The sequence below is a fragment of the Bradyrhizobium barranii subsp. barranii genome, assembly GCF_017565645.3.
GTDB lineage: Bacteria > Pseudomonadota > Alphaproteobacteria > Rhizobiales > Xanthobacteraceae > Bradyrhizobium > Bradyrhizobium barranii.
Genome location: NZ_CP086136.1, coordinates 5,479,197 through 5,536,867 on the forward strand (window position 1 = coordinate 5,479,197; position 57,671 = coordinate 5,536,867).

The following is a 57,671-nucleotide window of genomic DNA, read 5'->3' on the forward strand; positions in this document are numbered from 1 at the left end:
TGATCGGCGAATGGCACATGCCGCAATGACCGAGCCCCTCGACCAGATAGGCGCCGCGATTCCATTCCGCCGACTTGGTGGGGTCGGGCTTGAACTCACCCTCGCGGAAGAACAGCGTACGCCAGCCGAGGATGAGCTGGCGGTTGTCATAGGGAAACCGCAGCTCGTGCGGCTTGTTCTTCTGGTTCACCGGCTGAATCGAGCGCAGATAGGCGAAGATCGCGTCGCTGTCGGCGCGCGTGACCTTGGTGTAGGACGCGAACGGCATCGCCGGATAGATCAGCCCGCCATCCGGGAAACGGCCGTTGTGCATGGTTCTGTAGAAATCGTCCGCGCTCCACTTGCCGATGCCGGTCTCCGGATCGGGCGTGATGTTGGAGGTGTAGATCGTTCCGAACGGGGTCGGCATCGGGCGCCCGCCGGCAAACAGCCGGCCCTCAGCCGCAGTATGGCAGGCCGTGCAATCGCCGGCGCGGGCGAGATATTCACCCCGCGCAATGACGTCGCCGGCCTTGTCCTGCGCTTGCGCGGCCGTGATGAGCGCGGCAAGGGCCAGGAGCTTGATCGATAGCTGCGTGATCGACAGTCTTGAGCCCATCATGCGCCTCGTCAGTTGGGCTGGCTGCCGCAGCCGAACGGCAGCGCGTAGGTGCCTTTCGGGACGGGGGCCGGGTTGGTGGGCGCCGGCCGCGTCGCGAGCCAGGCCGCGACGGCGGTAACATCTGCTTCTGTCAGATGGCCGGCGACGAGCTGCATGCAGTCCGGCGATTTTGCCGTTCGCGTGCCGTAGCGCCAGGCGCCGAGCTGCGCACTGACGTAAGCGGCGCGCAAGCCCAGCAGACCGGGGATGCCGGGCTGCATGCCCGTGAGGCCCGGGCCGTGACAGCTCACGCACGCCGGTATGTTACGACCGGCATCGCCGCTGGTAGCGAGCAGCTCGCCCTGCGCCAGCACTTCCTTGCTGACTTCGCTCGGCGCGGGCTGCGGCAGCGGCGGATGCTCGCTGGCGAAATATTCGGCCATCGCCTCCAGATACGGATCAGGCAGAAACTCCAACAGATAGTTCATCGGCGGGTATTTGCGCCGGCCGCTGCGGAAGGCGAGGAGCTGGTTGTAGAGATAGCCGGCCGGCTTGCCGGCAAGCCGCGGGAAATAGACGTCGCTGGTGCCTTCGCCCTTGTTGCCGTGACAGGGCGTGCACGCCTCCACCCGCGCCGCCATCGTATCCGGCGGCTGGTTGGCCGTTTGTGCGGCAGTACCATCAATGGCGGCCAAGGTAGCAATGGCGATTGCCAGTGCAGTGTCGCGAGCGAACACGCCGTCGCCCTCCAGAAAGCAGGACCGGGTTGATTCCTGGCCACAGCGTAGAGCCGCATTATTGCGCCAATACAGTCGCGCGCAAGATCGGACATGGCGATGACGCTTGGTCGCGGTTGCACATTTGCGATCCTGATCGAATTCGACAAGAATTGCGTGCTTTTTGAAAACTGGACATGACGTCGCGATCTCGCGGCGTATTCCGCCCGAGCTTTGCTTCACAAGCGGGAAGCGCGGCACTGTGGAATCCGTTCGCGCGCGCGGATGTTCTGCCGCTTGGGCCGGGCAGACGACCGATCATCAGAGTGCATCTTCCCGTCGGGCGACAAGTGCAGTTTGTGCCAAAACGCAGCGCGCTGACGCAACACCCCTTGCCGCAAACGGCGCACCACGAGGTCTGCCCCTCGCGAAGGGTTCGACTACAATCCGAGTCGGGCGCGGGCGCTTTATCGCGGGATCGGGGAGATGGGACGCTGGAAGCAGGCATGGAGCGAAGAAGACCTTGGCAGGCTGAAGGTACTGGCAGGCACCAAGCCGATTGCGCTGATAGCGAAAGAGCTCGGCCGGACCCGCGGCACGGTGCTGGCGAAGGCGATTGAGCAGAAGCTCCCTGTCATTTGTCGGACGAAGCGCCAGGAACAATAATTGGATGTCGCGGAACCCATTCGGCTTCCTTGCGCCGAGCGCACATGCCGGGAACGCGCGCTTGGCCGCGCTCAATTGACAGCATGGGACAGGCCGGCAGCTGGCTGACCAGATCCTGAAGGAGTTGCGTGAAGATCCTCGCGTCGACGAGCGGGCCGCGCCATCGGTCAATGCGTCGAGGTGGTCGCCGCCGATCCCGCAGCGCCCGTCGTGGAATTGGCCGATGCGGTCAAGCAGCGCGTGCTCGGCCACGCGGGCGCGCTGCTGGCGGCGGCATGGCGTGTCTCTAGCCGCGCGGTGACCGCGGCGTTCTGCGCTTCACCGCATGCCGGCGCGGCGAGCGGGTCACGCGAGGCCGCAGGCGGGTTGCCGCGGCCGCGCGCCGGGGCTTGGGCTGGGCCTTCGGGCCGCGGGCGAGATCCATCAGCATGCGCAATGCCTCGACCACCGAGCGCTGGCGCACGGCGGTCCGACCGATCGCGCCAAAGCGATGCTCGCGATGGACGATGCGGCCGTCGCGCGCGGCGACAGCAAAGTGCACGAGACCGACCGGCTTGCCGGGCGTGGCGCCGCCGGGGCCGGCGATACCGGTGATGGCAACGGCGAGATCGACGTCGGCGCGCTCCAGCGCGCCGACCGCCATCGCGGTTGCGGTCTCCTTGCTGACGGCGCCGAAATTCGTGAGCGTGCTCGCCTCGACGCCCAACATCGCGCGCTTGGCATCATTGGAATAAGTGACGAAGCCGCGGTCGATCACGTCGGAGGAGCCGGGAATGTCGGTCAGCGCGCCGGCAACCAGACCGCCGGTGCAGGACTCGGCGGTGGCGATCGTCAGCTTGCGCATCCGGCACAGATCGAGCAGCGAGCGGGAGAGGGCGCGTGCGTCGCTGCCGCCCATGACCTAGACGCCCCAGGGAAGACGGATGGTGGCGCTCGCGGTAGCCGCGATGCCTTCCTCGCGGCCGGTGAAGCCGAGCCGCTCGCTGGTGGTCGCCTTCACCGCGACGCGGGAGATGTCGACCCCGGAGATCTCGGCGATGCGGGCGCGCATGGTGTCGCGCAAGGGGCCGATCTTCGGCCGCTCGCAGATCATCGTCACCTCGAGATTGGCGACGCGGCCGCCACGCTGCGCAACGCGCTCGATGGCGTATTTCAGGAACTGGTCGGAGGAAGCCCCCTTCCATTTCGCTTCGCTCGGCGGAAAGTGCGAGCCGATATCGCCGTCGGCGAGTGCGCCGAGGATGGCATCGACCAGCGCATGCAGGCCGACATCGCCGTCGGAATGGGCGAGGAAGCCTTTGGTGTGCGGCACCCTTACGCCACAGATCATCACGTGGTCGCCTTCGCCGAAGGCGTGCACGTCATAGCCGGTGCCGGTCCTGATGTCGCCGAGCAGGCTGGCCAGGCGCGCTTCCTCGCGCACGAAATCCTCGGGAGTGGTGAGCTTCATATTGGCAACATCGCCTTCAAAGGTTGCGACCGTCAATCCCGCCCATTCGGCAATCGCGGCATCGTCGGTGAAATCGCTGCGCCCGTCCTTCGCCGCGCGACGATGCGCCTCGAGGATGACGTCGAAACGAAAGGATTGCGGCGTCTGCGCGATTCGCAAGGCTGCGCGGTCCGGCGTGTCCTCGACATTGCCGCTCTCGCCGGTGACCTTGATGGTGTCGGTGACGGCAACGACGGGGAGCGCAGCGCCGGTGCGGCTGGCCGCCTCGATTGCGCGCGAGATCACGCCCGCCGAGACGAAGGGGCGCGCGGCGTCGTGGATGAGCACGATATCGGGCTTATGCCTGGCGAGTGCTTCGAGCCCTGCGAGCACGGAGGCCTGCCGCGTCGCGCCGCCATTGGTCGGCGGCTCGTGGCTGAGACCTGCGACCGCTGCCGTGAACATGGCGCTGTCGTCGGGGTTCACCACCGGCTGCACGGCAAACACGTCGGGGTGCCGGCTGAAGGCTTCCATGGCGCGATAGATCACGGGGACGCCGCCGATCTCGCGATATTGCTTGGGACCACCGGCGCCAGCCCGCAGGCCGCGTCCGGCCGCGACGAGGACGACTGCGGTGCGCTGTGATTTCGCCATAGGACTCAAATACTCAGTTGGTGATGAAGAGAGTCGGGGAGTGGGGTGATTGCCGCATGCCTCTAGCACGGCAGGCCCGCAAAAAAAGGGGGTTTCCCCGGATTGTGGGAAACAGCATTTTGCTGCACTGCACTTGAAAGATTGCAGAATTGTCTAAACTGTAGGCATGACGCTTGACTGCACAAGAATTGTGCGCAAGATAGGTCATGGCAGGCGCGATGAGGCCCTGCCTACGCAACGAGACCCCTGTGACCGGCTCGGCAGTATCAGGCTCTACGCCGTTGAAAATTGGCGATATCGAGGTCGCCACCCCGGTCTTCCTGGCGCCGATGTCGGGGGTCACCGACTCGCCCGTCCGCCGGCTTGCCGCCGAGCTCGGGGCGGGTCTGGTCGTGTCCGAAATGACCGCCAGCGATGAGCTCGCGAATGGCCACAAGATGTCTCGGTTGCGCTGCGAAGCGACCGGGATCGGGCCTCACGTGGTCCAGCTCGCCGGCTGCGAGGCGCATTGGATGGCCGAGGGGGCCCGGATCGCGGAAGCCGGAGGCGCCGACATCATCGACATCAACATGGGCTGTCCGGCCCGGCATGTCACCGGCGGCCAGTCCGGCTCCGCCCTGATGCGCGATCTCGACCATGCCGTCAGCCTGATCGATGCGACGATCGCGGCGGTGAAGGTGCCGGTGACCCTGAAGATGCGACTCGGCTGGGACGATCACACCCGCAACGCGCCGGAATTGGCGCGGCGTGCGGAAGCCGCCGGCATCAAGCTCGTCACCGTGCACGGCCGCACCCGCTGCCAGTTCTACAAGGGCGAGGCCGATTGGGATGCGATCCACGCGGTGCGCGAAGCGATCTCCATTCCGCTCGTCGTCAACGGCGACATCACCACTTACGAGAAAGCGCTCGCGGCGTTGGAGGCCTCCGGCGCCGATGCCGTGATGATCGGCCGCGGCGCGCAGGGGCAGCCCTGGTTGCCCGGCGAGATCGGCCGCCGCCTGAAGGGCGGGGCGGTTGAAGCCGCGCCGTCGCTCGATACGCAGCTGCATTACGTCCGCACCCTCTATGAGGGCGTCTGCGCGCTCTACGGCCTGCGCATCGGCCTCCGGCACGCGCGAAAACATCTCGGCTGGGCGCTCGACGTCGCGGCCGATTTGAGCCGTGCGCCGGCCGAGAAGCTGAAAGCCTGGCGCCAGAAGATCCTCACCTCCGAGGATCCGCGCCTCGTCCACCAGTCGCTGCAAGATGCCTTCGACGATTTCGCATGGAGCGCTGCTGCATGAGCTCAGTTGCTGACCATCGCCGGCCGCTTCCGTCCGAGAGCGACGCGATCCTGGATGCGCTGCCCAATCCCGTGCTCATGATCGGGCCGGACGGCAAGATCGTCGCCGCCAACATCGCGACCGAAGCGTTCTTCGACATCTCGACGCAGTTCCTGAAACGGCAGTCGCTGAAAGAGCTAGTGCCGTTCGGCAGCCCCTTGCTGGCGCTGATCGACCAGGTTCGTTCGTCCAACTCGCCGGTCAACGAATACAAGGTCGATCTGGGCACGCCGCGCATGGGCGGCGACCGCCAGGTCGATCTGCATGTCGCCCCGCTGACGGAGCGGCCCGGCCATATCGTGGTGATGCTCCAGGAGCGCTCCATCGCCGACAAGATGGACCGCCAGCTCACCCATCGGAGCGCCGCGCGCTCGGTGATCGCGCTGGCTGCCATGCTGGCGCATGAGATCAAGAATCCGCTCTCCGGCATCCGCGGCGCGGCGCAGCTGCTGGAGCAGCAGGCCTCGTCCGAGGACCGCATGCTGACGCGGCTGATCTGCGACGAGGCCGATCGCATCGTGACGCTGGTCGACCGCATGGAGGTGTTCGGCGACGAGCGCCCCGTGGTGCGCGGTCCCGTCAACATCCATTCCGTGCTCGATCACGTGAAGCGACTGGCGCAATCGGGTTTTGCCCGCAACATCCGCTTCATCGAGGATTATGATCCTTCGCTGCCGCCGGTCCTGGCGAACCAGGATCAACTCGTCCAGGTGTTCCTCAACCTCGTGAAGAACGCCGCCGAAGCGCTGATCGACGTCCCCGACGCCGAGATCCAGCTCACCACCGCGTTCCGTCCCGGCGTGCGCCTGTCAGTCCCCGGTCAAAAATCCCGTGTATCGCTGCCGCTCGAGTTCTGCGTGAAGGACAACGGACCAGGCGTGCCGGACGATCTTCTGCCCAACCTGTTCGATCCCTTCGTGACCACCAAGCAGACCGGCTCGGGTCTTGGCCTGGCGCTGGTCGCAAAGATCATCGGAGATCACGGGGGCATCATCGAATGCGAGTCTCAGCCGCGCAAGACCACCTTCCGCGTGCTGATGCCGATGTATTCCACATCGGTCAAACATGCCGATCAAAGCAGCCGCGACGGCTCTGCCGGGAAGTCGTCGTCTGCGTCACAGGGGGCGAAATGAGGATTAACGATGCCCGCAGGTAGCATTCTCGTTGCTGATGACGATACCGCCATCCGCACGGTTCTCAATCAGGCGCTATCCCGCGCCGGCTATGAAGTCCGGCTCACCGGCAATGCCGCAACGCTGTGGCGCTGGGTCAGCCAGGGGGAGGGCGATCTCGTCATCACCGACGTGGTGATGCCGGACGAGAACGCCTTCGACCTGCTGCCGCGGATCAAGAAGATGCGGCCGAATCTGCCCGTCATCGTCATGAGCGCGCAGAACACGTTCATGACCGCGATCCGCGCCTCCGAGCGCGGGGCGTACGAATATCTGCCAAAGCCCTTCGACCTGAAGGAGCTGATCGCCATCGTCGGCCGTGCGCTGGCCGAGCCGAAGGAACGGGTCTCGACGCCGGACGAGGACGCCGAGATGGAGGCGATCCCGCTGGTCGGCCGCTCGCCGGCGATGCAGGAAATCTACCGCGTGCTGGCGCGTCTGATGCAGACCGACCTCACCGTGATGATCACGGGCGAGTCCGGCACCGGCAAGGAGCTGGTGGCGCGCGCGCTGCACGATTACGGCAAGCGCCGCAACGGCCCGTTCGTCGCGGTCAACATGGCCGCGATCCCGCGTGACCTCATCGAGTCCGAACTGTTCGGCCACGAGCGCGGCGCCTTCACCGGCGCCAACACCCGCGCCTCGGGCCGGTTCGAGCAGGCCGAGGGCGGCACGCTGTTCCTGGACGAGATCGGCGACATGCCGATGGAGGCGCAGACCCGCCTGCTGCGCGTGCTCCAGCAGGGCGAATACACCACCGTCGGCGGCCGCACCCCGATCAAGACCGACGTGCGGATCGTCGCGGCGTCCAACAAGGACCTGCGCGTCCTGATCCAGCAGGGCCTATTCCGCGAAGATCTGTTCTTCCGCCTCAACGTCGTGCCGCTGCGGCTGCCCCCCTTGCGCGAGCGCATCGAAGACCTGCCGGACCTCGTGCGGCACTTCTTCACGCTGGCCGAGAAGGACGGCCTGCCGCCGAAGAAGCTCGATGCGCTGGCGCTGGAGCGGATGAAGCAGCACCGCTGGCCCGGCAACGTGCGCGAGCTCGAGAATCTCGCACGGCGCCTCGCGGCGCTCTATCCGCAGGACGTGATCACCGGCTCCGTCATCGACGGCGAGCTCGCGCCGCCCACGGTCAGCCCGGGGGCCGCGGTCCAGCAGGGCGTCGACAATCTCGGCGGCGCGGTCGAGGCCTATCTGTCCTCGCACTTCCAGGGCTTCCCGAACGGCGTGCCGCCGCCGGGCCTCTATCACCGCATCCTCAAGGAGATCGAGGTGCCACTGCTCACGGCCGCGCTCGCCGCCACCCGCGGCAACCAGATCCGCGCCGCCGATTTGCTCGGTCTCAACCGCAACACGCTGCGGAAGAAGATCCGGGACCTCGATATCCAGGTGTACCGGAGCGGGGGTTAGTCTTCCCGAACGGACGGTGGCTCAGCTCCCCCTACCAAAGCGGAGCTGAGCCTGTCCGGATCGCGCTGGCCGTTGTGGCTAACGCGGTGAGCAAAAGTCCGAATCAGGCCGAAACGTTCCGCTGGAACGTATGAATTGTTATTCAACCGCCGAGCGCTGCGTCGCGCTCATCTGATCAGCCGCGCCGAGACCGGCTGGGCGCTGGCGACGTTCGCCAGCGGCTGCTGCACCCCGAGACCATTGACCAGGAGGTCGGCGGCTACGATCACCAGCAGCACGGCCGACACCATCATCGCGAGAAAGAACCTGTCCATGGCGGTCAAGCCGCGGGGGCGGGAATCCGTTCCCGCAAGCGAGGTTTGCCAGAACAGCGGCCTGTGGATGCGCCGGTCCGTCGCGGCGAGGGCGCCGCGGAATTGTCGCAATTCGGCAACTTTTATGGATTTATAGCAATTTCAACGATTTACCACAGGTCCCTTTTACCAGTTTTCGTCATTCGTTCGCATGTTTAACAGCCCGTTCAGTGCAAACGCTCACGGAGGCTGTTTGGATTACTTCACCCGCTTGATCGTCGCGCGTCGCTCCGCAACGAACAGAGCTGGTCCTCAATTTAGCGCGTGACAAGGATGCAACCGTGCGACGATTGCCAAGATCGCGAAGCGCGAGGGCACGGTGGTAGCGTCATAACCTCGGCCAAGAAACATCGTCGCAGGAACACTCGGTTGGTCTCCCCAGGCAAGGGGAGCCTTTCCCCACCCGGACCACGAGTTCCCGGCCCCGGCTTGAATGAATCTGATCCCGCTCCCTCGCACTGCTTTCGAGAAGTTGTGCGAGGCGGAGTCATCGGCGACAGAATGTCGGCCTGACCTCTAGTGTGGGTCCAGATCAATTGTTGAGGAAGATCCTACACGCGGCGATCAGGCGCTGTAGTCAAATCTTGGGGCCGGCGTGATGTCAGTTTTGAAGGCCATTGATACAAAGTTCGATGGGTTCAATGCCGATACAAAACGGGCGCTGGCGGGCGCGATGGAGAAGCTCAGCTCCAACAAAAGCCTTAAGCTGCCTACCAACCCAAGTGACAGTGATGCTCCATTGAATTTTGACGACTATGCGGCACGGTGGAAAAGTGCATCTTCTGAACGTGTGGTGAGACATGTGCGCGACACTGCTGAGTGCCGAACTAAATTGCAGCAGTTGGGCAAATCGACGTTTCGAGGCGCTATAGTCACTTTCACCGAAACAACAGGTCCCGGTAAGCTGCTCGAATTTTTCGCGAGATTGGTCGGCCTTCTGCTTCTCCTGCTGAACGTCAATTGCGCCTTTGTAGTCCGACCAGATATCCGCTGGAGCGCGCTCGATGCGCGCGCGAATCCACTGCCATTTTTTGAACTGCTGTGCCCCGTCAATTAGGCGGAACGGCACAGGGAACAGCCGGATCAGCGATCCGTCTGGGCGCATTCCTGCGACGCAAGACGTCTCGACATGCTTCCCGCTGGGGGAAGGGTACGTCTTGCAAAGTATCAATATGTCCGATTCAAACGAAGCCATCAGCGACTCTCAACCTGACGCTATCCCAGGTTGCGACGCACTCGAAAGCCCGTGTTAGTACGAGCCCCCAGCTTTTCGCTCCGGCGCGGGCAAGCCCGCGTTCCGCGCGCGCCGGATGCCAATCTCGGCCGGCATAACCGGCCCATCACGCTCGACGACCAGCATCAGCGCCTCGGTGGCGGCCCGCCATTCTGGTCGGTTCTGCACCTTCTTCGGCAGGGTCGAGATGTATTCCCCGCATCCCGTAGGGTCGCCAGCTCTCGTCCGTCTGGCAGGTTGGTCGGGATGTCGAACGGCCGCCGCTAGCTTCCCCGACATCAGCGCTCCCCGGGCCATACCCTAATAGGCGGGTTTGTTGTGCTGATCTTGGTCGGGCGCAACGCGATCAGGACGCTTCGCTTGTACTGGTAGCGCCGGACATCGGAGCAGGCCTTGCATGTAGCGCTCCAGCTCATGGATTGGTGTGGTCTCGGGGCGGCGCACGATGTCGAGCACGACCGTCTGATTGGTGTCGCACCCGAGACAACGCACCTCGAGATAGGAATAACCGGCGTTGATCGCGTCCCCGATGGTCGGCGACGGCTGCGCCGGTCCCTTGTAACCGAGCATCCGGTCGTTCCACGCCTCGCAGGCCAATCGGTCCGCGACCTTGCGCGCTTCCTTGGCGCGCTCGGCCGACATCCGGATTTGGATGCCGAACAGATATTCGCGCGACTTGGTGCTCATACCCACAATCATTGCCGCGCCATTTTTCGGCAGGCAAATTCTCAAGGGCTGGGGGCGCGGAACGAGATTGTGCCACGCAGTTCGTAGGTGTGGACAACCCAGAATCAAAGAGGCCGCCAACTGAGGCGGCCTCTTCGCTACTTCTGCGAAAGGTCCTTTTCAGTGACCTTTACGCCGGGAGCGCCTTGATTGGACTTCTGGCCTCCTGACTTATCGACTTCCGTCGATTTAACTCCCGGGGAGCCAGAGCGGCCTCCCGAGCGTCCAGTTTTGTCAATCGTCGTGGATTTGACGCCAGGACCGGGCACTAAGGTATCTCCTAAATTGAATGAACCAACGAGTAAACGCTAAGATAGGTGGCGAAGTTCCCTTTGCAAATTGGGACACTGCAAAATTCAACTTAGGACGGTATGGGGCAAAGATGGACAGCAGCGGCCTGACGGAACGGTGGTGGCTGATGCCGATGCTGTTGTGGATAAGACCATCTAGTCCTCGTTTCCGTCACTATAGCAGGTGACGAGGACCGACGAGTAGAGCAGGGCGGCTACCGCCGCACCAAACAGAGAAGCCAACCAGTACGACTGTAGCGAAGGCCATCGAATCCAACTCCCCGCGTTTTGGTAAATCGTGGCCAAAAGAAGAAGTTGAATTTGGTAAGCTGCTGAGATCACGTGGCTATTTGATACTGTAGTGTCTCGGCAACAATGTGGTACGAATACATCAGTATCCGCCCGCCGCGGACCCCGTTTTCAGCACCATTGCCGGAATGACCAGCGCAGATACCTCGGCCGCACACTTCGACACGGCCCCAGCGGAAGAGCCCCGGCGTTGGTCGGTGCGACGCTGGCTGGCACCCCTTGCCGTGGCGATGGCGTTGCTGTCGGCCCTCCTGACCTTCCTGGTCCTGACCGGTCTCACGAGGATCGAGCCGACGCCGGAGGTGGTCCGCTCCTTCTATCTGATCAATGCGGCCACGATCCTGCTGCTGGTCGGCATCATCGTCCGCGAGCTCTGGCAGTTGATCCTGGCGCGGCGGCGGGGCCGGGCGGCGGCGCGCCTCCATGTCCAGATCGTCAGCCTGTTCTCGATCGTGGCGGTGCTGCCGGCGGTGCTGGTCGCCGTCGTCGCCAACGTCACCATCGAGCGCGGCCTCGACCGGCTGTTCTCCGGCCCGACCAAAGAGGTGATCCAGAATTCGCTGACGATCGCGCGCGCCTACATGCAGGACCACGCACAGCTGATCCGCGGCGACATTCTCGGCATGGCCAATGACATCGCCCACGCCCGGCCGCTCTACGACCAGGACCGCCGCTCGTTCCGCGAGCTGCTGACCGCCAGCGCCGGCTCCCGCAACCTGCCGGGCGCGATGATCATCGACAAGAACACCAACATCCTGGAATCGGCCGACACCGGCATGCGGCTCGCTTATTCGCCGCCGGCGCCGGACTTCCTCAGCAACGTCAACGAATCCGAGCCCGAGATCGCGGTGCTGCCGGATGCGAGCTTCGTCGCCGCGGTGATCCGCCTGCGCGCCTTCAGCGACACCTTCCTCTATGTCGCGCGGCCGCTCGATCCGAATGTCGTCAACCAGCTCAAGCAGACCGAGGTCAGCGTCGCCGAATACGCCCAGATCGAGTCGCGCCGGCTCGGCATCCAGGTCGCCTTCGCGCTGATGTTCGCGGTGATCGCGCTGACCATCCTGATGGCCTCGGTGCTGATCGGCCTCAACTTCGCCAACTCGCTGGTGGCCCCGATCCGGCGGCTGATGAACGCGGCCCACACGGTCTCGACCGGCGACCTCCATGTGAAGGTGCCCGTGCATCAGTCGGAAGGCGACCTCGCCCAGCTGGGTGAGACCTTCAACAAGATGACGCAGGAATTGCGCAGCCAGCGCGACGAGCTCGTCAACGCCAGTGATCTCATCGACAGCCGCCGCCGCTTCATCGAGGCCGTGCTGTCCTCGGCGAGCGCCGGCATCATCGGCGTCGACAATTCAGGCAGCGTCGGCATCCTCAACCGCTCCGCCGAGAAGCTGATCGGGCACTCCGAAGCCGAGACGCTCGGCCATCCGCTCTCCGACGTGCTGCCCGAGCTCGAGGAGATGATGAAGACGGCGCGGGAAGGGACCCAGCGCCTGGTGCAGGGCCAGATCACGATCACGCGCGACGGCACCGAGCGCAACCTGTCGGTCCGCGTCAGCGCCGAGAAGACCAGCCAGCCGCACGACAGCTACATCATCACGCTCGACGACATCACCGAGCTGGTCTCGGCGCAGCGCACCTCGGCCTGGGGCGACGTCGCGCGCCGCATCGCGCATGAGATCAAGAATCCGCTGACGCCGATCCAGCTCTCGGCCGAGCGCATCCGCCGCAAGTTCGGCAAGGACATCACCGAGACCAAGGACAAGCAGATCTTCGAGCAGTGCACCGATACCATCGTGCGCCAGGTCGACGATATCCGCCGCATGGTCGACGAGTTCTCGCGTTTCGCACGGATGCCGAAGCCGGTGATGGAGGGCGAGGACGTCGCCGACACCGTGCGGCAGGCGGTGTTCCTGATGAAGGTCGCCCATCCCGAGATCGATATCGAGGCCGAATTCAAGGAAGATCCGCTGCGCGCGCAGTTCGACCGGCGGCTGATCTCGCAGGCAGTCACCAACATCGTCAAGAACGCCACCGAGGCGGTCGAGCAGGTGCCGCCGGAGGAGCTCGGCAAGGATTACGGCAAGGGCCGCATCGACGTCGTGGTCTCGCGCGAGGGCGAGGACGTGCTGATCGACGTCATCGACAACGGCATCGGCCTGCCCAAGGTCGCGCGCTCGCGCCTCCTCGAGCCTTATGTGACGACGCGGGCCAAGGGCACCGGCCTTGGCCTGGCGATCGTCGGCCGCGTGCTCGAAGACCATGGCGGGCGTATCGAGCTGAAGGACGCTTCCGATTTCCGCGAGGGCCAGCGCGGCGCGTGGATGCGGATGCGTTTTGCGATCTCCGGTGCCCCCGCGAAGAGCGACGGGACCGTGCAGGCATCGTCGGCCGCAAACGCGGTCACGGACATCGCCAAGCCGCCCGAAACAAAACCGCCGGCCGCCGAAACCAAAGAGCCGGCTGAAATGACCAATGATTCAACGAAGATCGAAGCCTCAACAGGCATCTGACAAGACAGGCGCGAACCATGGCAAGTGAAATTCTGATTGTCGATGATGAGGCCGATATTCGCGATCTCGTCGCGGGCATTCTCGAAGACGAGGGCTTCGTGACCCGGACCGCTCGCGACAGCGATACGGCGCTCGCCGAGATCGCCAATCGCAGGCCGCACCTGGTGTTTCTCGACATCTGGCTCCAGGGCTCCAAGCTCGACGGCTTGCAGCTGCTGGAGCAGGTCAAGAAGGACAATGCCGATCTGCCGGTCGTGATGATCTCCGGCCACGGCAACATCGAGACCGCGGTCGCCGCGATCAAGCGCGGCGCCTACGACTTCATCGAGAAGCCGTTCAAGGCCGACCGGCTGATCCTGGTCGCGAACAGAGCGCTCGAGAACTCGCGGCTCAAGCGCGAGGTCAAGGAGCTGAAGCAGCTCGCGCCGAGCGCAAGCTCGCTCGTCGGCCGCTCGCCGAGCATGAACCAGCTGCGCCAGACCATCGATCGCGCGGCCAAGGCCAACAGCCGCATCCTGATCGTCGGCCCGGCCGGCGCCGGCAAGGAGCTGACCGCGCGCACGCTGCATACGGCCTCGGGCCGCGCCGATGGTCCGTTCGTCGTGATCAATGCCGCCGCGATCACGCCGGAGCGCATGGAGCACGAGATGTTCGGCGTCGAACAGTCCAATGGCGAGCAGGCGCGCAAGCCCGGTGCGCTCGAGGAAGCCCATGGCGGCACGCTGTTCATCGACGAGATCGCGGACATGCCGCGCGAGACCCAGAACAAGATTTTGCGCGTGCTGGTCGAGCAGTCGTTCCAGCGCGTCGGCGGCACCGGCAAGGTGCAGGTCGACGTCCGCATCATCTCCTCCACCGCGCGAAATCTCGAAGAGGAGATCGCGGCCGGCCATTTCCGCGAAGACCTCTATCATCGGCTCTCGGTGGTGCCGATCCGCGTGCCCGCGCTCTCGGAGCGGCGCGAGGACATTCCGGAATTGATCGACTATTTCATGGAGCAGATCTCGGCCGGTAGCGGCCTGCCCAAGCGGCAGATCGGGCAGGACGCGATGGCGGTGCTGCAATCGCATGTGTGGCCCGGCAACGTACGCCAGCTTCGCAACAACGTTGAGAGAGTCATGATTCTGGCCGCGGGCGGACCGGAGGTGATTATCACCGCCGACATGCTGCCGCAGGACGTCGGCTCGATGGTGCCGGCGATGCCGACCAGCAACAATGGCGAGCACATCATGGGGCTGCCGCTGCGCGAAGCGCGCGAAGTGTTCGAGCGCGACTATTTGATTGCACAGATCAGCCGTTTTTCAGGAAATATTTCTCGCACGGCTGAGTTTGTTGGCATGGAACGTTCGGCGTTGCACCGGAAGCTGAAGGCGCTCGGTGTCGGCTGACACCGCGACGTCGCGGCCGCACCGCAGGGATTAGCGAGGAAAATCATCGATTTCCGTAGTTTTTCGGGGCATTTGGGCGTGGCCTGCCGCGTGAAGCGGCTTGCCTAATAACCCGTCCTGTCCTCTAATCGAACCGCTGTTCCTCCGAGGGGGATCTCATGAGGAATAGCAACCGGAAGAGGCCCCGAATGTCACAAAGAGGGCCGCAACCGGCGCAATAAAAAGAAACTCAAAGCGAGAAAAAAACAATGGCGGCAGACCGCGCACAAAACCTACAGGACACCTTCCTCAATCACGTTCGCAAAACCAAGACGCCACTGACGATCTTTCTGGTCAACGGAGTGAAGCTCCAGGGCATCGTGACCTGGTTCGACAATTTCTGTTTGCTGCTTCGGCGCGACGGTCACTCGCAGCTTGTCTACAAGCATGCGATCTCGACCATCATGCCGGGCGCTCCGATCCAGTTGTTCGAAGGCGGCGAGGATCAGCCGGCTTGAGAGTGATCTGATTGGAACCCCGGAATTTCGACGGGGAGGCCGACCGTCCGCGGTCGGCAGGGGCGAAGCAGACGGGGCGGGTGCTTGTCATCGGCCCCTACTTGCGTGCGCGCGCGGGCGGTGCCGACGCGCAATCGGAAAGCCATGTTCAGCGTGACGCGGAGGCCCGGCTCGATGAGGCCGCCGGCCTCGCGCGCGCGATCGACCTCGTCATTGCCGACGCCATCATCGCGCCGATCAGCCAGATCCGCCCCGCGACCTATATCGGCAAGGGCAAGGTCGAGGAGATCGCCGCGCTGGCCAAGAGCCTCGATGTCGAGCTCGTCGTGATGGATTGCGCGCTGGCGCCGATCCAGCAGCGCAATCTCGAGAAAGAGTTGCACGCCAAGGTGCTCGACCGCACCGGCCTCATCCTGGAGATCTTCGGCCGCCGCGCCAAGACCAAGGAAGGCTCGCTCCAGGTCGAGCTTGCGCATCTCAACTACCAGCGCTCGCGCCTCGTCCGCTCATGGACCCATCTGGAACGCCAGCGTGGCGGCTTCGGATTCATGGGCGGTCCCGGCGAGACGCAGATCGAGGCCGATCGCCGCCTGATCCAGGAGCGCATATCGAAACTCGAGGGCGAGCTGAAGAAGGTGCAGGCGACGCGGCGGCTGCATCGCGCCGGCCGTCAGCGCGTGCCGTATCGCGTCGTCGCGCTGGTCGGCTACACCAATGCCGGCAAGTCGACGCTGTTCAACCGCCTGACCCGCGCCGACGTTCAGGCCGCCGACATGCTGTTCGCAACACTCGATCCGACCCTGCGCGCGCTCACTTTGCCGCATGGCGGCAAGGCGATGCTGTCCGACACCGTCGGCTTCATCTCCAACCTGCCGACCCAGCTCGTCGCCGCCTTCCGCGCCACGCTGGAAGAGGTGCTGGAAGCCGACGTCATCCTGCATGTGCGCGACATCTCGCACGAGGATGCCGAGGCCCAGCAGAGCGACGTCGACGCGGTGCTGCGCCAGCTCGGCATCAACCCCGACGATTCCGGCCGCATCATCGAGGTCTGGAACAAGATCGACCGTTACGAGCCTGACAAGCGCGAAGAGCTTTTGAACATCGCCGCGCGCCGGCCGGAGGATCACCCGGCGATGCTGGTGTCGGCGGTGTCAGGCGAGGGGATCGACGCGCTGCTCGCCGCCATCGAGGAACGGCTCGCCGCAAAGCGCACCACGCTCGATCTCTCCATCGACGCCGCCGACGGTGCCGGCATCAGCTGGCTGCACAGGAATTCCGAGGTGCTGGCGAAAGAGCTGCACGACGGCCGCTTCGACATGACCGTACGGGTCGACGAGACCAAGCGGGATATCGTGGTGAACCGGTTCGATGCCGTGCCCCGCGTGGCGTGATCCGAAGGGCGCGGTGCGCCCGACAGGCTTGCGTGCAATATCGGCCATATCCGCGTTTCTGGGTTGAGACGCGTAACGCTAGAATGGAATGGTCAGGCCCGGATTCTTCGCTTGCGCCTTGGTATAGGCGACGCCGTGGATCTTGATCCCGCGCTCGTCCAGCAGCGAAATGATTCCGCCCTGGTTCGATAATTCCATCGGCTTCTGCACGACGACGGCGAGCGTGCCGCCGGCCGCGATCTTCCCTGACAGGACCATCTTGTTCTTCTGCTTGTCGGCCAGCATCCAGCCGGTGAGATCGATGTCGCGATCGGCCGTATTGAGCAGCGTGACGACTTCCCGCTCAGGCGTCTTCAAGGCATTGACGAGTGCTGCGATGATGCGCACGAGTCCGTCCGGCATTTGCCCGGTCGGAGGAGCGGTCGGATCTGGCGGCTGTGTCGGCGCGCCGAGATCGATGGGGTCACCGGTCTTGTCGTCGGTGTGCCAGGCCTGCGTCTGGAATTTGAGGAAGACCGCCGTCCATAGCTTCTGATCCGGGAATTCGAACACCAGCCCGCCGTCTTGCCATGGCCCGTTGTCGCCCGAGAACCGTCCGATTGGGTTGCCCTGATTCATATGGATGTCGTGGATGCCGCGGCCCGGCCGGAAGCCGAAATAATTGTCCGCTTTGGTTTCCAGCCCCCATGTCTCACCGAATGCGTAGATCATCGCGCTTTCGTTGGAGAGCGCGCGCTGGACGAACTGGTCGAGCTTCTCGTTGAGGTCATTGTCCGGTCCGGGCACGGACAGCGGCAGCGGGATCATCTCCTGGGGCTGCATCAGATTGCCGCGAATGAAGTCCAGCGCGATGCTGGCCGGCTTCGGCGGCTGCGGGTGCAGGCCCTCCGGCAACGCCGCGAGATGGTCGGTGATCGGATGGACAAAGTGCGATCGCACCAGGAACGCGACTTCGCTTCCGTCGGCTGACTGCACATTGACGGCGATGCGGAAATCCGCGTTGTCGGCCACGACATGGACTTGATAGTGCGGCGACTGGCCGGTGCCGAAACGCATCGCGATCGGGCGTCCCTTGAGGACCGAATAGTGCTTTAGTGGCATCGCACTCACCTGAGGTGGGATTTCGGCTGCGCGGGCTCCGTTGCTCAACTTTAGACTGCTTGTCGTGACGGTTTCATGGCTTGACTACGATCCGCCATGACCGCCTCGCTGCATTCGGGAAAAGATGCTGACCTATATCTCCTTCGCGACCGCTTCGATCCTTGCGGGCACGCCTATGGAGCAGGCCGCAAGCTAGCCCGTCCTATTCGTGAGAGTGCGGCTTTTGGGCCCGATTGATGCGGCCGCACATCTTGTCTGACGAGGCGCACAGGATTGCCTTCGGCTTTTCGCCGCCTGACGACCGGTACTTTGCAACGCGCTTGAGGGATGGGTTGGGCGAACGGGGGCGGACGCCCCGCCGGTCAAGGACCGAGCGGCAGCAGCGCGCCGGGCAAGCCGCAGATCAGGTCGGCTTCGGGACATGCCGCGGCAAACGCAAGGCGAATGCGGCTCGTGGTCTCGACGACACGGGCGGCGATTTTCAAGAGCCGAAGACGCAGCGTCGCGAACTCGGCAGCGGCCAATTCCCGGGCTTTGGGAATGGCGTCGCGCACGGTCAGCATCAGCCAATAAGCGGCCGTATGGAGCACGAGACGGACCTGGTTGGCGAGCGCCGAACGGCAGCTGGTGCGATCGGAGGCGAGCTGCGTCTTATGCAGCTTGATCAGATTCTCGGCTTGGCCGCGCGCGCAATACAGGCTGTCGTAGATCCACTCGGCCGAGCCGACATCGAGGCTGGTGACGACGAAGCGGATGTCGAGGCCGAGCATCGTCGCCTCAATACGGGCGACAGTGCGCCGTTCGCGATCCCAGGACTTTGCCTTGTGGCGCGTCTCGGTATAGCCACGCAGAACCGGCAGGTTCTCGATGGCGCGTCGCGTGCGGATGTCGTCGGCGACCTCGTCGACTTTTCTGGCGAGAGGCTTGGTGCCGGACAGACCGAAGATGTAGTCGATGCCGTTGGTCTCGCACCACGCCATGGCCTCCGGCCGGGCATAGTGCCCGTCGCCACGGAACGTAATTTGCGTGTTGTGCCATCGCGTCCGGATATGCCGTACCAGGCGGCGCAGATGGGCACGCACCTCGACGCCGCCCGGCGTCTTGCCGGGCCGCAGCACGACGGCCACGGGCCGGCTCTTCTCCGTGTCGTAGACGTGGATCGGCAGGAAGCAGCGTTCGTCATAATGAGCGTTGAACAGCGAGAGCTGCTGATGGCCGTGGACGACGTCGCAGGTATCATCGATGTCGAGCGTGACGGATGCCGGCTCGTGGGGGTAGCTATCCATCCATGCGTCGACCAAAATGTAGGTCAGCCGGATCACGTCGCGCAGGCGCGGAGCATTCTCCAGCCGCGACAGCGTCGGCTGGGAACACAAATCCCGGCCCGTGTCCGGCAGCCGTCCGCAGGCCAGTTTGAATGCCGGATCGGACCTCAGATGATCGAGGTCGTCGGCGTCCTCGTAGCCGCAGCAGATCGCGAACATGCGAGCGCGGAGCATATCGACCAGGCTGTGCACGACCCGCGTCGGATCGCGCCGATCCGGGAACACCCGGGCCAGATTGTTGGCCAAACCGAGACGCCGCTCGGCCATCGCCAGAAGCATCACGCCCCCGTTCGAGGTTAGGCGCCCACCATCGAAGGCAGCTGTGACTTTCTTGGCGTGAACGGCTGGAAACGAGAAGGGCGGAATCGTATCGTCGGTCATGGCGGGCGTGGCGTTCGCGGTTGGAGGTGATGGGGTTGGCTTCGCAACCGAATCCTACGCCGCATCAGCGCTTTACCCCTCAGGCGCACTCTTACGAATAAGACGGGTTAAGTTGAAGAAAGATTGAGTGACTCCCGATCATTTCTGTGCCGAAACGTGGAGTCGCGGTCGTGCCGCGTCCAAAGAAACCGGCGCGAGCGGCCTATTAGACGCGGTAGGTGATCAGCCTCCGAAACGAGACTATCAAGCATGAAGAGATCGAGCGCGAGGCAGAGGTTTTATTTGTGTTGAATTCTTGCTTCTCGATAGTGGTCTGAAATCGTATCATCGGTCATGGCGGGCGTGGCGTTCGCGGTTGAAGGTGATGGGGTGGCTTCGCAACCGAATCCTACGCCGCATCAGCGCTTTACACCACGCTCGCCAGCCTCTCAGGCGCCCTCTCGCGAATAAGACGGGCTAGCGACGGGCCTGCGAGCGAGACTCCGATACCGGTTTCCCCTCACTCTTCGCCGCGTTCCACAGCGCGTCCATCTCCGCCAGCGACGCCTGCTCGAGCGTCCGGCCCTGCGCCTCGAGCGCGCGCTCGATGAAGGCGAACCGCCGCTCGAATTTCGCGTTGGTCGCGCGTAGCGCGGCTTCCGGATCGGCGTCGACGTGGCGGGCGAGATTGACGAGTGCGAACATCAGATCGCCGGTCTCTTCCGCCAGCCCCTCGCTGTCGTTGCGGTCGAGCGCTGCCTCGATCTCGTCGGCTTCCTCGCGGATTTTCGCCAGCACCGCGCGCGGGTCGTTCCAGTCGAAGCCGACGGTGGAAGCCTTGCGCTGGAGCTCCATCGCGCGGGTCAGCGCGGGCTGGCCGGCCTTGACGCCCGAGAGTAACGACTTGTGCGTCGGCGTTTCCTCCGGCGGCCGGCGCGCCGCACGTTCGGCTTTCTCCTCGGCCTTGATGCGGTCCCAGACTTCCTTGACGTGGGAGGCGGCGAGGTTGCCGTCCTTGTCGGCGAAGACATGGGGATGGCGCCGGATCATCTTGCGGGTGATGGCCTCCACGACGTCGCCGAAGGCAAAGGCATTCTGTTCTGATGCCATCTGGGCGTGGAACACGACCTGGAGCAGGAGGTCGCCGAGCTCTTCGCGCAGGTCATCGAGATCGCCGCGGCTGATGGCCTCGACCACCTCATAGGCCTCCTCGATCGTGTAGGGCGCGATGGTCACAAAATCCTGCTCGAGGTCCCAGGGGCAGCCGGTCACCGGCGTGCGCAGCGCCGCCATGATCTCGATCAGGCGGGAAATGTCACGGGAAGGGGTCATTGCGGGGCAGTCTCCTGGGTCCAAAACCTTATGCCAAAAGCGGCCCGCCGTTCCCAGCGCGGCGCGGCGGAACAGACCGATTTCCACCGATTGGCGGCAGATTGGCGAGGTGCTAAAGCGCGGGCCATGAGTGACGCATTTTCATCACAAACCGCGCTGGTGCTGTTTTCCGGCGGCCAGGATTCCACCACCTGCCTCGCCTGGGCGCTCAGCCGCTTTGCACGCGTGGAGACACTGGGTTTCGAGTATGGCCAGCGCCATGCCATCGAGCTCGCCTGCCGCGACCGGCTGTTCGACGGCATCAAGGGCCTGCGCGCAGACTGGGCCGCAAGGCTCGGCGAGAGCCATACGCTGTCGATCCCGACGCTGGCGGCCGTGTCCGAGACCGCGTTGACGCGCGACGTCGCGATCACGATGGGGGCCGACGGCCTGCCGAACACGTTTGTACCCGGCCGCAATCTCATCTTTCTGACCTTTGCCGCGGCGCTGGCCTACCGGCGCGGCATCACAGACATCGTCGGCGGCATGTGCGAGACCGACTATTCCGGCTATCCCGATTGCCGCGACGACACCATCCGCGCCATGCAGACCGCGCTCTCGCTCGGCATGGCCAGGCCATTCGCGCTGCATACGCCGCTGATGTGGATCGACAAGGCGGCGACGTGGAAGCTCGCCCATGACCTCGGCGGCGCAGGGCTGGTCGATCTCATCCGCGAGCACTCGCACACCTGCTATCTCGGCGAACGCGGCGCGCAGCATGAGTGGGGTTTCGGATGCGGCGAGTGCCCGGCGTGCAGTTTGCGGGCGAAGGGATGGCGGGAGTTTGCGGCGGGGCGCTGAGGCCACATATTCGGTGTCATCACCCGCGAAAGCGGGTGATCCAGTATCCCAGAGACCGTGCTTGGGTCGAGAGGCCGCGGCCTACTGGATTCCCCGCCTTCGCGGGGAATGACAGCGGAGGGCTTGGCACGAGCGTGCCTCTTACCGACCTACCGAAAATCCTCCGGCCGCAGCTCGATCGGCTTGCCGTGCGGGGTACGGTCGGCGGCGTGGTCCCAGGCGTCGCGGTAGCGGTGCAGCGTATCCGCCGATGCGACGCCCTTGCTTGAGACCAAACCTTCCAGCGTGGCGAGCCAGTGCAGGTAATAGGTCTCGCCCGTATCAGGGTCGCCGGCGGCCTGCGCGCGCTTGATCTCGGAGGCCAAGGCTGCGGCCCATTCCGGCCAGGTGAACACGCCGCGCTCGTGCAGCGTCAGCGCCATCGCAAACGCATGCGCTTCCCAGGGCGCGCGGAACACCGGGCCGTCGTCATCGCGCGGAATGCTCGGAATGGCCGCCGTCGCGGCGGCCGCAGCCGGGCTGCTCATCACGCCGGGTCCAGATAGGGTTCGAAGGCGTCGATCGACACCTTCAAGGTCGGATCACCGTCCGCGCCCCAGAGATCGCGGCCCTCGAAGACGACAGTGTAAAGCCATTGCGGATTTTCGCCGAGCTCCATCGCCGCCGAATCCGGAAATACGTGGCAGCCGTGGTTCAGCTCGACGACACCGACATGGCCGCGCACATAGCGCGGCAGCCGCGTATGCGTGGTCGGATGAATGTTCCTGGCGCGGACGCGGTCGCCGATGTTGAATTTGGCCGGCGCCGGAGCGGAGCGGGCGAACTTGCCGCGCACCATGACGCGCTCGACGTTGGCGAGGTCGAACTTGCCGTGCTTGAGCGCCTTTGCAGGCTGCATCGCGTGCCCGGCAGCGACCTCCTCCCGGGTCAGGTAGCCCTTCTCGATCAGCATCTCCTCGAGCCCGAGAAACCATTTCTTGTAGTAGGAGCTCGAGAGATAGACGTGCGGCGGCAGCGTCTCGCGATAGAAGCGCGAGGTGTCGATGTTGAAGGCGCCCGCCGCGCCCATCGCGCGCACCATGGCGAGAACACGCGATTCCCATTCCTCGTGAAACATCGGCTCGTTCGGCTCGGCCTCGACCTTGCCGAACCCGTCCATACCGCCCATGTCGTGCACGCCGTTCACGACGGCGCTCCAGGCGTCTTGGGAAAGCCGGTGCCGATCATGGAATCGCGAGTAACCAGCTCGGCAAGCTGCTCCTCACTCCAGCCTTCAGTGCCCGCGGGGCGCATCGGCAGCACCAGGAAACGGGTCTCGGCCGTGGAATCCCAGACACGGATTTCCATGTCCTTGGGCAGCGTGACGTCGAAATCGGCGAGCACGCCGCGCGGGTCCTTCACCGCACGCGAGCGATAGGGCGCGGCCTTGTACCAGACCGGCGGCAGCCCCAGCATTTCCCAGGGGTAGCAGGAGCACAGCGTGCACACGACCATGTTGTGTCGCTCTGGCGTATTCTCGACCACGACGAGATGGTCGCCGACGCGGCTGACATGGCCGAGCGTGCCGATGGCCTTCGAGCCATCCTCCAGCAGCGCCTTCTTGAACGCCGGATCGGTCCAGGCCTTGGCGACGACGCGCGCGCCGTTGTGCGGGCCGATCCTGGTCTCATAGGCCTGGATGATGGCGTCGAGCGCGGCCGGCTCGACATAGCCTTTTTCTGTCAAGATCGTCTCGAGCGCGCGCACGCGCAGCTCGGTCTCCGACAGCTCGGAATGGTCGTGATGATGGTCGTGATCGTGGCTCATGGCGCAAAGATAGGCGCAATGGTCCCTGCCTGTCGAGTATGCGCTGGGGCGCAACCGGGTCCCATATTCGTGAGGCCGGATGTAGGCTAGCCTCGCAGCAAAGCGGATTGGGAGACATTGGTGACGAACTTCGTGACGATCGAGAAGGGCCTCGGACCGGAGGGGCGGATTGCGGTGGTACGGTTCGACCGCGGCGACGGCATCAACGCGCTCTCGCCGGAGGCGATGCGCCAGCTCACCGCGGCCGCGCGCAGCTTCGAGGATGATGCCGCAACGTCCGTCGTGGTTCTGACGGGCAGCACCAGCGCCTTCAGCGCCGGCTTCGACCTCAAGGATGCCGAGGGCCGCTCGCGCAAGGACATGGATCTCGGCACGCTGCGGCGGCATCTCAAGCTCGGGCCCCGTCTGACCCATGCCTGGCATGAGATGGAGCAGATCACGATCGCCGCCATCGAGGGTTTTTGCGTCGGCGGCGGCGTCGCGCTGGCCGTGGCGCTCGACTTCCGCGTGATGGGGCACGACGCGCATCTGCGCGTGCCCGAGATCGGGCTCGGCATGAACATGAGCTGGCAGAGCATCCCGCGCATGCTGCATCTGATCGGGCCGGCCCGCACCAAGCAGGCGGTGATCCTGGCCGACCAGCGCATCAGCGCTGATGAGGCCTATGAATGGGGCCTGGTGGAGCAGGTGGCCGATCCCGGCCATGCGTTCGATGCCGCCATGGAGCTTGCCCGGAAGGTCGCCGCGCAGCCGCCGCTCTCGGTCGCCATGACCAAGCTGACCGTCAACCGGCTGGCACATGCGCTGGACGATCTCGCCAGCCACATGGACGTCGACCAGTTCGCACTGGCGAGTCTCACCGAAGACCACAAGGAGGGCGTCGATGCGTTCCTGACCCGCCGCAAGCCGCGCTTCAAGGGGCGGTAGCAAGGGGCGGTAGAACGTGAAGTCAGGCCATTGATCGCGCCGCGGACAGTCCGTATACGCCGCGCTAGGACAAAAACGGCTCGGCCAACGGGCGGTACAATGCGACGACAATCGAGGGGGGAGGGCCCATGGCCGCTAGCTCGCAGACGCCTCAGGCAAAAGGGTTTAGCTGGAAGCTGATCGCGCCGCTCGTGGTGTGGCTGGCCATCTATCTATGGCCGGTGCCGACCGGCCTCAACGCCAATCAGTGGCACTATTTTGCCGTGTTCGCGGCCGTGATCACCGGGCTCATCCTGGAATCGATGCCGGTCGGCGCGGTCGGGTTCATCGGGCTGACGGTCGCGGGCGTCGCCGGCTATATCGATCCCGATCCCGGCAAGTCGCTGCGCTGGATGCTGGCGGGTTTTGCCGAGAGCACGGTGTGGCTGATCGTTGGCGCCTTCGTATTCTCGATCGGTTATCGCAAGAGCCAGCTCGGCCGCCGTATCGCGCTGGTGCTGGTGCAGAAGCTCGGCCGCAACACGCTCGGTCTCGGCTACGCGGTGGCGATGTCGGACTTCCTGCTGGCACCAGCGACGCCATCCAACACCGCGCGCAGCGGCGGCATCGTCTATCCCATCATCAGCAACATCCCGCGCATCTACGGCTCCGAGCCTGGGCCGACCGCCGGCAAGATCGGCACCTATGTGATGTGGACGGCGTTTGCGGCAACCGCGATTACCAGCTCGCTGTTCTTCACCGCGCTCGCACCCAATGCGGCCGCGCTTGCGATCGCGAAGAAGACCGCCGGCGTCGAGGTGAGCTGGGCGCAGTGGTTCGTCGGCTTTGCGCCGCTCGGCATCCTCCTGATGATCCTCGTGCCGCTGCTCAGCTACGTGGTCTGCCGTCCCGAGGTGAAGCACAGCCCGGAGATCTCCGAATGGGCGGCCAGGGAGGTCAGCGAGATGGGCCCGATGTCGCGCAACGAGTGGATCATGCTGGCTCTGATCGTCCTCGCGATGTTCCTGTGGATCGCGGGCTCGAGCCCGGACATCCACGTGCCGCTGCTCGGCTCGAACTTCGTCAACGCCACCACCGTCGTGTTCATCGTGATCTCGCTGATGCTGGTGACGGGCGTGATCGAGTTCGCCGACATCGTCAGCGAGAAGAGCGCCTGGGAGGTGTTCTTCTATTTCACCTCGCTGCTGACGCTGGCCTCAGGCCTCAACGAAATCGGCTTCATCAAATGGTTCGCGACCGAATACGCCAAACCGCTCGCGGGGCTGTCGCCGTCGACCGCGATGCTCCTGCTGGTCGCGCTGTTCTTCTGGATCCACTACTTCTTCTCGAGCATCACCTCGCATGCCGCAGCCGTGCTGCCGGTGGTGCTCGCGGTCGGATCAGGCATCCCCGGCCTGCCGGTCACGACGCTCGCCATGCTCTGCATGTATTCGCTCGGCCTGATGGGCGTGATCTCGCCTTACGCGACGGGACCCGCGCCGATGTATTTCGGCAGCGGCTATATCGGGAAGGGCCAGTTCTGGGGCTTTGGGCTGCTGTTCGGGCTGCTCTATTTTGCGGGACTGCTGCTGATCGTGCTGCCCTGGTTGCAGATCAGCTGAGCGGGGCCGGAAGCTCATACCCCCGGCAGACGAATTTTCTTCGCCGGGGTGGGATTGGGAAAACTTCGTCCAACTCCCCGCAAATATCTGACATTGCAAGGAAGACCTGAAAAAGCGATGGTGTGTGCTGCAGTGCAGCGCGTTCCACCCGAACCCTCGCCGCGATTTCACTCTCCGTCGCTTGACGCGACCGGTTCCCGCATGCCCCACGGGGGCAGCAGGAACTGCTGTGCATGAAGGCCGCCTCCATGAACGCCCACCAATCGCTCGCGATCGGACAGAAGATCGAAACGCTTGAAGCGATTTCACCTGCCGCACGGAACGCCGACGCGATGGTCCGTTTCGAGGGCATCTCGAAGATCTATCCGGCCTATCGCGGCAAGCCCGGCGTCAACGCGCTGCAAGACATCGACTTCGCGATTGCGCGCGGCTCGATCACCGGCGTCATCGGCCGCTCCGGCGCCGGCAAGTCGAGCCTGGTCCGGCTGATCAACGGGCTGGAGAAGCCGACCACGGGCCGCGTGATCGTCGACAACAGCGACATCTCGGCGCTGGCGGGCCGCGAATTGCGGCTGGCGCAGCGCTCGATCGGGATGATCTTCCAGCATTTCAACCTGCTGTCGTCGCGCACAGCGGCCGACAACATCGCGCTGCCGCTGGAGATCGCCGGCTGGGCCAAGTCCGACATCAAGGCCCGCGTCGCCGAGTTGCTGGCGCTGGTCGGCATCGCCGACAAGCACGACCGCTATCCTTCCGAACTCTCGGGCGGCCAGAAGCAGCGCGTCGGCATTGCCCGTGCGCTGGCGACGCGGCCGAGCGTGCTGCTGTCGGACGAGGCGACCTCGGCGCTCGACCCGCAGACCACGCGCGCGATCCTCGATCTGCTCGCCAACATCAATCGCGAGCTGGGCGTGACCATCGTGCTGATCACCCACGAAATGTCGGTGGTGCGCCAGCTCGCCAAGGAGGTCGTGGTGCTCGACGCCGGCCACGTCGTCGAGAGCGGCCATGTCGCCGACATCTTCACGCACCCCAAGCATCCGATCACGCAGTCCTTCCTCGCCGAAGTCATCGGCGACAGCCTGCCGGTGTCGCTTGCGAGCCGGATCGTGGCGGAGCCATCTGCCGGCGGGCAGGCCGTGATCCGCGTCCAGGTGCGCGGGGCAGGGGCCGGCGACACGGTGGTGGCGCGGCTTGCCCGCGAGCTCGGTCTCGACGTGGCGCTGCTGTCGGCGCGCATCGACGAGATCGGCGGCCAGCATGTGGGCTCATTGACCCTCGGTATTCCCGGTGGCGAGGACGCGGTGACGCGCACGCTCGCCTGGCTCTCTCAATATCAACTCCCGGCGGAGCGTCTCGGCTATGTCGCCTGAACTCATCAACCTCATCGTCCAGGCAACAGGCGAAAGCCTGTACATGGTCGGCATCGCGGCACTGCTCGGCACCGCCTTCGGCCTGCCGCTCGGCGTCTTTCTCGCGACCAGCCGAAAAGGAGAGCTGTTCGCGGCCCCCGCGGTCAATCGCGTGCTCGGCATCGTCGTCAATGCGACACGCTCTACGCCCTTCATCATCCTGGTCGTCGCCATCATCCCGTTCACGCGGCTCATTGCCGGCACTTCGATCGGATCGACTGCCGCGATCGTGCCGCTGGTCATCGCATCGACGCCGTTCATCGCGCGCCTGGTCGAAGCTGCGATCCGCGAGGTCGACGGCGGCCTGATCGAGACCGCGTCCTCGTTCGGGGCATCGCCAATCCAGATCGTGCTCAAGGTGCTGATCCCCGAGGCGCTGCCCGGCCTGCTGCTGGCGCTGACGCTCGCGGTGGTCAGCCTGCTCGGCTACTCCGCCATGGTCGGCGCCGTCGGCGGCGGCGGGCTCGGCGACCTCGGCATCCGCTACGGCTATCAGCGCTTCATGCCGGAGATGATGCTGGCCGTCGTGGTCGTTCTGATCGCGCTGGTGCAGCTCGTCCAGAGCGCGGGCGATTATCTCGCACGCCGGGTCAACCGCCGGCTGCGGCAGCGCTGATACACATTCCCTAAAACTGGAGACTTAAATGCGCTTTCTCGCAACCCTTGCGGCTGCAGCCTTACTCGCGACCTCGGCTCAGGCCGAAACCATCCGCGTCGGCGTCACAGCCGGTCCCCACGCCGAGATCCTGGACGTCGTAAAGAAGGTCGGCGCCGAGCGCGGCCTCGACATCAAGGTGGTCGAGTTCACCGACTACGTGATCCCGAACCAGGCGCTGGCGCTCGGGGATCTCGAGGCGAATTCGTTCCAGCACGAGCCGTACCTGAAGAACCAGATCTCCAAGACCGGCTGGAAGATCGTCAAGGTCGCGAACACGATCGGGTCGCCGCAGGGCGTCTATTCGCAGAAATACAAGAAGCTCGCCGATTTGCCGGAAGGCGCCCGCGTTGCGATTGCCAACGATCCCTCCAACGGCGCCCGCGGTCTGATGATCCTGGCGCTGCACGGCGTGATCAAGCTGAAGGATCCGAACAACGTCGCTTCGAGCATTGCCGACATCACCGAGAACCCGAAGAAACTGCGCTTCGTCGAGCTCGATGCCGCCCAGCTTCCGCGCGCGCTGCAGGACGTCGACGTCGTCTCGATCAACAACAATTACGCCGTGCAGGCCGGCCTCAATCCGGCGACCGATGCGATCGCGCGCGAGAACCCCGATGGTCCCTGGGTCAACATCCTCGATGTCCGCAGACAAGCCGTGGGTGAAGCAGTTGATCGCGGTCTATCACTCCGATCCCGTGAAGGCGTTTCTTGAGACGCGCTTCAAGGGTACGTATTTGCCGACCTGGTAAGGTGCCCGGCCTGCATGGTTCGAGACGCCCGCTTGCGCGGGCTCCTCACCATGAGGGTCTGATATCTCGCTGCAAAATGACCTCATCCTGAGGGCCCGCCAGAGGCGGGCGTCTCGAAGGATGGCCGCAAGCGAGCTGCTAGCCACGACTTGTCCTGGAGTAGAAGACGCGCGCGTCAGGCGACAAGCCTCGCGCGCCGCAGTGTCTCCGAGGGCAGCTCGGAGAAGTGGCGCTTGTAGTCGAGCGAGAACTGGCTGAAGTGCCAGAAGCCGTGTTGCACGGCGACGTCGTAGATCGACGTCTCGGCGCCGCCCGCGCGCTTCAGATCCCGCCGCACCCGGTTCAGCCGCATCGCGCGCCAGTAATGCATCGGGCTCGTGCCCACGACTTCCTGGAAGCAATAGCCGAGCTTGCGCGGGCTCGCGCCGACCGCCTTGCAGACCTCCAGCAGCGACAGCGAGCGATCGCCGCTGCCATGCATCACCTCGCGGGCGCGATCCACGGTGCGCTTGCGGGCCGTGGCGCTGCGGCCGGGATCGCTGGGCTGGGCCGTCGGCAGCATGTCCATGATCTCGACGAGGAGGGCGTCCTCCAGCGCCTGCCGCGCGGCCGGATCGTCGAACCGTTCGGGTGCGGCCGTGATGGTCTCGTGAATGGCGGCGAGATGGGCGCGCAGCCGCGCAACCGGTGCCGCCGCCATCTCGATCACCCGCAACTGGTGCCAAACGGCGCGCGGCAATTCGATGTCGAGGCGAGCGGCAAGCTCCGCGATCAGCATCGCGCTGGCGACGACACCGCGCAGCTCGAAGGCCTTCGGCGTACACATGTCGATCTCGGCATCGATGCTGGCGATGACCTGGGAGCCTGCAACACTGGCCCCGTTGCAATTGACTTCGCCGTCGCCGTGCCAGGGCAGACCGATGCCAAAACTGTCGGCACCGAGCTGGCCGTATTGGCGGACTTGCTGGCTGGTGATCTCACGGAAGACTTCGAGCCGGGGCAGGGAGAGTTGCGTGAAGCTGCCGCGGAAGGCGCCGGCGCTGATCTGGTCGTAGCTCAACCGCCAGCGACCGAGCGCGGCGCAATGCTCGTCGACGTCGGTACTGCGCGCCTGAAACAGGTTCGCAGCCGAGTCCGGAGTCGGAAGAGTTGCGCTTAAGGCCATGACATCACGTCGAAATTTGGTAGCCCGGAGCTAGCAAGAACCACGCCAGACTGGCACGGCCATGGCCGCTGTCCAGCAAAATATTGCCGGATCTCGATAACGCCCGATGCGGCCTGTGTGCAGTCTTCTCCCTTGCCGTTCCGACATCGCAGTCAGGATGGCCTTGCGGAGGATCGAGATGCGACCGACGGACATCATGCGCGGCAGCCCGCCTGCGCCCGAGGCCCAAGTGACCCGTGCCAATTGGCGCAGCTTTCCCGCGATCCGCTGGGGCTTCACCCACACCCGCGAAGTGCTGCCGACCGCGGAAGTCCGTCGCTCCGCACATCCCACACCGATGGCAAGCGCGCCGCGCGAGCTGCAAAAGCTCAGCTTCACCGCGCCGGACGGCAAGCCGACCACGGTCGAGGCCACGTTGCGCGAAACCTTCGGCGACGCGCTGCTCGTCATGCACCGGGGCACGCTGATTCACGAATGGTACGGCGACGGCATGAGCGCGACGACGCCGCATCTGATCTGCTCCATCAGCAAGTCGATCGCCGGCACGCTCGGCGGCGTGCTGGCCGCGCGCGGCCTGCTCGATCCGGAGGCGAGGGTGGTGCGCTACGTGCCGGAGCTGGAGAGCTCGGTCTATGGCAGCTGCACCGTCCGCAACGTCCTCGACATGGCGGTCGCGATCAAGTTCGAGGAGGATTACGAGGATCCGGCCGGCGACGTCGCACGCTATCGTTTCTCCTCGGGCTGGGACGTGCCGCCGCCGGGCGTCGAAGCCGGCCATCAGCGCGCCTATCTCACGACCTTGCGCGGGACCGGCAAGCCGCACGGCAAGGTGTTCCACTACGTCTCGACCAATACGGAAGTGCTCGGCTGGGTCTACGAGCGCGCCTGCGGCATGCCCTACCATCGCATCCTCTCCGACTATCTCTGGCAGCCGATGGGCGCCGAGGAGGATGGCTCCCTCACGCTCGACAGCCACGGCATGGGCCGCATCGCCGGCGGGCTTTCCGTCACCGCACGCGATCTGCTGCGCTTCGGCGAAATGATCCGCTGCCGCGGCGTGGTCGAGGGACGGCAGGTGGTGCCGGGCTGGTGGATCGACGACATCCACGTGAACGGCGATCCCCAGGCGTGGAAAGACGGCGACCTCGCGGACATCTTCCGGGGCGCCCGCTACCGCAGCAAATGGTACACGATCGATCCGTCGCGGAACGATCTCGCGGGGATCGGCATTCACGGCCAGTGGCTCTACATCGACGCGGCCACCGACACCGTCATCGTCAAGCTCGCGACGCAGCCGAAGGCGATGGACGTTCCGCTCGACCACCGCTGGCTCGCCGCCTTCCGCGCCATCACCGCGCATCTCGCCCCGCGCTGATTTCTGGTCATCATCATGCTCGATACCGTCAAAGCCAAATCACCGATTCAAGCGGCCGCACCGCATCCGCTCGATCCCCTGACAGCCGAAGAGATCACGGCCGCCTGCACGCTGGTTCGTGCCGCCGCGACCTCGCCGGAGAACTGCCGCTTCCCGACCGTCCGGCTGGAGGAGCCGACCAAACAGGAATTGGCTACGGGCGGAGCAGGGCGCCGCGCCTTCGCGCTGACGCTCGACGTCACCACGGGCGAGGCGATCGAGCACATCGTCGATCTCGACCGCAACGAGATCGTCGCGCGCAAGGTCATTCCGAACCGCGAGGCGCCCTATGGGCAGCCGCCGGTGATGCTGGAAGAATTTTTCAAGTGCGAGGCCGTGGTGAAGGCCGATCCAGGCTGGCGCGCGGCGATGGTCCGCCGCGGGCTCACCGACAAGGATATCGAGCTGGTCCAGGTCGATCCGTTCTCCTCAGGCTTCTTCGATTTTGAGTACGAGCGCGGCGCCCGTATCGTGCGCGCCGTCAGCTTTTTCCGCGAACATCTGCAGGACAACGGCTACGCCCATCCGATCGAGGGCGTGGTGGCCGTGGTCGACCTGATCGCCGGCAAGGTCATCGACCTCACGGACGCCGATCCGATCGTGCCGATCCCGCGCAAGAAGCGGAATTACGGCGCGCATGAAGTCAAAAACCCGCGCACCGACATCAAGCCGCTGCATATCGAGCAGCCGGAGGGCGCGAGTTTCAAGGTCGATGGCTGGAAGGTCGATTGGCAGAAATGGAGCTTTCGCGTCGGCTTCACGCCGCGCGAGGGCCTGGTGCTGCATCAGCTCGCCTACCAGGACGGTGCACGCAAGCGCTCGCTGATCCATCGCGCCAGCGTCACCGAGATGGTGGTGCCTTACGCCGATCCGACCGAGAACCATTTCTGGAAGTCGGCGTTCGATGCCGGGGAATACGGGCTCGGCATGCTCGCCAACGCGCTCGAGCTCGGCTGCGACTGCCTCGGCAACATCCATTATTTCGACGTGCCGGCCGCCGACAACAAGGGCGCGCCCTTCGTCATGCAGAACGCCATCTGCATGCATGAAGAAGATTACGGAATTGCCTGGAAGCATTACGAATTCCGCAACGGCCTGTTCGAGGTCCGCCGCTCGCGGCGCCTCGTCATCTCGTTCTTCGCGACCGTCGGCAATTACGACTATGGCTTCTACTGGTACCTGTACCAGGACGGCACGATTCAGCTCGAAACAAAACTCACCGGCATCATCCAGACCGCCGCTGTGCCATCAGGCGAAAAGTACAAATGGGGCGGCATGGTCGACGACAATCTCGGCGGCCCCACGCACCAGCACTTCTTCAACGTGCGCATGCACATGGATCTCGACGGCGGCGGCAATACCGTCACCGAGCACGAGTTCGTGCCGCGGCCCTGGGGCGCGGACAATCCGCACGGCAATGCGTTCGATACCACCACACGCATCCTGTCGCGCGAGCGTGATGCGGCTGCCATTGCGAACGGCGAGACCGGCCGGCTCTGGAAGATCAGCAATCCCAACGAGACCAACTCCGTCGGCAACGCGCCGGCCTACAAGCTTGTCGTCAATCCGAGCCCGCTGATGCTGGCGCAGGAGGGCAGCTACGTGCGCAAGCGCGGCGGCTTTGCGACGAAGCATGTTTGGGTCACCGCTTTCGACAAGGACGAGAAATACGCCAGCGGCGATTATCCCAATGTCCATGCCGGCGGCGACGGCCTGCCGCGCTACGCCGCGCAGAACCGCAACATCGAGAATACAGATCTCGTGGTGTGGCACTCCTTCGGCCACACCCATGTCTGCAAGCCCGAGGATTTTCCGATCATGCCGGTCGAATATGCCGGCTTCATGCTGAAGCCGACCGGATTTTTTTCGGCTAATGCCGCCGGCGACATTCCGCCGGAGCGCAATAGCCGCAGCGTGCTGGCGGGCGACCCGAAGGATGCCGGCGGCGGCCCGTGCTGTCACGCCGGCAAAGCCTAGACTCGTCGCGCGACAACAACGTTCGCAGCAGGCCGACCAGCGCTGGTTCGCTGGTCGCATGCGCTCGCGGTCGAATTGTCAGGGGAGTATTGCTGCCCCTTTCGAAGGGCCCGCGACGCGACAGCCGGCCGCACGTCGAAAAGATCGCTTCCAATTCCTTTCGAGAGTGATACCATCTTAAGGTTGTATTCTTTAAGGAGATTTCCCATGACCCATGCACTCAATCTCACGCTGCCGATCAAGCAGGATGCCGAGACCCTGGCAAAGCTGCGGAATCTCGAGGCGAGCTTCACTGAGAAGGTTCAGCCCGCCATCGCGGCGGCGCTGAAGCAGTCCAGGATCGTTCATTTCGCCCGGGTCGTCGTCATCGAGGACAAGTACATCCAGGTCATCACCGAATATGAGGGAACGCACCAGGAATACACGGAGTTTTTCCGGCGAGCGCTCACGCCGATATTTGCCGCGATATTTTCCCTGGCAGATACGACTGGCCTGGACATCAACGATCCCAATGCGTTCTTCGAATTCTCGAAGAACCACAACGCGCGTTCGCTGGGCACGGCGACCGACGGATCAACCGACATCAGCGGCAACCCGTCCGGCTGGCTGTTCTCGGCTTACGACGGCATGACGGTCGCAGACATTCTGGCAAAGCTCGGGAAATAGCTTTCAGAGCGTATGTGCGCTTTCGAGATAGGCCGGCTTTGAGGCTGCCTATCGGCTGACCGTTCTTGCAGGACAGGCGCCATGGTGGATCTCGGCAATTTGCAGGCGATCGTCGCTCGAAGCTCCGCGAAGCCGCTACTCGCGGTTCTGTTGTTTAGGTTTGGCGACGCCGGCGGTGCCAGGTCCTTCCTGCGGCAATGGATACCGCGAGCAGCGGTGGGGGCAGGCCCGGACCCCGATGGTCCCGCGTTCCACTTCATGTTCAGTTGGAACGGCATCGCGACGTTGATGTCGGGTCGCCCGGACCTTGACGTCGCACAGGGGCGGCAGCAGTTCGAGGTATCGTTCGTGGACCCGGCGCAGGCGCCGGATGGCGGCATTGCGACACAGCTTGGTTTCTTCGACGCCAGCGCTCCGGCGGGATGGTGGGACGGCAAGTTCAAGTCGAGCGATATCGATCTCGCCATCCACATCGGGTTCGATACGCCCGAGCAGAAAGCCGATTGCCTCGCGCAGGTGCGGCAGTCGGCGACAGGCTTCGCTGTCCGGGAATTGGCGCTCGACAGTTGGGACGACGGCGCACTGTCCGGCTGTCGACCAGCCGACGGCCGCCTGCATTTTGGCTATCGCGATGGAATCACCGCGCCCAATGTTGACTGGCAGGATGCGCCGGCTGCCAGGGCTTCCGACGCCGTCGATTGTCGCGAGATCGTCGTCGGCTATCCGAACAGCGATTTTCCCACTGCACCGTTCAAGCCCGGTCCATGGCAGGACTTCGCGCGCGATGGATCGTTCGTCGGCCTGTCGTGGCTTTATCAGGACGTCGCGGCCTTCAACAAATTCCTGAAGGCGAATGCACCGCAGGCGGCGCCGCATGTCGGCCCGGAACTGGCCGAAGAATGGATCGCGGCCAAGATGATGGGGCGCTGGCGACACGGGTCGCCGCTGTCACGCTTTCCGGATGCACCACCGTCGACCCCGCAATTGAACGATGCGTTCGGCTATGGCGACGATCCAGACGGCGTCAAATGCCCGCTCGGGGCTCACATTCGCATTGTCAATTGCCGCGATCACCCGCTGAAATTCGCCAATCAGATTCGTTTCCCCAAGGGGCCGCCGCGAGTCATACGCCGCGGATTTTCCTACGGCCCTCACCTGGAGGGCACGGAGGACGACGGCAAGGACCGCGGCATCGTAGGGCTGTTCTACTTCGCCAGGATCAACGAGCAATTCTATACCATCCTGCGGTGGATGCATCAGACAGACTTTGCCGACGCCTACATGCGCCTTCCGAACGGAGCCAACGCGCAGGATGCCTTGACCGGAAACCGGACAGACCCAAAGGCCGAGACCCGGTTCCAGGTTCCGCTCGCGGGGGACGCCTCCGTGACGTTCCAGATGAAGCAATTTATCCGCTACAAGGGCGTCGCAGTGCTGTTTGCGCCGAGCGTTAAATCGCTCAACACGATGATTGCCGCGCAACGTTGAACTGCCGGGCAACCGTCGCATCGTCGTCGCAACCATTCGTTCGCGGCAGCGCGTCCGCCGTTTCCAGGCGGTCGCGGACAAGCGGCGAATGTTCTCACTCTAGAAGCATTCCATATCGAAGCGCTCATAGAAGCCGGCGATGCACCTCGATGCGCATATGGGCGCATTGGTCGCACGATTTATTCCCCGGTCTCGATAGATTCTAACTCTGCGTCTCTCGCACTGAGAATGCCCCCGCGTTAGGGCGAGAGTCCAAAAATCATTCCGGCAAAGCCGGCAGTGCGTGGGACCTCGCTAGACGTGTCAGACTTCCAACTTCGTTCGTGCTCCAATGCGCGTGTTCGACAGCTTCAGGTGCTTTTCTTCGGCGCCGTCAGCATATTCGCTCTCTGCGTCCCCATCGCGCCCGTGCAGGCGCAGACTCAAATTCCCACGGTCTCGGTGGAAGCGCCGGCGCAGCGCGCCGGACCCGCTTGATGAAAGTCGAGACGATGAGAGCCATATTTGGCAGGCTGCATCGCTGGGCGGGACTGCTCACGGCCGGATTCCTGTTCTTCTCCGGCATCACCGGCGCGATCATCTCATGGGATCATGAGATCGACGAGGTGCTGAACCACCACCTGTTCGATGTCACCAGCAAAGGCCCGGCGATTCCCTCGATCGAGCTCGCGAAGATGATCGAGCAGCGCGATCCCCGCGCACGCGTCGTCTACCTCTTCATGACGCCGGAGGAGGGGCACTCGCTGTGGTTCTTCGTGATGCCGCGGATCGATCCGGCGACAGGAAAACGCTTCGCGATCGACTACAACCAGATTTTCCTCGATCCCAACACCGGTGTCGAGCTCGGCCGGCGCTATTGGGGCGCGGTGTGGCCGGTGACGCGCGAAAACGTCGTCTCGTTCCTCTACAAGCTCCACTACACCATGCACATCCCGGAATTCTGGGGCAGCGATCGCTGGGGCATGCGCGTGCTCGGCGTGATCGCCATCATCTGGACCATCGATTGCTTCGTCGGCTTCTATCTGACGCTGCCCTCGCGACGGCGCGCCAAGGCCGCGCGGGCGCCCCAGGTCACGCGCCAGCTCGAACGCGGCTTCTGGGCGCGCTGGGCGCCGGCCTGGACCATCAAGGCATCGGGCAGCGCGTACCGGATCAATTTCGACATCCATCGCGCCTTCAGCCTGTGGACCTGGGGCGTGCTGTTCGTCATCGCCTTCACGGCGTTCTCGCTGAACCTCTATTTCGAGGTGTTCTCGCCGATGATGAAGATGGTGTCGAACTACACGCCGACGCCCTATGAGCAGCGGCCCTACCGCAATCTCGACGATCCCATCGAGCCCAGGGTGACGTTCGCCGACATTGCTGCGCGCGCGGCGGCTGACGGCAAGGGGCGAGGGTGGACCGTCCCGGTCGGCGCGCTCAGCTACGGCCCGGCCCATGGCGTCTACGCGGCCGCCTACTTCCATCCCGGCGACGATCACGGCGCCGGCGGCGTCGGGCCGGCGCAGCTCTATTACGACAGCGAGGACGGCCGCCCGATCGGCGAACGGCTGCCCTGGGTCGGCACCGCCGCCGACATCTTCGTGCAGGCGCAATTCCCGCTGCATTCGGGCCGCATCGTCGGGCTGTTCGGCCGCATCCTGATCTCGATCATGGGCCTCGTGGTGGCGGCACTGTCGGTCACCGGCGTCGTGATCTGGTGGCGCAAGCGACGCGCCCGCGTCCGGGCGCGCGAGACGGCGGCGATGCGCCTGAGCCGGCAGCAGCTCACGCCGGCGGAGTAGGGCCGGCGTGCCGCTCGATCGTCTGCGCATTTACCGAGTGCGCTCGTTGACGATGGGCATCGCGGTCTGCAGCGCCTGCTCGTAACGCTTCAACTGACTGAGCGAGAATTTCTTCATCGCCAGCAGTTCGTCGGACGTCTTGCCTCTCAACCGAGCGACTTTGGATGTCTTGAACACGTCATCATTCGCCGCCGAGGCGTTCTGTCGAAGCGCAAAAACCCTTTCGATGCTCTGGGACAACAGCCGATTGCGCTCCACCCCTTTGTTCGCGTGCTCCACATAGTGAAGCAGTCTATCGGTGGGCATGGCGCGAGCACTGTCTGCATCTCCTTCGATGAGGCGAAGCAGCTGCTCATCAACGATATCGGTGCATAGGTCGATACATTCGTCGCATATAAAGACAGCCGGCCCGGCCACCAGCTTGCTCACTTCATGCTGGTTCATGCCGCAGAACGAACAGTAGATGGGACGATCCTGCTGGGCAGGATTCTGCATGCCAGCACTCGGCTGCGCCGCATCAATCTTGGCCGACAGAATATTCCAGTTCTCGTACCCGAACGCTTTCGCGATCAGTTCCAAAGCTTCGCTGTGAGTGGTTTGCACGGCTTTGGCATTCAAGGCATCGCGCAAGGAACGAGCCATAGCCTTCGCATCGCGGAAATCGCGCATGAGAGCACCCGTATCGGCGAACGGAGAAGATCGGTGCCTGCCTTGCCGACCCGCTCGCCAATAGCGAGGGTGAGGGCGACTTTGATACGTTCACCATCCCCAAAGGGCGCAGGCAGCTGGTGTATCGACCCGAACGAATTTTGGCGCTGGACGGCCGCTCTTGTCAACCTGAAACGGGTACATCCACACCTCCGACCGCCACGCACGTTCGCAGTTCAGGAGCCGATGAACCTTCCCGTCCGGCACCGGCACAAAGACTGGAGATCGCTCCCAGTCTTCCGGAAATTGCAATGAGATCGCTCGCCTTGCTCTGCCTGCTCGTTTTCGCGACGCCCACCGACGCCGCCACGCCCGAGCAGCACTATCTCGATTTGCGCGATCGCTACATCGCAAAATTCTCCAAAGCCAAGGAGAACGACGAGACTTTTAAGCAGCACGATGCGGCGCTTAACGAGCTGACCGGTGTGCTGCGCGGCTTGGTCGGACCGGTCACGATCAAGGGGCTGCCGGCGGAAGGCAAGTCGAACGCCGACACGCTGTTCAAGGGCGACTCCGGCTTCGGCCATCTCGACGGCCTGGGCTTCGCGTCCGAAGGCGACAAGATGCAGGCCGTGGTGACCACCACAGGTCTGCTCAAGCACTGGCTGCGCGAGCACCGCGAGGACGGCCTGCCGCAGGAGATCGCCGCAGCCTTCAAGTCGGATCGCTTCTACTATCAAGCGATCCAGGACTCGGCCTTCGCCAAATATGCCGAGCTGCCGATCACGAAGCCCGCATCCGCGAGTGCCGCGGTCGCCGTGCTCGGCGTGCGCGGCAACGGCGACCTGAAGGGCGCGCCGCATGAATCGACGTCGTCGCGATCCAGGGCGACAAGGTCTACTTCCTCGCCGCAACCGACGCCGTGAAGACGGCCGAGATCCCGGCCTGCGAAAAAGTCTGGAAGCAGATGATGGCCAGGAACACCCCGCAGGACGCCATGGCCAAGGAAGACCAGGCCATGGACGCCTACACAAAGTGTTTCGCCAGGGAAGCGCCCAGCCAGAGTTGGTTCGCGGGCGCGGTGAAGAAGGCGCAGAGCCAGCTGGAGATGCTGCTGGCGCGGTAATTGCGCAGCTTCACCACACTCCGCACCTCATCCTGAGGAGCCCGCAAAGCGGGCGTCTCGAAGGATGGCCACACGCGAGAGGCGGGCCTTCATGGTTCGAGACGCGCGTGCCGCGCTCCTCACCATGAGGGTCCTGCAACGCCATCAGGCTAGAGCGCGCTGCCGCCCAAATTCCACCCGCGGCCGCCCTCGCCAAAGATCTCATACCCGGTCGGCGTCACCACAACCGTATCCTCGAGCTTGATAAAGCCGCGCTTCGGATGCTTCATGGTGGTTTCGATCGAGACCACCATGCCTGTTTCGAGCGGCAGCCGGGCGTCGGTGTCGTCGTAGGGGACCGGACCTTTGGCGGTCAGGCGAGGGGCCTCGTGGCTGACGAGACCCATGCCGTGGGCCAGGAAATCTGTGAAGTCGCGCTGAGTGATCTGGGCAAGCCGCCGCTCGGCCGCGACGTAGATGTCGCCGCCGAGGGCGCCAGGTCGGACCGCGGCAAAGGCGGCGCGCTGAACCGCCTCGATCTCGGCCAGGCAATCCTTCAGTTCGCTGTCGGGTTCGCCCAGCACGGCCATGCGGGCGAGGTCGCCGATATAGCCGTGATAATTGCCGCCGGAATCGAGCGATAGCACGTCGCCTTGCTCCCAGCGCTGCGCAGACGGCGCCCGGTTGTGGCTGTTGCCGCAGGCGAGCAGGCAGTATTCGAAGGTCAGGCCGCGATTGGCCTCGGCGACACGCAAACTGTCCGACAATTGCTGCTTGGTGGTGCCCGGGCCGTGCGCGGCGATCACCTCGAGCATTGATGCAATGACGAGCTCGGACGCCGTCTTAAGCTTGGCCAGCTCGTCCGCCGACTTGACCGCCCGCAGCCGCTCCAGCACCAGCAGCGCGTCCTTGAGCTCGCACCGGGCAGGGCGTCAGCGAGCGCCCTTCCAGCATCCATCGGCAGGAACGCCATCTCGACGCCGACCCGCTTCAAGGGCACGCCGGCGTCGCGGATCAGGCCAATGGCCCGTGTGACCGCGTCGACCGAGCCATTGGATTCGGTGCGGACCTGCGGCACCCACGGCGGCGCCACGGCACGCTGATGGGTTTCCAGACGGTGACCGATATAGACCGCCTTGTCCGGCGCACCCCTGGGATAGACCAGGACCGGCAGATAGCGGCTGACGCCCATGGCGTCCATGTAGTCGAAGAAGATCGCGCGCTCGGCGCCGAGCAAGTACTGCACATTGTGCTTGGAGGTCACGACCAGCACGTCGAGGCCGGCGGCCTCCATGAGACGGTCGAGCTTGGCGGCGTCGAACGGAATGGCGCGCGAGCTGTTCGCGCGGGTGACGTTCTCCTGCATGACGGGCTCCTTGAGCGGCGGTTGAGACCGCCTTGTATCGTTGACCTCTTCAGGACTGCGGCGCCTAGTCTAGCACAACCTCCACTCGCGCGCCCCAACCGAACGATCCGATGGAAAATGGAACCACGACTGAGAGGGTCTCCAGCTAGCGTCCACGCCTGAGATCCGCGGTCGCACGCCTGAGGATATCGTGAAGCCAGTCATGCGATGGCTCGCCCTCGATACGTTCGTGCCACAACAGCCGGACCTCGACCGGGGTTGTCGCGTAAGGCAATTCGTACGTCGTGATGGCATGCGCGCGTTCGAACGCCCGCGCCAATGGACGCGGAACGATGGCCGCGAGTTCAGAGTCCGCAAGCAGGGCGGGCAGCGCAAGGAAATGCGGCAGCGAAACAGCTATGCGCGGCGGCCGGTCGCTTTCGGACAGGGCCCGTTCGAGCGCCGCGCGGTCGTACATTTCCGATCGCCTGGCGAGGCCGCGCTCGGAGATGAAGCCCCCGATTGCGCCCTCCTGCTCGCCGCCGAAGGAGACAACGACCAGCGGCATGCGGGCCAGAGCCACGTTGTCGATTTGGCCGAGCTTGCGCTTTCCGCCGACGATCAGCACGTCGTCATATTCGAACAACAGCGAGGTCCGGAAGCGGCTCGGCGGATCCGAGAAGACGCCGATCGCAACGTCGATGCGACCAAGGTCGATCTGCTCGGCAAGGTCGATCCGTGTCACCGGCTTGATGATCAGGTCGATCGCCGGCGCCTCAAGCCCAAGGATCTCCACGAGCGGTGACGCCAGCACCATCGTGGTGAAGTCGTTGGCGGCGAGGGTGAATTGCCTTGTGGAGGCCGCCGGAACGAAGCGCGGCTGCTCGACCGCCGCCTCGAGAGATCGCAGCGCTTCGCGAACCTGTGGCGCCATCGTCAACGCGCGCGCGGTCGGCTGCATGCCGGTCGCCGTGCGCACGAACAAGTCGTCTTCCAGCATCTCGCGGAGCCGGGCGAGCGAATGGCTCACAGCGGATTGACTGAGAGCAACCCGCTGGCTTGCCCGCAGCACGCTGCGCTCCTCCATCACAGCGTCGAAGACCTTGAGCAGGTTCAGGTCCAGGGTCTTGAAGGAAACAGCCACGTTCAGGACACCGTCGCAGGCGGATCGCGCGCCCGTTGCATAACTGCGATCTATTCCAGTTAAGGCCAACCGCGCAGCCGACGCAACCGAGCAGGGCGCCCGGACCGCGACGCCCGGGCGTTCGCGCCACCAATCTGAAGGCGGTTCAGGATCACTCTGCAAGAGTTTCACTTCCGCATTCGCACGATCCCGTCATGATCCCGACGCCGAATTTGGAGGAGACGGGCAATGAAATCCTGCGGGATGTCGATCGGAGCTTTCGGACTAGCACTGGCGCTGTTCTCGGCGCCGGCCCTTGCGCAGGACGGTCCGGTGAAGCTCGGCGTTCTCACCGACATGTCCTCGCTCTACGCCGACAATGGCGGCCAGGGCTCGGTGGTCGCGGCGCAAATGGCGGTCGACGATTTCGGTGGTCAGGTGCTGGGACGCAGCATCCAGATCGTCGCGGGAGACCACCAGAACAAGGCCGATGTGGGAGCGACCATCGCGCGGCGCTGGCTCGAAAATGAAAACGTCGAGGTGATCCTCGACGTGCCCAACTCCGCGGTCGCGCTGGCGGTGCAGGGCATCACGCGCGACAAGAAGAAGCTCTTCCTCGCCACCGGCGCCGCCACGTCGCGCCTGACTGGCGACGAATGCTCGCCGACCGGAATTCACTGGACCTACGACACCTATGCACTGTCGCAGGGAACAACGCGGGCGATGTCGCGTCTCGGCACAAACTCCTGGTACTTCATTTCGGTCGACTATTCCCTCGGCGCGCAACTCGAGGCCGACAGCCGCAAGGTCATCGTTGCCATGGGCGGCAAGGTGATCGGCGCGGTGAAACATCCGCTCAATACGCCGGATTTTTCGTCCTTCCTGCTCCAGGCACAGTCCTCGAAGGCGGACGTGATCGCGCTCGCCGACACCGGCGGCGACTTCATCAACGTCGTCAAACAGGCCGGCGAATTCGGCATCACGCAGCGGCAGAAGCTGGTCGGGCTGCTCGTCTTCATTGCCGACATTCACAGTCTCGGGCTCCAGAGCGCCCAGGGCCTGATGCTGAGCTCGGCGTTCTACTGGGACCTGAACGAGGATACGCGGGCGTGGTCGAAGCGCTTCATCGCCAAGACCCAGAAGGTCCCGACCATGATCCACGCCGGCACCTATGGCGCGGTGATGCACTACCTTAGGGCGGTCCAGGCGGCCGGCACGCTGGATGGGCCGACCATAGCCGCCAGGATGCGCGCCATGCCCGTGAACGATTTCATGACGAAAAATGGCCGGATCCGCGAGGACGGCCGGCTGGTCCGCGACATGTATCTGTTTCGCGTCAAGTCGCCCGAGCAGTCCAAATACAAGTTCGACTATTACGAGCTGCTGGCGACGATTCCGGGCGAGGAAGCCTTCCGGCCGATGGAGCAAGGCGGCTGTCCGCTCCTGAAGCAGCCATGATCGGCGAGGGCGCAGCCGTGCAGAGCGGCATCGACGAGATCATCGCAGGCCGTTTTGCATGCCGCGACTTCTCGGGCGCGCCGGTCGGGCGAGGGACCATCGAGCAGATTCTTCGCGTAGCACGGTTTGCGCCAAGCGGAGCCAACATCCAGCCCTGGCACGTCTACGTGCTGGCCGGCGATGCCAAAGACAGGGTCTCGGTGGCGCTGCGCGAGGCGCACGAAACCGCCCGCGACGCGCATATGTCGGAATACAGATACTACGCCAGTGACCTGCCCGAACCCTACCTGCAACGACGACAGGAGTTCGGCCGGTTGTTCTACGGTTCGCTTGGCATCGCCCAGACCGACATCAAAGCCAGGAGCGGCCAGACCGCCAAGAACTATGCGTTCTTCGGCGCGCCCGTCGGGCTGATCGTCACGATCGACCGGCGCCTGGAGATCGGCAGCTGGCTCGACCTCGGCATGTTCATCCAGAACGTGCTGCTGGCTGCGGCAGGCCATGGGCTCCAGTCATGTCCGCAGGAGACGTTCTCGAAATACCACCGGATCGTGCGTCCGCTGCTGTCGATCCCGGCGGAGCAAATGATCGTGTGCGGCATTTCGATCGGCCGTGCCAGGGACCAAATCGCGGGCAGGCTGATGCCGCGCGCGGACATCGCGGACTTCGCCTCGTACGCGGGCTTTGAAGAACAAAGTGCAACCCAAATGGAAAGGACAACGCCATGGGAAGCCGAGACGACCTGATTGCGCGCAGCATTCCGTTTCTCCGCGAGGTCAAGGACATGACGCCCGGCGCGGAGATGGAGCGGTGGCTCAACCAAACATACGGCGAGGGCAGCCAGCTCTACCAGGACCTGGCGCGGCTGATTAAGCGCGGCGTCGAGGAAGGCTGGGCGGCGAACCAGGAGGTCGACGGTCCGAACTACCGGCGCAGCCGCATCCTGGAGCCGATGCCCGAGACGTTCCAGTTCAGCATCACGGCCGTCTACATGAACAGCACCGATCCGCGCCGCTTCAAGGACTAGCCCGTCCTATTCGTGAGAGTGCGGCTTTTGGGCCCGATTGATGCGGCCGCACATCTTGTCTGACGAGGCGCACAGGATTGCCTTCGGCTTTTCGCCGCCTGACGACCGGTACTTTGCAACGCGCTTGAGGGATGGGTTGGGCGAACGGGGGCGGACGCCCCGCCGGTCAAGGACCGAGCGGCAGCAGCGCGCCGGGCAAGCCGCAGATCAGGTCGGCTTCGGGACATGCCGCGGCAAACGCAAGGCGAATGCGGCTCGTGGTCTCGACGACACGGGCGGCGATTTTCAAGAGCCGAAGACGCAGCGTCGCGAACTCGGCAGCGGCCAATTCCCGGGCTTTGGGAATGGCGTCGCGCACGGTCAGCATCAGCCAATAAGCGGCCGTATGGAGCACGAGACGGACCTGGTTGGCGAGCGCCGAACGGCAGCTGGTGCGATCGGAGGCGAGCTGCGTCTTATGCAGCTTGATCAGATTCTCGGCTTGGCCGCGCGCGCAATACAGGCTGTCGTAGATCCACTCGGCCGAGCCGACATCGAGGCTGGTGACGACGAAGCGGATGTCGAGGCCGAGCATCGTCGCCTCAATACGGGCGACAGTGCGCCGTTCGCGATCCCAGGACTTTGCCTTGTGGCGCGTCTCGGTATAGCCACGCAGAACCGGCAGGTTCTCGATGGCGCGTCGCGTGCGGATGTCGTCGGCGACCTCGTCGACTTTTCTGGCGAGAGGCTTGGTGCCGGACAGACCGAAGATGTAGTCGATGCCGTTGGTCTCGCACCACGCCATGGCCTCCGGCCGGGCATAGTGCCCGTCGCCACGGAACGTAATTTGCGTGTTGTGCCATCGCGTCCGGATATGCCGTACCAGGCGGCGCAGATGGGCACGCACCTCGACGCCGCCCGGCGTCTTGCCGGGCCGCAGCACGACGGCCACGGGCCGGCTCTTCTCCGTGTCGTAGACGTGGATCGGCAGGAAGCAGCGTTCGTCATAATGAGCGTTGAACAGCGAGAGCTGCTGATGGCCGTGGACGACGTCGCAGGTATCATCGATGTCGAGCGTGACGGATGCCGGCTCGTGGGGGTAGCTATCCATCCATGCGTCGACCAAAATGTAGGTCAGCCGGATCACGTCGCGCAGGCGCGGAGCATTCTCCAGCCGCGACAGCGTCGGCTGGGAACACAAATCCCGGCCCGTGTCCGGCAGCCGTCCGCAGGCCAGTTTGAATGCCGGATCGGACCTCAGATGATCGAGGTCGTCGGCGTCCTCGTAGCCGCAGCAGATCGCGAACATGCGAGCGCGGAGCATATCGACCAGGCTGTGCACGACCCGCGTCGGATCGCGCCGATCCGGGAACACCCGGGCCAGATTGTTGGCCAAACCGAGACGCCGCTCGGCCATCGCCAGAAGCATCACGCCCCCGTTCGAGGTTAGGCGCCCACCATCGAAGGCAGCTGTGACTTTCTTGGCGTGAACGGCTGGAAACGAGAAGGGCGGAATCGTATCGTCGGTCATGGCGGGCGTGGCGTTCGCGGTTGGAGGTGATGGGGTTGGCTTCGCAACCGAATCCTACGCCGCATCAGCGCTTTACCCCTCAGGCGCACTCTTACGAATAAGACGGGTTAAGTTGAAGAAAGATTGAGTGACTCCCGATCATTTCTGTGCCGAAACGTGGAGTCGCGGTCGTGCCGCGTCCAAAGAAACCGGCGCGAGCGGCCTATTAGACGCGGTAGGTGATCAGCCTCCGAAACGAGACTATCAAGCATGAAGAGATCGAGCGCGAGGCAGAGGTTTTATTTGTGTTGAATTCTTGCTTCTCGATAGTGGTCTGAAATCGTATCATCGGTCATGGCGGGCGTGGCGTTCGCGGTTGAAGGTGATGGGGTGGCTTCGCAACCGAATCCTACGCCGCATCAGCGCTTTACACCACGCTCGCCAGCCTCTCAGGCGCCCTCTCGCGAATAAGACGGGCTAGGACGACCACGACGTGCTCCGCGGGCAATATCACGGTCACCCATATGGGGAACTGAACCTGGTCGTGCCGCTGGACAAGGGCGCCGAGCTCAAGGGGCTGCAGGGCTGGCAAGGGCCCGGCTGGACCGCGCCCGACCCTGGCAGCCGGCACCATCCTGAGGTCCGCGGCGGCGCCGTCATCGCGCTGTTCTATCTGCCCGCCGGACGCATCTCCTACGACTTCGCGGCGCCGTCCTAATCGCCGGCCGGACGGTCTCGGGTGACGCCGTGCGCGAGCGTCACCCGTTCAGAAGAATGCACAGCTGAGCCCGCGCGCGGCGATGCGCCGCGACGCCACGGCCAGCCAGCAAGGCGGCTCACCATGAACGGTGGGGAGGGATTTCGGCGACCATGGGCCAAGTGTAGCGCTCACCACATTCCTGCATGCGCCGAGATTTTAAGCTGCTGATTTCGCTAAGCAAAAGATGCATGAAATTTAGAAGATTCCTGCAGGTGTTCAGCAGAAATTGGCAGTGGGCCGGGGTTCGCTCATCAAATTATCGCAGAATTCACGTGTGTTGGAGGAAAATTGATAGCTCACCTGCTCGAAAGACATGCGGTGGTGTACGAACAGGTCTGCGGAGGCGGGTCTGGAACTACGGTGCCTAGCGCAGCGGAGCACGTGAACGACTTTCTCTAGATCAGGACCGCACGCTATATGACACGTTGTGGCCGCCTCCTGACCGCTCACAATTCGGCGGGCGGGAGCGTATGCCTGGCCCAGGAGCCCGTCGGGTTGACGCGGTCCAGGAGCTCGCGGGCGACCACACCAAGGCCTGCCGCCTCCAGCGTCTTCATCTGGAACTCGTCGCGAATTGCGAAGTCGTTGTCAGACAGAAATTCGTCGAAAGGGGTCAACCGCGCGTCGAGATCGCGGTGGACGTAGTGCCACCTGCTGTCGAACCCACAAAGCCTCGCGGCGAGCTCGAGGCACGCACTGTATTTGAGGTCAATCCCGAGGCAATCGAGGACTCTCTGCAGCCGCTTTGCCATCCGTTTCACGCGGTGTTCGGTCATCGTGATGATCATCGGTCTTTCCTCCGTTGCTCATCGAAACTTGCGTCCGAAGGCGCTGTCGCTCCCAACACTTCGATTGCGCGCGCCAAGAGGACATCATGCAAAAGCGTAGTGCCCGCTCGTTCGATAGCATCGATAACCTGAGCGACGAAACGGCGCTGACGCCTCTCATTTGGAGTGACAAGAGAGGCTGAAGTTTTGAAAATCTGGATCAGAGTATCGTCGAACGAACGTGGCCATTGATGCAAAGACGCTATCCCCATGGCTGCATTCTGGCAGCTTGGTTGGAGGCACTTTCCGATCGAGAGGTCGACGAAGTGCGCGAGCCATTCCATGGCGCGGCACGACGTAATGTCGTCGGCTCCATCGAAGGGCTTCGGTAATGTCAGTGCACTACCAAGCAAAAAGGCATGCAACTTGCGCGCCGCCTCCAGTCTTTGTCCCGAGAGGTACCCGGGCGAGTGTTCCCGCATGTCGAATTGGCAAACACCGCACGCGCTCACACGATCTATGTTGGTCCACGTGAGACGCGAATAGAGCTGGCCCCGCAAATTCGGACAGTAGCTTGAGTGGATTTTCTGCCTGACAGCGGCGAGGATTCTTGCTGCGAATCAGGAGCGAAGATGACGAAGAAGAGCCGCCGGACGCATTCTCCGGCATTCAAGGCGAAGGTTGCTTTGGCTGCGGTCAAAGGCGACAAGACACTGGCGGAGCTGGCGCAACTGTTTGATGTTCATCCGAACCAGATCACGATCTGGAAAAACCAGCTCCTGGAAGGCGCCGCCGGCGTGTTTGGGCATGACAAGACATCGGCCGAGACGCCGGTCGATTTGAAGGCGTTACATGCCAAGATCGGCGAGCTGGCGTTGGAAAACGATTTTTTGTCCGGCGCGCTCACCAAGGCGGGCCTGCTGAGCGCAAAGCGATGATCGACCGCGATCATGATCTTTCTATCGTGCGCCAGGCGAAGGTCCTGAAGCTGGCTCGCAGCACGGTCTACTATGAACCTCGGCCAGTTTCGGCCGAGGACCTTGCCTTGATGCGTCGGCTCGATGAGCTGCATCTCGATTATCCCTTCGCGGGAGCGCGTATGCTGCGATCGTTGCTGCGGCGGGAGGGCGTATACGCCGGTCGCCGCCACATCGCGACGCTGATGAAGCGCATGGGGATCGAGGCGGTCTATCGTCGCCCGAACACGAGCAAGCCGGCTCCGGGTCACAAGATCTACCCGTACCTGTTGCGCGGATTGAAGATCGAGCGGCCCGACCATGCGTGGGCAATGGACATCACCTACATTCCGATGCGGCGTGGCTTCGTCTATCTCGCGGCGGTCGTCGATGTGTTCAGCCGACGGGTCCTGGCCCATCGCGTCTCGATCACAATGGAGGCGGCCTTCTGCGTCGAAGCGGTCCAGGAGGCGTTGGCGAAGCACGGCAGGCCCGAGATTTTCAACACGGATCAGGGCAGCCAGTTCACCAGCCTCGAGTTCACCGATGTGCTGCTGGACGCGAAGATCGCCATCAGCATGGACGGCAAGGGCGCCTGGCGCGACAACGTGTTTGTCGAGCGGCTCTGGCGCACGGTCAAATACGAAGAAGTATATCTCCGCGCCTACGACAGCGTGTCCGAGGCGCGAGCGTCAATTGCCAAGTATCTGGCCTTCTACAATCAGGGACGCCCTCACTCGAGCCTTGACGGGCGCACGCCCGACGAGGCTTACTTCGGCACGCAAGCTATGGTGATGGCCGCATGACCGTCGCCGACGGTTTTGTCGTCGCTCTGGTCGGGCTACGCCCTCCCGACGCAACGACAAAACCGTAAAGCCCCGCGTTCAGCATAACCCGGCAGGAATCCACTTAAATCCAGCGGGGCGCTGTCCAAACAACCGGGGCCAGCTCTCTCGCCCGGCTTCCCGCGCTAAATTCATGTCCTTTGGCGAGTTGCTCCCCTGATTGTACAGCATCAACAGTGGATCGGGCTCCTACCTACTCTGGTGGCGCGCAGAGGGTGTCTCCTTTGTACTGCTAATCTGTAGTGCGTCGCCCTCACCCGTACGCGGCTGAACTCGCCGCGACGATTTCAATGCTACTGCGCACGCCGCATTTGCATTCGAAACAGGCGGCTGTGAAAACTATCACCCCTGGAGACCGGACCTGCGGGCGCGCCGCGCTGGCGAAAGTCTCACAGGCATCCCACCCGAACCGGTTGGCACTCACACGTCCCACTCTAGAAGAGTTCGTATGCGCGCAGTGATCTTCCGTGCCTCTTCCGGCCCGATGTTGGGTTTCAAGCTGTCGAGTATGCCCAGCACTGCCCGAGCCTCCTCGGCATTAAACGTCGCGACTTGGCGATCTGCTTGGCTCAAAGACTGATCGGCCGCGCGGGCCTGATTGGCTGCAAGCACCGCAAGCGCTTGCGACCGCAGTGAGGTGATGTCCCGCTCGAATATGTGCATCTGGTGGCCCGCGCGGTTTAACCTGGTGGGTACGGGTCGCACCCATACACCCACTCGCTTCTGAATCTATTGTCGTGGCCTTGGACCAGAACCTGCGCGTCGTTTCCTGCCTGCCCCTGCTCGTGGGCGCTTTCCACTGCGACACCGATGGCCTCTTGCTCAGTGGCATAGGGGCCTGAGTACACATCCTTGAGTGAAACCGCCCATTGGCCCTTGTAGCGCGTGACAAAGTATTGAACGCCAGCCATAAAGCCTCTCTCCGGCATCGCCTCTATGATCGATGGTCCGGATGATCTTTGCAAACCTGACGCGGTCGTCTCAACTACCGGAGTTGGTGGCCGCCTCGCAGCGTCGCTAACGCGCGGGATGGACGACATTCAAGTCGACAATCTCGTTGCCTGGGTGTCTCACCGGTCCGCACGTCTGGAAGCCCGCCAGTCTGCCAGTGCTGCATCCGGATCGCTCGATGCGCTCGCCCCGGTAGGCAGACCAGAAGCCCGGTCAAGATACCAGTCGATTGCCTTGCGATCCCAACGCTGAGTGCCGGGGATAGCCTCCGGCACCAAGCCCTTCTTAATCCACGTATTGAACGCGTCCTTGGAGCAGCCACAATAGGCGGCCGCGTCGGCCTTAGTGAGGCCCCGAGGCGCGATCTGGTCGGCGCGTAGTGTCTGCTCCGAACGTCTCAGCTCTGCGGGCGAAGGCTTGTCCCGTTGACGATCTCCGTCCATTTGGACCCCACGGTTGAAGTTAGCGGCAACGTGACTCGGCGCCTTGTTTGGAGATAAAGCGCTGTCCCTATCACGCGCCGCTAACTTCGGTGGCCAGCCTTGCCGCCTTGAACTGCAAGGCTGACCACGTTTGCTCCCGAGGGGGGGGGCATCAACCCGCGGGGGGCCCTCGCGTTGTATCGCTGGAACCCCCGCGAGGCACCTACCAGAATCGGTCGGCCCCACGTCCGTCAGGCACTCGTTAATCTGGTCCGACAGCTTGCCCAGATGGGAGACACCCGCATGCCCAAACGCGTGCGCATCCGTTGCATAAACAAGACTGACAGGCGAAACGCACACGAGAGAATCAAAAATGTCGGCGGGGTAAATTCAGACGGAACGCGATGGAAGCTATCCGTTAAGAAGACTATCCGAGACCTCGAAAGCCGCGAGTGGGAGTACTATGTCGAAGAATCAGGCGTCACCGTCGAAGTCATCGTCGCCACAGACGGCCGAAACAAGTACATCAAGACAACAGTGGACGGAATTCAACCGGACAATCTCCTTTCCCTCCCTGAGTGTCCGTGATGCTTATCGATCCCAGATCGTGGCAGCGCGGGCGCGACTCGGCGTCGGGAAATGCGAAACGACGCTGTCCCTGCCACACCCGCGCCGCCGGTGAAGCTAGCGGCCACGTGGCTCGGCGCCCAGTTCGGAGGCCGAGCGCTGTCCCTACCAGGCGTCGCTGACTCCACCGCCAGCCTCGCGGCGAAGAGGCTGACGGTAGGATACATCCACCGCAAAAAGCCCTGGCACAACTACCAGGACTGGTCGTAGCCAGTGATTTGGCAATCAGTCTCGGATTGCAGGCAGCGTAGGTGCGAGTCGCAATCGGCAACTTACTACCAGGGCAGGTACAGCGCGACGAACAGTACCAAGGCTGCAAGCCCGAACGCCCACGCGAACGATAGCGCCTTATCCATCGGCCAATTCCGATCGATCTCCTCGGCCGCCTGCAGCGGCGTACCACTGCGGCCTTTCTGTTGAACAACACGCTGTGCGCATCACTCGATTCGTAGATTTTCCGCCGAGTCTTTTCCGCGATTTTTCACGATGTCGAAGCTGACTTTTGCGCCCTCTGCGAGCGAAGTAAAACCAGCCTTCTCAACCGCGGAGATGTGGACAAAGACGTCATTTCCGCCGGAATCCGGTTGAATGAACCCATACCCCTTTGTTGGGTTGAACCACTTCACTGTCCCAATTGCCACCTTACTTCTCCATTTTTCAAAAATGAAAAGTAGTGCGCGACTCCGACAAAAGAATGGCTGGCGGTAACCCCTCGCTTAGGAGTCACACTCCCGATGATTAGGCCGTTTCAATTGTGCCGGTGATAAAGAGCTGGCCCCGGTTGTTTGGACAGCGCCCCGCTGGATTTAAGTGGATTCCTGCCGGGTTATGCTGAACGCGGGGCTTTACGGTTTTGTCGTTGCGTCGGGAGGGCGTAGCCCGACCAGAGCGACGACAAAACCGTCGGCGACGGTCATGCGGCCATCACCATAGCTTGCGTGCCGAAGTAAGCCTCGTCGGGCGTGCGCCCGTCAAGGCTCGAGTGAGGGCGTCCCTGATTGTAGAAGGCCAGATACTTGGCAATTGACGCTCGCGCCTCGGACACGCTGTCGTAGGCGCGGAGATATACTTCTTCGTATTTGACCGTGCGCCAGAGCCGCTCGACAAACACGTTGTCGCGCCAGGCGCCCTTGCCGTCCATGCTGATGGCGATCTTCGCGTCCAGCAGCACATCGGTGAACTCGAGGCTGGTGAACTGGCTGCCCTGATCCGTGTTGAAAATCTCGGGCCTGCCGTGCTTCGCCAACGCCTCCTGGACCGCTTCGACGCAGAAGGCCGCCTCCATTGTGATCGAGACGCGATGGGCCAGGACCCGTCGGCTGAACACATCGACGACCGCCGCGAGATAGACGAAGCCACGCCGCATCGGAATGTAGGTGATGTCCATTGCCCACGCATGGTCGGGCCGCTCGATCTTCAATCCGCGCAACAGGTACGGGTAGATCTTGTGACCCGGAGCCGGCTTGCTCGTGTTCGGGCGACGATAGACCGCCTCGATCCGCATGCGCTTCATCAGCGTCGCGATGTGGCGGCGACCGGCGTATACGCCCTCCCGCCGCAGCAACGATCGCAGCATACGCGCTCCCGCGAAGGGATAATCGAGATGCAGCTCATCGAGCCGACGCATCAAGGCAAGGTCCTCGGCCGAAACTGGCCGAGGTTCATAGTAGACCGTGCTGCGAGCCAGCTTCAGGACCTTCGCCTGGCGCACGATAGAAAGATCATGATCGCGGTCGATCATCGCTTTGCGCTCAGCAGGCCCGCCTTGGTGAGCGCGCCGGACAAAAAATCGTTTTCCAACGCCAGCTCGCCGATCTTGGCATGTAACGCCTTCAAATCGACCGGCGTCTCGGCCGATGTCTTGTCATGCCCAAACACGCCGGCGGTGCCTTCCAGGAGCTGGTTTTTCCAGATCGTGATCTGGTTCGGATGAACATCAAACAGCTGCGCCAGCTCCGCCAGTGTCTTGTCGCCTTTGACCGCAGCCAAAGCAACCTTCGCCTTGAATGCCGGAGAATGCGTCCGGCGGCTCTTCTTCGTCATCTTCGCTCCTGATTCGCAGCAAGAATCCTCGCCGCTGTCAGGCAGAAAATCCACTCAAGCTACTGTCCGAATTTGCGGGGCCAGCTCTGAGGAGATCGCCACGAAGGTGGACGAACGAGTCGGCCGGTGGACCGTTGATCCCATCGATATCCTTCAGGAACGCGACGACGGCAATCAAACGACCACCAGCCCGTGACAATCTCGCTACCAACAACAGGACAATGGGAGGACGAACGGTCCTCCCAATCGTTGGAAGCTGATCCGGAGCTAAGTCATGTCGAACTCATCAATTTTTGAAAGTCCTTACCTTCATCCCGAACTACGAAGGAAACTGGATACGATCGGTTCAATCTTTATCCGCCACGACGGCATTTTGGAAGGCTGGGAAGTTCTTGAACGCACCTACCACGTAGGATTCCGAGTAAATGAGGCAACAACTGGTTACATCTACGGACATTCGCGTTGCGGCAAAACCGAACTTGCACACCGATTCATCAAGCAACTTACTGGAACGCGCCCAATCCGCGGACCAGTTTGTCAGTTTGTAGAAGGAAATGGGTTGCGGATCGTTTATCTCGACTTGACCAATGGGAGCTCACCGCTCCCCGCTACCATAATGCTACTGCGGCTATTCCGAGATATCAAAGCTAACTCGCGCCTCAGTCAGCCGGATGCGACGTCGCGCCTCATTGATAATCTTCTTCTTCACCGTCCCGATATGCTCTTCGTCGATGAGGCCCAGCAGGCATTTAGGGGCGACGGAACCTACTCTGTGAACGCCTTAGGTGAATGGTTGCTGCCGCTGCAAAACGCGCGCGCCTGCAGGTCGGCTTTGATCGGTTCTCCAAAACTGGATCGTCTGTTCAAAACAGTCGAGGCGGCTCGCGAACGTCATGGAGGCATCGCGTACCTGGACCCCTTTTCATTCAAGACCGAAATCGACATATCGATTTTTCGTACATTCTTGAGAATGTTCTTCGAAAAATTGCCTTTTGCGAAGACTTGCATTGTGAACGACGATGGCACCGTCAATATTCGCCGCGCTTCCGACATATATTACTCAAGCAGAGGGGGGCCCGGTGGGGTAGCCAACTTGTGTGAGGCTGCCACTTGCGCGGCCTTTAGACGCGCCGCGGGCGCTGTGCCCACGACGTTGGAACTGTCAGACTTCGCTGGCGGCTTCGATTTCCTCTACCGCCACGACGTGCGCATGAAGGGTGTCAACCCCTTCCTTGCAGACGATCGTAAATCGATTCCGGCGATCCCTCTCACACCAGACGAAGAAGAAGATCCCGAAGAAAAGCCAAAGCCGAAAGGAAATTCGAAGCAGTCTAAGGTAGGGGGCCGGATCCATGCCTGAGCCACGACAGCTTCTAAAATCGATCGTCCCGAAGGCCGACGAGTCAATTCAATCGATCGCAATCCGCTTGGCCCCTGTCGCATTGGCCAGCACCGACGAGCTTCTGCGGCTCGGGCTAAGGCATTCCAGCTTGGCATCGTTGTTTAGCAACTCACCTGCGATAGATCATCTTTCCGAACTTGGCGGGTTCGACTCTACAGAAATGAAAGCACGCAGCATCGAACCAGCGGGATGCGGATTTCATATCTACCAGCGGCAAGTCCCGTCGGACTGGCTAAGCATCAACGTACGTCGGCTCGCCCCTGGATCGCTCGTTAGTGATGGAGATGAACCCTTCCACCGTCTGGCATGGCAACTCCTTCCGTTAGATTGCGATCCATCAACGGGCGAAGTTCTGATCGACTGCTGCCCACGCTGTCATTAGAGCTGGCCCCGGTTGTTTGGACAGCGCCCCGCTGGATTTAAGTGGATTCCTGCCGGGTTATGCTGAACGCGGGGCTTTACGGTTTTGTCGTTGCGTCGGGAGGGCGTAGCCCGACCAGAGCGACGACAAAACCGTCGGCGACGGTCATGCGGCCATCACCATAGCTTGCGTGCCGAAGTAAGCCTCGTCGGGCGTGCGCCCGTCAAGGCTCGAGTGAGGGCGTCCCTGATTGTAGAAGGCCAGATACTTGGCAATTGACGCTCGCGCCTCGGACACGCTGTCGTAGGCGCGGAGATATACTTCTTCGTATTTGACCGTGCGCCAGAGCCGCTCGACAAACACGTTGTCGCGCCAGGCGCCCTTGCCGTCCATGCTGATGGCGATCTTCGCGTCCAGCAGCACATCGGTGAACTCGAGGCTGGTGAACTGGCTGCCCTGATCCGTGTTGAAAATCTCGGGCCTGCCGTGCTTCGCCAACGCCTCCTGGACCGCTTCGACGCAGAAGGCCGCCTCCATTGTGATCGAGACGCGATGGGCCAGGACCCGTCGGCTGAACACATCGACGACCGCCGCGAGATAGACGAAGCCACGCCGCATCGGAATGTAGGTGATGTCCATTGCCCACGCATGGTCGGGCCGCTCGATCTTCAATCCGCGCAACAGGTACGGGTAGATCTTGTGACCCGGAGCCGGCTTGCTCGTGTTCGGGCGACGATAGACCGCCTCGATCCCCATGCGCTTCATCAGCGTCGCGATGTGGCGGCGACCGGCGTATACGCCCTCCCGCCGCAGCAACGATCGCAGCATACGCGCTCCCGCGAAGGGATAATCGAGATGCAGCTCATCGAGCCGACGCATCAAGGCAAGGTCCTCGGCCGAAACTGGCCGAGGTTCATAGTAGACCGTGCTGCGAGCCAGCTTCAGGACCTTCGCCTGGCGCACGATAGAAAGATCATGATCGCGGTCGATCATCGCTTTGCGCTCAGCAGGCCCGCCTTGGTGAGCGCGCCGGACAAAAAATCGTTTTCCAACGCCAGCTCGCCGATCTTGGCATGTAACGCCTTCAAATCGACCGGCGTCTCGGCCGATGTCTTGTCATGCCCAAACACGCCGGCGGCGCCTTCCAGGAGCTGGTTTTTCCAGATCGTGATCTGGTTCGGATGAACATCAAACAGTTGCGCCAGCTCCGCCAGTGTCTTGTCGCCTTTGACCGCAGCCAAAGCAACCTTCGCCTTGAATGCCGGAGAATGCGTCCGGCGGCTCTTCTTCGTCATCTTCGCTCCTGATTCGCAGCAAGAATCCTCGCCGCTGTCAGGCAGAAAATCCACTCAAGCTACTGTCCGAATTTGCGGGGCCAGCTCTGACCTCGATCATCTGCGGTCCGATCCCGCATTCAAGCTGGCCTGCGGTCGCCTACCGGACACGGGCCGGGATTTGTGTTCCCAACCGACGCTGTCACGCCTGGAGAATGCGCCGCGCCTGCGCGACGTGATCCGGCTGACCTACATTTTGGTCGACGCATGGATGGATAGCTACCCGCGCGAGCCGGCATCCGTCACGCTCGACATCGATGATACCTGCGATGTCGTCCACGGCCATCAGCAGCTCTCGCTGTTCAACGCTCATTATGATGAACGCTGCTTTCTGCCGATCCACGTCTACGACACGGAGAAGAGCCGGCCCGTGGCCGTCGTGCTGCGGCCCGGCAAGACGCCGGGCGGCGTCGAGGTGCGTGCCCATCTGCGCCGCCTGGTACGGCATATCCGGACGCGATGGCACAACACGCAAATTACGTTCCGTGGCGACGGGCACTATGCCCGGCCGGAGGCCATGGCGTGGTGCGAGACCAACGGCATCGACTACATCTTCGGTCTGTCCGGCACCAAGCCTCTCGCCAGAAAAGTCGACGAGGTCGCCGACGACATCCGCACGCGACGCGCCATCGAGAACCTGCCGGTTCTGCGTGGCTATACCGAGACGCGCCACAAGGCAAAGTCCTGGGATCGCGAACGGCGCACTGTCGCCCGTATTGAGGCGACGATGCTCGGCCTCGACATCCGCTTCGTCGTCACCAGCCTCGATGTCGGCTCGGCCGAGTGGATCTACGACAGCCTGTATTGCGCGCGCGGCCAAGCCGAGAATCTGATCAAGCTGCATAAGACACAGCTCGCCTCCGACCGCACCAGCTGCCGTTCGGCGCTCGCCAACCAGGTCCGTCTCGTGCTCCATACGGCCGCTTATTGGCTGATGCTGACCGTGCGCGACGCCATTCCCAAAGCCCGGGAATTGGCCGCTGCCGAGTTCGCGACGCTGCGTCTTCGTCTCTTGAAAATCGCTGCCCGTGTGGTCGAGACCACGAGCCGCATTCGCCTTGCGTTTGCCGCGGCATGTCCCGAAGCCGACCTGATCCGCGGCTTGCCAGGCGCGTTGCTGCCGCTCGGTCCTTGACCGGCGGGGCGTCCGCCCCCCGTTCGCCCAACCTATACCTCAAGCGCGTTGCAAAGTACGGGTCGTCAGGCGGTGAAAAGCCGAAGGCAATCCTGTGCGCCTCGTCAGACAAGATGTGCGGCCGCATCAATCGGGCCAAAAAGCCGCACTCTCACGAATAGGACGGGCTAGCTCAATCGTTGGCAATGCTCACACTTGGGACGGCCGCCAGTGCCGGAAGCGAGATATTGCTTCTCGATGTTGTTACCCTCGGTGCACCTATCGTTGTCGTGATAAACATTCTTGGCGTTCGGCTTCTTTGAATGAAAAGGATTTACCCTAGCCATGTTGCAGTCTTTCGGATTGCAAGCGCCCGGAATTGAACGCTCACCATCAGCATGGCAGATTCGTGCAACGTTAGGGAGCTGGCTATACCGAACTACATCATTCGGTTGTGATGGCGGCAGGCTTGACGCGCAGTTGTGGGCGTTGGGCGAAAACCTCCAGCGCGCAGAATTGTCTCCGGCCGAGGAGGCGCTGCTGCATTTTTCTGATTCAGATAGTCGCACTTGCCGCCCTGGCCAGAAAATATGCTGATGAGAACATCGCGATAGCGATCGACAAAATCATCGC

At 63.2% G+C, this 57,671-nt stretch carries 44 protein-coding genes and 9 pseudogenes (1 of these 53 only partly in view); 29 read left to right on the forward strand and 24 right to left on the reverse strand.

Annotated features, from left to right (window positions below; genetic code table 11):
* Together J4G43_RS26355 and J4G43_RS26360 are read right to left on the reverse strand one after the other, a co-directional pair.
* Positions 1 to 601 carry the start of a cytochrome c gene (locus J4G43_RS26355; protein WP_408581365.1) on the reverse strand. The gene continues 656 nt to the left of window position 1, outside the view, so 601 of the gene's 1,257 nt are visible here — the first part of the coding sequence; the start codon lies at positions 599 to 601; its stop codon lies beyond the left edge, outside the window.
* Between the two features lie 8 nt (positions 602 to 609).
* On the reverse strand, positions 610 to 1,317 hold the full coding sequence (locus J4G43_RS26360) for a c-type cytochrome (RefSeq protein ID WP_063986378.1): 708 nt from the start codon (positions 1,315 to 1,317) through the stop codon (positions 610 to 612).
* A gap of 465 nt (positions 1,318 to 1,782) precedes the next feature.
* Between J4G43_RS26360 and J4G43_RS26365 the strand changes: the two genes are divergently transcribed.
* Entirely contained in the window at positions 1,783 to 1,962 is a 180-nt protein-coding gene (locus J4G43_RS26365; RefSeq protein ID WP_071914051.1) for a hypothetical protein, read from the forward strand.
* Positions 1,963 to 2,248: 286 nt separating this feature from the next.
* On the opposite strand, the gene J4G43_RS26370 is transcribed toward J4G43_RS26365, so the two are convergent.
* Positions 2,249 to 2,860, reverse strand: a complete 612-nt coding sequence (locus J4G43_RS26370) for a CinA family protein (protein WP_208086773.1) — start codon at positions 2,858 to 2,860, stop codon at positions 2,249 to 2,251.
* Positions 2,861 to 2,863: 3 nt separating this feature from the next.
* Positions 2,864 to 4,045: a bifunctional 2-C-methyl-D-erythritol 4-phosphate cytidylyltransferase/2-C-methyl-D-erythritol 2,4-cyclodiphosphate synthase gene (locus J4G43_RS26375; RefSeq protein WP_208086774.1), complete on the reverse strand. Its 1,182-nt coding sequence runs from the start codon at positions 4,043 to 4,045 to the stop codon at positions 2,864 to 2,866.
* Between the two features lie 281 nt (positions 4,046 to 4,326).
* Between J4G43_RS26375 and dusB the strand changes: the two genes are divergently transcribed.
* The 3 genes from dusB to ntrC are packed head-to-tail and all read left to right on the forward strand — an operon-like array spanning position 4,327 to position 7,952.
* A complete protein-coding gene (gene dusB / locus J4G43_RS26380; protein ID WP_208089417.1) occupies positions 4,327 to 5,328 on the forward strand; it encodes a tRNA dihydrouridine synthase DusB in 1,002 nt (333 codons plus the stop codon).
* Entirely contained in the window at positions 5,325 to 6,500 is a 1,176-nt protein-coding gene (locus J4G43_RS26385) for a two-component system sensor histidine kinase NtrB (protein WP_028147561.1), read from the forward strand. Before dusB ends, J4G43_RS26385 begins: the two co-directional genes overlap by 4 nt.
* A gap of 9 nt (positions 6,501 to 6,509) precedes the next feature.
* On the forward strand, positions 6,510 to 7,952 hold the full coding sequence (ntrC, locus tag J4G43_RS26390; RefSeq protein WP_028147560.1) for a nitrogen regulation protein NR(I): 1,443 nt from the start codon (positions 6,510 to 6,512) through the stop codon (positions 7,950 to 7,952).
* Between the two features lie 167 nt (positions 7,953 to 8,119).
* Here the strand turns inward: ntrC and J4G43_RS26395 are convergent, their stop codons facing one another.
* Positions 8,120 to 8,266: a hypothetical protein gene (locus tag J4G43_RS26395; RefSeq protein WP_208089617.1), complete on the reverse strand. Its 147-nt coding sequence runs from the start codon at positions 8,264 to 8,266 to the stop codon at positions 8,120 to 8,122.
* Between the two features lie 637 nt (positions 8,267 to 8,903).
* Between J4G43_RS26395 and J4G43_RS26400 the strand changes: the two genes are divergently transcribed.
* On the forward strand, positions 8,904 to 9,362 hold the full coding sequence (locus tag J4G43_RS26400; RefSeq protein ID WP_208086775.1) for a hypothetical protein: 459 nt from the start codon (positions 8,904 to 8,906) through the stop codon (positions 9,360 to 9,362).
* Positions 9,363 to 9,817: 455 nt separating this feature from the next.
* On the opposite strand, the pseudogene J4G43_RS26410 reads toward J4G43_RS26400, so the two are convergent.
* Positions 9,818 to 10,226, reverse strand: a pseudogene (locus J4G43_RS26410) (hypothetical protein).
* A gap of 766 nt (positions 10,227 to 10,992) precedes the next feature.
* On the opposite strand from J4G43_RS26410, the gene J4G43_RS26415 reads away from it, so the two are divergent.
* From J4G43_RS26415 to hflX, 4 genes are all read left to right on the forward strand, one after another.
* Positions 10,993 to 13,380, forward strand: coding sequence for a sensor histidine kinase (locus J4G43_RS26415; RefSeq protein ID WP_208086776.1), 2,388 nt, complete (start codon positions 10,993 to 10,995; stop codon positions 13,378 to 13,380).
* Positions 13,381 to 13,397: 17 nt separating this feature from the next.
* Positions 13,398 to 14,768 carry a nitrogen assimilation response regulator NtrX gene (ntrX, locus tag J4G43_RS26420; RefSeq protein ID WP_071914044.1) on the forward strand — a complete coding sequence of 457 codons (1,371 nt, stop codon included), beginning with the start codon at positions 13,398 to 13,400 and terminating at the stop codon, positions 14,766 to 14,768.
* Between the two features lie 248 nt (positions 14,769 to 15,016).
* A complete protein-coding gene (hfq, locus tag J4G43_RS26425; RefSeq protein ID WP_007591126.1) occupies positions 15,017 to 15,265 on the forward strand; it encodes an RNA chaperone Hfq in 249 nt (82 codons plus the stop codon).
* 11 nt (positions 15,266 to 15,276) lie between these two features.
* Positions 15,277 to 16,656 carry a GTPase HflX gene (gene hflX, locus J4G43_RS26430; protein WP_208086777.1) on the forward strand — a complete coding sequence of 460 codons (1,380 nt, stop codon included), beginning with the start codon at positions 15,277 to 15,279 and terminating at the stop codon, positions 16,654 to 16,656.
* Between the two features lie 78 nt (positions 16,657 to 16,734).
* On the opposite strand, the gene J4G43_RS26435 is transcribed toward hflX, so the two are convergent.
* The 3 genes from J4G43_RS26435 to mazG all read right to left on the reverse strand — a co-directional run bounded on the left by J4G43_RS26435 (position 16,735) and on the right by mazG (position 20,774).
* Entirely contained in the window at positions 16,735 to 17,757 is a 1,023-nt protein-coding gene (locus tag J4G43_RS26435; RefSeq protein ID WP_208086778.1) for a DUF2278 family protein, read from the reverse strand.
* Positions 17,758 to 18,119: 362 nt separating this feature from the next.
* Positions 18,120 to 19,463, reverse strand: coding sequence for an IS1380-like element ISBdi2 family transposase (locus J4G43_RS26440; protein WP_208084195.1), 1,344 nt, complete (start codon positions 19,461 to 19,463; stop codon positions 18,120 to 18,122).
* A 456-nt stretch (positions 19,464 to 19,919) separates the two neighbouring features.
* Positions 19,920 to 20,774, reverse strand: coding sequence for a nucleoside triphosphate pyrophosphohydrolase (gene mazG, locus J4G43_RS26445; protein ID WP_208086779.1), 855 nt, complete (start codon positions 20,772 to 20,774; stop codon positions 19,920 to 19,922).
* Positions 20,775 to 20,900: 126 nt separating this feature from the next.
* Between mazG and queC the strand changes: the two genes are divergently transcribed.
* Positions 20,901 to 21,614: a 7-cyano-7-deazaguanine synthase QueC gene (gene queC / locus J4G43_RS26450; protein WP_208086780.1), complete on the forward strand. Its 714-nt coding sequence runs from the start codon at positions 20,901 to 20,903 to the stop codon at positions 21,612 to 21,614.
* 149 nt (positions 21,615 to 21,763) lie between these two features.
* Here the strand turns inward: queC and J4G43_RS26455 are convergent, their stop codons facing one another.
* The 3 genes from J4G43_RS26455 to nthA are packed head-to-tail and all read right to left on the reverse strand — an operon-like array spanning position 21,764 to position 23,420.
* Positions 21,764 to 22,141 (reverse strand): nitrile hydratase accessory protein, encoded by a 378-nt coding sequence (locus tag J4G43_RS26455; RefSeq protein ID WP_208086781.1) that lies wholly within the window; start codon positions 22,139 to 22,141, stop codon positions 21,764 to 21,766.
* Positions 22,141 to 22,800: a nitrile hydratase subunit beta gene (gene nthB, locus J4G43_RS26460; RefSeq protein ID WP_028147553.1), complete on the reverse strand. Its 660-nt coding sequence runs from the start codon at positions 22,798 to 22,800 to the stop codon at positions 22,141 to 22,143. Before nthB ends, J4G43_RS26455 begins: the two co-directional genes overlap by 1 nt.
* Entirely contained in the window at positions 22,797 to 23,420 is a 624-nt protein-coding gene (nthA, locus tag J4G43_RS26465; protein WP_063983312.1) for a nitrile hydratase subunit alpha, read from the reverse strand. The genes nthB and nthA overlap by 4 nt, the downstream gene beginning before the upstream one ends.
* 120 nt (positions 23,421 to 23,540) lie before the next feature.
* Between nthA and J4G43_RS26470 the strand changes: the two genes are divergently transcribed.
* From J4G43_RS26470 to J4G43_RS26490, 5 genes and pseudogenes are all read left to right on the forward strand, one after another.
* Complete coding sequence (locus J4G43_RS26470) at positions 23,541 to 24,347, forward strand: enoyl-CoA hydratase/isomerase family protein (RefSeq protein WP_208086782.1); 807 nt, start codon at positions 23,541 to 23,543, stop codon at positions 24,345 to 24,347.
* 128 nt (positions 24,348 to 24,475) lie between these two features.
* Positions 24,476 to 25,948, forward strand: coding sequence for a DASS family sodium-coupled anion symporter (locus J4G43_RS26475; protein ID WP_208086783.1), 1,473 nt, complete (start codon positions 24,476 to 24,478; stop codon positions 25,946 to 25,948).
* Between the two features lie 233 nt (positions 25,949 to 26,181).
* Entirely contained in the window at positions 26,182 to 27,321 is a 1,140-nt protein-coding gene (locus tag J4G43_RS26480) for a methionine ABC transporter ATP-binding protein (protein WP_208086784.1), read from the forward strand.
* Entirely contained in the window at positions 27,311 to 27,976 is a 666-nt protein-coding gene (locus J4G43_RS26485; RefSeq protein ID WP_208086785.1) for a methionine ABC transporter permease, read from the forward strand. The genes J4G43_RS26480 and J4G43_RS26485 overlap by 11 nt, the downstream gene beginning before the upstream one ends.
* A 28-nt stretch (positions 27,977 to 28,004) precedes the next feature.
* A pseudogene (locus tag J4G43_RS26490) lies at positions 28,005 to 28,767 on the forward strand (MetQ/NlpA family ABC transporter substrate-binding protein).
* Positions 28,768 to 28,942: 175 nt separating this feature from the next.
* Here the strand turns inward: J4G43_RS26490 and J4G43_RS26495 are convergent.
* A complete protein-coding gene (locus J4G43_RS26495) occupies positions 28,943 to 29,932 on the reverse strand; it encodes a helix-turn-helix domain-containing protein (RefSeq protein ID WP_208086786.1) in 990 nt (329 codons plus the stop codon).
* A 178-nt stretch (positions 29,933 to 30,110) separates the two neighbouring features.
* Between J4G43_RS26495 and J4G43_RS26500 the strand changes: the two genes are divergently transcribed.
* The 5 genes from J4G43_RS26500 to fsrB all read left to right on the forward strand — a co-directional run bounded on the left by J4G43_RS26500 (position 30,111) and on the right by fsrB (position 37,261).
* A complete protein-coding gene (locus J4G43_RS26500; protein WP_208086787.1) occupies positions 30,111 to 31,307 on the forward strand; it encodes a serine hydrolase domain-containing protein in 1,197 nt (398 codons plus the stop codon).
* 15 nt (positions 31,308 to 31,322) lie between these two features.
* Complete coding sequence (locus tag J4G43_RS26505) at positions 31,323 to 33,323, forward strand: primary-amine oxidase (protein WP_208086788.1); 2,001 nt, start codon at positions 31,323 to 31,325, stop codon at positions 33,321 to 33,323.
* A gap of 207 nt (positions 33,324 to 33,530) precedes the next feature.
* Positions 33,531 to 33,989, forward strand: coding sequence for a hypothetical protein (locus tag J4G43_RS26510; RefSeq protein ID WP_028147544.1), 459 nt, complete (start codon positions 33,531 to 33,533; stop codon positions 33,987 to 33,989).
* Positions 33,990 to 34,070: 81 nt separating this feature from the next.
* Positions 34,071 to 35,477 (forward strand): Dyp-type peroxidase, encoded by a 1,407-nt coding sequence (locus J4G43_RS26515; protein ID WP_208086789.1) that lies wholly within the window; start codon positions 34,071 to 34,073, stop codon positions 35,475 to 35,477.
* A gap of 491 nt (positions 35,478 to 35,968) precedes the next feature.
* The gene (gene fsrB / locus J4G43_RS26520; protein ID WP_208086790.1) at positions 35,969 to 37,261 is read left to right on the forward strand and encodes a siderophore utilization protein FsrB; all 1,293 of its coding nucleotides are present in this window, start codon (positions 35,969 to 35,971) and stop codon (positions 37,259 to 37,261) included.
* 350 nt (positions 37,262 to 37,611) lie between these two features.
* On the opposite strand, the pseudogene J4G43_RS56045 reads toward fsrB, so the two are convergent.
* Together J4G43_RS56045 and J4G43_RS56050 are read right to left on the reverse strand one after the other, a co-directional pair.
* Positions 37,612 to 37,756 (reverse strand): annotated as a pseudogene (locus J4G43_RS56045) (ClpX C4-type zinc finger protein); the annotation flags it as partial.
* 69 nt (positions 37,757 to 37,825) lie between these two features.
* A pseudogene (locus J4G43_RS56050) lies at positions 37,826 to 37,930 on the reverse strand (glyoxalase superfamily protein); the annotation flags it as partial.
* 290 nt (positions 37,931 to 38,220) lie between these two features.
* Here J4G43_RS56050 and J4G43_RS26530 point away from each other — a divergent pair.
* Positions 38,221 to 39,035: pseudogene (locus J4G43_RS26530) on the forward strand (hypothetical protein).
* 149 nt (positions 39,036 to 39,184) lie between these two features.
* On the opposite strand, the pseudogene J4G43_RS26535 reads toward J4G43_RS26530, so the two are convergent.
* Positions 39,185 to 40,380 (reverse strand): annotated as a pseudogene (locus J4G43_RS26535) (M24 family metallopeptidase).
* A gap of 145 nt (positions 40,381 to 40,525) precedes the next feature.
* Positions 40,526 to 41,503, reverse strand: a complete 978-nt coding sequence (locus J4G43_RS26540) for a LysR family transcriptional regulator (RefSeq protein ID WP_208086791.1) — start codon at positions 41,501 to 41,503, stop codon at positions 40,526 to 40,528.
* Between the two features lie 228 nt (positions 41,504 to 41,731).
* Between J4G43_RS26540 and J4G43_RS26545 the strand changes: the two genes are divergently transcribed.
* The 3 genes and pseudogenes from J4G43_RS26545 to J4G43_RS26555 form a co-directional block, all read left to right on the forward strand.
* On the forward strand, positions 41,732 to 42,940 hold the full coding sequence (locus J4G43_RS26545; protein ID WP_208086792.1) for an ABC transporter substrate-binding protein: 1,209 nt from the start codon (positions 41,732 to 41,734) through the stop codon (positions 42,938 to 42,940).
* On the forward strand, positions 42,937 to 43,686 hold the full coding sequence (locus tag J4G43_RS26550; RefSeq protein WP_208086793.1) for a nitroreductase: 750 nt from the start codon (positions 42,937 to 42,939) through the stop codon (positions 43,684 to 43,686). Before J4G43_RS26545 ends, J4G43_RS26550 begins: the two co-directional genes overlap by 4 nt.
* A pseudogene (locus tag J4G43_RS26555) lies at positions 43,665 to 43,964 on the forward strand (4-hydroxylaminobenzoate lyase); the annotation flags it as partial. The gene J4G43_RS26550 and the pseudogene J4G43_RS26555, both read left to right, overlap by 22 nt.
* A gap of 169 nt (positions 43,965 to 44,133) precedes the next feature.
* Here J4G43_RS26555 and J4G43_RS26560 read toward each other — a convergent pair.
* Positions 44,134 to 45,477 carry an IS1380-like element ISBdi2 family transposase gene (locus J4G43_RS26560; RefSeq protein WP_208084195.1) on the reverse strand — a complete coding sequence of 448 codons (1,344 nt, stop codon included), beginning with the start codon at positions 45,475 to 45,477 and terminating at the stop codon, positions 44,134 to 44,136.
* A 460-nt stretch (positions 45,478 to 45,937) separates the two neighbouring features.
* Between J4G43_RS26560 and J4G43_RS26565 the strand changes: the two are divergent.
* Positions 45,938 to 46,174, forward strand: a pseudogene (locus J4G43_RS26565) (4-hydroxylaminobenzoate lyase); the annotation flags it as partial.
* A gap of 488 nt (positions 46,175 to 46,662) precedes the next feature.
* Here the strand turns inward: J4G43_RS26565 and J4G43_RS26570 are convergent.
* Positions 46,663 to 47,004: a hypothetical protein gene (locus J4G43_RS26570; protein ID WP_208086794.1), complete on the reverse strand. Its 342-nt coding sequence runs from the start codon at positions 47,002 to 47,004 to the stop codon at positions 46,663 to 46,665.
* A gap of 611 nt (positions 47,005 to 47,615) precedes the next feature.
* On the opposite strand from J4G43_RS26570, the gene J4G43_RS26575 reads away from it, so the two are divergent.
* Positions 47,616 to 48,745 (forward strand): IS3-like element ISRj2 family transposase gene (locus J4G43_RS26575; protein ID WP_129557670.1). Its coding sequence is split into 2 segments (ribosomal slippage): positions 47,616 to 47,868 and positions 47,868 to 48,745, totalling 1,131 coding nucleotides; the frame shifts between segments, so codons are not numbered across the junction.
* 459 nt (positions 48,746 to 49,204) lie between these two features.
* Here J4G43_RS26575 and J4G43_RS26580 read toward each other — a convergent pair.
* Together J4G43_RS26580 and J4G43_RS55655 are read right to left on the reverse strand one after the other, a co-directional pair.
* Positions 49,205 to 49,447, reverse strand: a complete 243-nt coding sequence (locus tag J4G43_RS26580) for a hypothetical protein (protein ID WP_208086795.1) — start codon at positions 49,445 to 49,447, stop codon at positions 49,205 to 49,207.
* A 17-nt stretch (positions 49,448 to 49,464) separates the two neighbouring features.
* The gene (locus tag J4G43_RS55655) at positions 49,465 to 49,824 is read right to left on the reverse strand and encodes a DUF2188 domain-containing protein (RefSeq protein ID WP_321576270.1); all 360 of its coding nucleotides are present in this window, start codon (positions 49,822 to 49,824) and stop codon (positions 49,465 to 49,467) included.
* A 636-nt stretch (positions 49,825 to 50,460) separates the two neighbouring features.
* Here J4G43_RS55655 and J4G43_RS26590 point away from each other — a divergent pair.
* Positions 50,461 to 50,745 carry a DUF3892 domain-containing protein gene (locus tag J4G43_RS26590; protein WP_028154648.1) on the forward strand — a complete coding sequence of 95 codons (285 nt, stop codon included), beginning with the start codon at positions 50,461 to 50,463 and terminating at the stop codon, positions 50,743 to 50,745.
* A gap of 476 nt (positions 50,746 to 51,221) precedes the next feature.
* Here the strand turns inward: J4G43_RS26590 and J4G43_RS26595 are convergent, their stop codons facing one another.
* Complete coding sequence (locus J4G43_RS26595; protein ID WP_104466254.1) at positions 51,222 to 51,425, reverse strand: cold-shock protein; 204 nt, start codon at positions 51,423 to 51,425, stop codon at positions 51,222 to 51,224.
* Positions 51,426 to 51,697: 272 nt separating this feature from the next.
* Positions 51,698 to 52,827 (reverse strand): IS3-like element ISRj2 family transposase gene (locus J4G43_RS26600; RefSeq protein ID WP_208089419.1). Its coding sequence is split into 2 segments (ribosomal slippage): positions 51,698 to 52,575 and positions 52,575 to 52,827, totalling 1,131 coding nucleotides; the frame shifts between segments, so codons are not numbered across the junction.
* Between the two features lie 274 nt (positions 52,828 to 53,101).
* Between J4G43_RS26600 and J4G43_RS26605 the strand changes: the two genes are divergently transcribed.
* On the forward strand, positions 53,102 to 54,187 hold the full coding sequence (locus J4G43_RS26605; protein ID WP_208086797.1) for an ATP-binding protein: 1,086 nt from the start codon (positions 53,102 to 53,104) through the stop codon (positions 54,185 to 54,187).
* Between the two features lie 568 nt (positions 54,188 to 54,755).
* On the opposite strand, the gene J4G43_RS26610 is transcribed toward J4G43_RS26605, so the two are convergent.
* Positions 54,756 to 55,885, reverse strand: a protein-coding gene (locus tag J4G43_RS26610) for an IS3-like element ISRj2 family transposase (protein WP_129557670.1) whose coding sequence is annotated in 2 segments (ribosomal slippage) — positions 54,756 to 55,633 and positions 55,633 to 55,885 — 1,131 coding nt in all. Because the reading frame shifts where the segments join, the coding sequence is not laid out codon by codon here.
* Between the two features lie 82 nt (positions 55,886 to 55,967).
* On the opposite strand from J4G43_RS26610, the pseudogene J4G43_RS26615 reads away from it, so the two are divergent.
* Positions 55,968 to 57,059: pseudogene (locus tag J4G43_RS26615) on the forward strand (IS1380-like element ISBdi2 family transposase); the annotation flags it as partial.
* Positions 57,060 to 57,671 lie beyond the last annotated feature (612 nt).

Coding starts and splice junctions, on each gene's coding strand:
- J4G43_RS26605 (WP_208086797.1), top strand. CDS start 53,102: ATGTCGAACTCATCAATTTTTGAAAGTCCTTACCTTCATCCCGAACTA.
- fsrB (WP_208086790.1), top strand. CDS start 35,969: ATGAGAGCCATATTTGGCAGGCTGCATCGCTGGGCGGGACTGCTCACG.
- J4G43_RS26375 (WP_208086774.1), bottom strand. CDS start 4,045: ATGGCGAAATCACAGCGCACCGCAGTCGTCCTCGTCGCGGCCGGACGC.
- J4G43_RS26495 (WP_208086786.1), bottom strand. CDS start 29,932: ATGGCCTTAAGCGCAACTCTTCCGACTCCGGACTCGGCTGCGAACCTG.
- J4G43_RS26480 (WP_208086784.1), top strand. CDS start 26,182: ATGAAGGCCGCCTCCATGAACGCCCACCAATCGCTCGCGATCGGACAG.
- ntrX (WP_071914044.1), top strand. CDS start 13,398: ATGGCAAGTGAAATTCTGATTGTCGATGATGAGGCCGATATTCGCGAT.
- J4G43_RS26580 (WP_208086795.1), bottom strand. CDS start 49,447: ATGCACATATTCGAGCGGGACATCACCTCACTGCGGTCGCAAGCGCTT.
- J4G43_RS26545 (WP_208086792.1), top strand. CDS start 41,732: ATGAAATCCTGCGGGATGTCGATCGGAGCTTTCGGACTAGCACTGGCG.
- J4G43_RS26590 (WP_028154648.1), top strand. CDS start 50,461: ATGCCCAAACGCGTGCGCATCCGTTGCATAAACAAGACTGACAGGCGA.
- J4G43_RS26400 (WP_208086775.1), top strand. CDS start 8,904: ATGTCAGTTTTGAAGGCCATTGATACAAAGTTCGATGGGTTCAATGCC.
- J4G43_RS26385 (WP_028147561.1), top strand. CDS start 5,325: ATGAGCTCAGTTGCTGACCATCGCCGGCCGCTTCCGTCCGAGAGCGAC.
- J4G43_RS26475 (WP_208086783.1), top strand. CDS start 24,476: ATGGCCGCTAGCTCGCAGACGCCTCAGGCAAAAGGGTTTAGCTGGAAG.
- J4G43_RS26510 (WP_028147544.1), top strand. CDS start 33,531: ATGACCCATGCACTCAATCTCACGCTGCCGATCAAGCAGGATGCCGAG.
- J4G43_RS26485 (WP_208086785.1), top strand. CDS start 27,311: ATGTCGCCTGAACTCATCAACCTCATCGTCCAGGCAACAGGCGAAAGC.
- J4G43_RS26365 (WP_071914051.1), top strand. CDS start 1,783: ATGGGACGCTGGAAGCAGGCATGGAGCGAAGAAGACCTTGGCAGGCTG.
- J4G43_RS26415 (WP_208086776.1), top strand. CDS start 10,993: ATGACCAGCGCAGATACCTCGGCCGCACACTTCGACACGGCCCCAGCG.
- mazG (WP_208086779.1), bottom strand. CDS start 20,774: ATGACCCCTTCCCGTGACATTTCCCGCCTGATCGAGATCATGGCGGCG.
- J4G43_RS26515 (WP_208086789.1), top strand. CDS start 34,071: ATGGTGGATCTCGGCAATTTGCAGGCGATCGTCGCTCGAAGCTCCGCG.
- J4G43_RS26505 (WP_208086788.1), top strand. CDS start 31,323: ATGCTCGATACCGTCAAAGCCAAATCACCGATTCAAGCGGCCGCACCG.
- J4G43_RS26550 (WP_208086793.1), top strand. CDS start 42,937: ATGATCGGCGAGGGCGCAGCCGTGCAGAGCGGCATCGACGAGATCATC.
- J4G43_RS26455 (WP_208086781.1), bottom strand. CDS start 22,141: ATGAGCAGCCCGGCTGCGGCCGCCGCGACGGCGGCCATTCCGAGCATT.
- J4G43_RS26370 (WP_208086773.1), bottom strand. CDS start 2,860: ATGGGCGGCAGCGACGCACGCGCCCTCTCCCGCTCGCTGCTCGATCTG.
- nthA (WP_063983312.1), bottom strand. CDS start 23,420: ATGAGCCACGATCACGACCATCATCACGACCATTCCGAGCTGTCGGAG.
- ntrC (WP_028147560.1), top strand. CDS start 6,510: ATGCCCGCAGGTAGCATTCTCGTTGCTGATGACGATACCGCCATCCGC.
- J4G43_RS26395 (WP_208089617.1), bottom strand. CDS start 8,266: ATGGACAGGTTCTTTCTCGCGATGATGGTGTCGGCCGTGCTGCTGGTG.
- hfq (WP_007591126.1), top strand. CDS start 15,017: ATGGCGGCAGACCGCGCACAAAACCTACAGGACACCTTCCTCAATCAC.
- queC (WP_208086780.1), top strand. CDS start 20,901: ATGAGTGACGCATTTTCATCACAAACCGCGCTGGTGCTGTTTTCCGGC.
- J4G43_RS26500 (WP_208086787.1), top strand. CDS start 30,111: ATGCGACCGACGGACATCATGCGCGGCAGCCCGCCTGCGCCCGAGGCC.
- J4G43_RS26440 (WP_208084195.1), bottom strand. CDS start 19,463: ATGACCGACGATACGATTCCGCCCTTCTCGTTTCCAGCCGTTCACGCC.
- J4G43_RS55655 (WP_321576270.1), bottom strand. CDS start 49,824: ATGTCGTCCATCCCGCGCGTTAGCGACGCTGCGAGGCGGCCACCAACT.
- J4G43_RS26570 (WP_208086794.1), bottom strand. CDS start 47,004: ATGATCATCACGATGACCGAACACCGCGTGAAACGGATGGCAAAGCGG.
- J4G43_RS26560 (WP_208084195.1), bottom strand. CDS start 45,477: ATGACCGACGATACGATTCCGCCCTTCTCGTTTCCAGCCGTTCACGCC.
- J4G43_RS26435 (WP_208086778.1), bottom strand. CDS start 17,757: ATGCCACTAAAGCACTATTCGGTCCTCAAGGGACGCCCGATCGCGATG.